The organism is Candidatus Binatia bacterium, assembly GCA_035631035.1.
Lineage (GTDB): Bacteria > Eisenbacteria > RBG-16-71-46 > SZUA-252 > SZUA-252 > DASQJL01.
The window spans coordinates 57,672-102,946 of the sequence record DASQJL010000011.1 but is presented as its reverse complement, the minus strand read 5'-3'; the positions used below and the strand labels follow the sequence as shown (position 1 = coordinate 102,946).

At 67.9% G+C, this 45,275-nt stretch carries 31 protein-coding genes (1 of these 31 only partly in view); 12 read left to right on the top strand and 19 right to left on the bottom strand.

All coding sequences use genetic code 11. The annotated features are described in order from the left end of the window. Positions 1-103 precede the first annotated feature (103 nt). Genes VE326_01245 through VE326_01235 form a run of 3 tightly spaced genes read left to right on the top strand, consistent with a single transcriptional unit; the run spans position 104 to position 2,972 of the window. On the top strand, positions 104-637 hold the full coding sequence (locus VE326_01245) for a hypothetical protein (GenBank protein HYJ31821.1): 534 nt from the start codon (positions 104-106) through the stop codon (positions 635-637). Further along, positions 634-2,331 (top strand): PA domain-containing protein, encoded by a 1,698-nt coding sequence (locus VE326_01240; protein HYJ31820.1) that lies wholly within the window; start codon positions 634-636, stop codon positions 2,329-2,331. Before VE326_01245 ends, VE326_01240 begins: the two co-directional genes overlap by 4 nt. After that, a complete protein-coding gene (locus tag VE326_01235) occupies positions 2,328-2,972 on the top strand; it encodes a macro domain-containing protein (protein ID HYJ31819.1) in 645 nt (214 codons plus the stop codon). Before VE326_01240 ends, VE326_01235 begins: the two co-directional genes overlap by 4 nt. Before the next feature lie 16 nt (positions 2,973-2,988). Here the strand turns inward: VE326_01235 and VE326_01230 are convergent, their stop codons facing one another. The 3 genes from VE326_01230 to VE326_01220 all read right to left on the bottom strand — a co-directional run bounded on the left by VE326_01230 (position 2,989) and on the right by VE326_01220 (position 6,703). After that, on the bottom strand, positions 2,989-3,459 hold the full coding sequence (locus VE326_01230; protein ID HYJ31818.1) for a nuclear transport factor 2 family protein: 471 nt from the start codon (positions 3,457-3,459) through the stop codon (positions 2,989-2,991). 111 nt (positions 3,460-3,570) lie between these two features. Beyond that, a complete protein-coding gene (locus VE326_01225; GenBank protein HYJ31817.1) occupies positions 3,571-6,096 on the bottom strand; it encodes a protein kinase in 2,526 nt (841 codons plus the stop codon). Then, positions 6,086-6,703: an RNA polymerase sigma factor gene (locus tag VE326_01220; protein ID HYJ31816.1), complete on the bottom strand. Its 618-nt coding sequence runs from the start codon at positions 6,701-6,703 to the stop codon at positions 6,086-6,088. The genes VE326_01225 and VE326_01220 overlap by 11 nt, the downstream gene beginning before the upstream one ends. A 91-nt stretch (positions 6,704-6,794) precedes the next feature. Between VE326_01220 and VE326_01215 the strand changes: the two genes are divergently transcribed. Next, the gene (locus VE326_01215) at positions 6,795-7,403 is read left to right on the top strand and encodes a chalcone isomerase family protein (protein ID HYJ31815.1); all 609 of its coding nucleotides are present in this window, start codon (positions 6,795-6,797) and stop codon (positions 7,401-7,403) included. A 25-nt stretch (positions 7,404-7,428) separates the two neighbouring features. On the opposite strand, the gene VE326_01210 is transcribed toward VE326_01215, so the two are convergent. After that, positions 7,429-8,397, bottom strand: a complete 969-nt coding sequence (locus tag VE326_01210; GenBank protein ID HYJ31814.1) for a hypothetical protein — start codon at positions 8,395-8,397, stop codon at positions 7,429-7,431. A 170-nt stretch (positions 8,398-8,567) separates the two neighbouring features. Between VE326_01210 and VE326_01205 the strand changes: the two genes are divergently transcribed. Together VE326_01205 and VE326_01200 are read left to right on the top strand one after the other, a co-directional pair. After that, entirely contained in the window at positions 8,568-8,837 is a 270-nt protein-coding gene (locus VE326_01205; GenBank protein ID HYJ31813.1) for a hypothetical protein, read from the top strand. Then, positions 8,798-9,652: a hypothetical protein gene (locus VE326_01200; protein HYJ31812.1), complete on the top strand. Its 855-nt coding sequence runs from the start codon at positions 8,798-8,800 to the stop codon at positions 9,650-9,652. The genes VE326_01205 and VE326_01200 overlap by 40 nt, the downstream gene beginning before the upstream one ends. 146 nt (positions 9,653-9,798) lie before the next feature. On the opposite strand, the gene groL is transcribed toward VE326_01200, so the two are convergent. Then, positions 9,799-11,442, bottom strand: coding sequence for a chaperonin GroEL (gene groL / locus VE326_01195; GenBank protein ID HYJ31811.1), 1,644 nt, complete (start codon positions 11,440-11,442; stop codon positions 9,799-9,801). 33 nt (positions 11,443-11,475) lie between these two features. After that, positions 11,476-11,772, bottom strand: a complete 297-nt coding sequence (gene groES / locus VE326_01190) for a co-chaperone GroES (protein HYJ31810.1) — start codon at positions 11,770-11,772, stop codon at positions 11,476-11,478. Between the two features lie 346 nt (positions 11,773-12,118). Here groES and VE326_01185 point away from each other — a divergent pair, with 346 nt between their 5' ends. After that, a complete protein-coding gene (locus VE326_01185; GenBank protein HYJ31809.1) occupies positions 12,119-12,268 on the top strand; it encodes a hypothetical protein in 150 nt (49 codons plus the stop codon). Positions 12,269-12,305: 37 nt separating this feature from the next. Then, a complete protein-coding gene (locus VE326_01180; protein HYJ31808.1) occupies positions 12,306-14,651 on the top strand; it encodes a glycosyltransferase family 39 protein in 2,346 nt (781 codons plus the stop codon). Here the strand turns inward: VE326_01180 and VE326_01175 are convergent. Both VE326_01175 and VE326_01170 read right to left on the bottom strand, forming a co-directional pair. Further along, positions 14,617-15,438, bottom strand: coding sequence for a hypothetical protein (locus VE326_01175; GenBank protein ID HYJ31807.1), 822 nt, complete (start codon positions 15,436-15,438; stop codon positions 14,617-14,619). The two genes, VE326_01180 and VE326_01175, sit on opposite strands and share 35 nt — an antisense overlap. 2 nt (positions 15,439-15,440) lie before the next feature. Beyond that, on the bottom strand, positions 15,441-16,832 hold the full coding sequence (locus VE326_01170) for a sigma-54 dependent transcriptional regulator (protein HYJ31806.1): 1,392 nt from the start codon (positions 16,830-16,832) through the stop codon (positions 15,441-15,443). A gap of 907 nt (positions 16,833-17,739) precedes the next feature. On the opposite strand from VE326_01170, the gene VE326_01165 reads away from it, so the two are divergent. Continuing rightward, positions 17,740-20,883: a putative Ig domain-containing protein gene (locus VE326_01165; GenBank protein HYJ31805.1), complete on the top strand. Its 3,144-nt coding sequence runs from the start codon at positions 17,740-17,742 to the stop codon at positions 20,881-20,883. 12 nt (positions 20,884-20,895) lie between these two features. On the opposite strand, the gene VE326_01160 is transcribed toward VE326_01165, so the two are convergent. The 7 genes from VE326_01160 to VE326_01130 all read right to left on the bottom strand — a co-directional run bounded on the left by VE326_01160 (position 20,896) and on the right by VE326_01130 (position 33,126). Continuing rightward, positions 20,896-23,889: a C25 family cysteine peptidase gene (locus VE326_01160; GenBank protein ID HYJ31804.1), complete on the bottom strand. Its 2,994-nt coding sequence runs from the start codon at positions 23,887-23,889 to the stop codon at positions 20,896-20,898. Positions 23,890-23,903: 14 nt separating this feature from the next. Continuing rightward, complete coding sequence (locus tag VE326_01155) at positions 23,904-25,142, bottom strand: hypothetical protein (GenBank protein HYJ31803.1); 1,239 nt, start codon at positions 25,140-25,142, stop codon at positions 23,904-23,906. Positions 25,143-25,888: 746 nt separating this feature from the next. Next, positions 25,889-27,364: an HD-GYP domain-containing protein gene (locus VE326_01150; protein HYJ31802.1), complete on the bottom strand. Its 1,476-nt coding sequence runs from the start codon at positions 27,362-27,364 to the stop codon at positions 25,889-25,891. Continuing rightward, positions 27,361-29,217 (bottom strand): HEAT repeat domain-containing protein, encoded by a 1,857-nt coding sequence (locus tag VE326_01145; protein HYJ31801.1) that lies wholly within the window; start codon positions 29,215-29,217, stop codon positions 27,361-27,363. Before VE326_01145 ends, VE326_01150 begins: the two co-directional genes overlap by 4 nt. 39 nt (positions 29,218-29,256) lie before the next feature. After that, positions 29,257-31,470, bottom strand: coding sequence for an AAA family ATPase (locus VE326_01140; GenBank protein ID HYJ31800.1), 2,214 nt, complete (start codon positions 31,468-31,470; stop codon positions 29,257-29,259). Then, the gene (locus tag VE326_01135) at positions 31,460-32,605 is read right to left on the bottom strand and encodes a metallophosphoesterase (protein ID HYJ31799.1); all 1,146 of its coding nucleotides are present in this window, start codon (positions 32,603-32,605) and stop codon (positions 31,460-31,462) included. Before VE326_01135 ends, VE326_01140 begins: the two co-directional genes overlap by 11 nt. Beyond that, on the bottom strand, positions 32,602-33,126 hold the full coding sequence (locus VE326_01130; protein HYJ31798.1) for an NUDIX hydrolase: 525 nt from the start codon (positions 33,124-33,126) through the stop codon (positions 32,602-32,604). Before VE326_01130 ends, VE326_01135 begins: the two co-directional genes overlap by 4 nt. A 155-nt stretch (positions 33,127-33,281) precedes the next feature. On the opposite strand from VE326_01130, the gene VE326_01125 reads away from it, so the two are divergent. Next, positions 33,282-34,253 carry a deoxyribonuclease IV gene (locus tag VE326_01125; GenBank protein ID HYJ31797.1) on the top strand — a complete coding sequence of 324 codons (972 nt, stop codon included), beginning with the start codon at positions 33,282-33,284 and terminating at the stop codon, positions 34,251-34,253. Here the strand turns inward: VE326_01125 and VE326_01120 are convergent. Beyond that, entirely contained in the window at positions 34,250-34,513 is a 264-nt protein-coding gene (locus VE326_01120) for a hypothetical protein (protein HYJ31796.1), read from the bottom strand. The genes VE326_01125 and VE326_01120 overlap by 4 nt on opposite strands. Before the next feature lie 198 nt (positions 34,514-34,711). Here VE326_01120 and murJ point away from each other — a divergent pair, with 198 nt between their 5' ends. Then, positions 34,712-36,415, top strand: a complete 1,704-nt coding sequence (gene murJ / locus VE326_01115; protein HYJ31795.1) for a murein biosynthesis integral membrane protein MurJ — start codon at positions 34,712-34,714, stop codon at positions 36,413-36,415. A 31-nt stretch (positions 36,416-36,446) separates the two neighbouring features. Then, positions 36,447-37,208: an HAD hydrolase-like protein gene (locus tag VE326_01110; GenBank protein HYJ31794.1), complete on the top strand. Its 762-nt coding sequence runs from the start codon at positions 36,447-36,449 to the stop codon at positions 37,206-37,208. Here the strand turns inward: VE326_01110 and VE326_01105 are convergent. The 3 genes from VE326_01105 to VE326_01095 all read right to left on the bottom strand — a co-directional run. Continuing rightward, complete coding sequence (locus VE326_01105; GenBank protein HYJ31793.1) at positions 37,205-39,163, bottom strand: response regulator; 1,959 nt, start codon at positions 39,161-39,163, stop codon at positions 37,205-37,207. The genes VE326_01110 and VE326_01105 overlap by 4 nt on opposite strands. Positions 39,164-39,170: 7 nt before the next feature. Continuing rightward, entirely contained in the window at positions 39,171-44,513 is a 5,343-nt protein-coding gene (locus VE326_01100) for a HAMP domain-containing protein (protein HYJ31792.1), read from the bottom strand. A gap of 262 nt (positions 44,514-44,775) precedes the next feature. Beyond that, positions 44,776-45,275: the 3' end of a choice-of-anchor D domain-containing protein gene (locus VE326_01095; GenBank protein HYJ31791.1), read on the bottom strand. Its footprint extends 6,343 nt past the window's final position; 500 of the gene's 6,843 nt are visible here — the last part of the coding sequence; its start codon lies beyond the right edge, outside the window; it ends in the stop codon at positions 44,776-44,778.

The window sequence follows — 45,275 nt, the reverse complement described above, 5'->3', positions numbered from 1 at the left end:
GTAGCCCTGTGATGCGGTAGAATAGAGGCTCCCACGACGTCCGGCCGCATCCCTGTTTTCCGCTCCCGAGCCGGGGCCGTCGCGTGGCGTCGAGGAGGTCCGCATGCAACGCTCCCCATCTCCCCGCGTTCCCCGGATCGTGGCTTCCGCCGTCGCCGTCGCGATGGCACTCGCAGGTCCGCTCGCGCTCACCGGCCTCGTGGCGCCTCCCGCGTCCGCCGCTCCCTCGTGCGATGCCGGCGCCGCCCGTCGCAGCGCCTGGACCTTCTCCTGGAGACCCGGATGGCTGCCGGGCGATCCCGTACCCGCCGAGGGTGCGAACCTGCTCGCCCCGCCGCTCCCGGGGATCTGGATCGCCCTCGATCCGGTGACGCGGCGTCCCACGAGGCCGACGGCGGAGCAGCGGCGCGCGGCCCAAGCGGCGCTCGCGCCGGCGGCGCCGGAGATGGACGAGACCCTTCCGGTCGAGCGGATCCCGGGAGGCGGCGAGATGATCCACCTGAACGGACGGCACATGGTATTCGAGGTCGCCCGGCGCGACGCATCGGGACGGTTCCGGACCAGCTGCGCGTCCGATTCCGCCACGGCAACGCGGGTGCTCTCGACGCCGGTTTCGGCAGCGCGGGAGGCGAAATGACCCGCACCGGGCGCCTGTCGATCCTCGGCGCGGCGGCCGCCGCGATCCTCCTCCTGGGCGCACCGCTCGCCGAGGCCGGATCCTTCGTCCTGATCAACCTCGATGGGGCGGGCGAGGGCTTCAACGATCCGACTCCCGCCGCGCCGATTGGTGGAAACCCGGGGACGACCCTGGGCCAGCAGCGGCTCAACGTGTTCCAGACCGCGGGGAAGATCTGGGGCGCGTACCTCCCCGACAACGTGACGATCCGCGTGGAAGCCCGCTTCGACCCCCTCACCCCTTGCGACTCGGTCAGCGGCGTCCTGGGCAGCGCGGGAGCGGTCACGCTGGCGAGCGATTTCGCCGGGGCGCCTCTGGCGAACACCTGGTACCCGATCGCGCTCGCGAACAAGCTGGCGGGAACCGACCTCGCCACCACCCTGAGCGACATCACCGCGCACTTCAATTCCAGCGTCGACAACTCGACCTGCCTCGGCAATTCCGGCTGGTACTACGGCTATGACCATAACGAGGGGAACGACATCGATCTCCTCGCCGTGGTGCTGCACGAGCTGAGCCATGGACTGGGATTCCAGACCTTCACGAATCTCTCGACCGGCGGATTCCAGAACGGCAAGCCGGACGTCTACACGCGCCACCTCTTCGACCGGACCCTGAACGAGCACTGGGACCAGATGACCAGCAACCAGCGCTCGAATTCGGCGCTCAACACCGGGAACCTCGTCTGGGACGGCTCCTTCGTGACCAACGCGGCCCACCTGTTCCTGGGGCCGGCGGCCATCGTGCGGATCGACTCGCCGGCCGCGATCGCCGGAGAGAAGGATTACGGAACCGCCGATTTCGGCTCCCCGCCTCCCAACCCGCCCCTCCAGGGTCAGGTCGTGCTGGTGAACGACGGGGTGGGCACGACGAGCGACGCCTGCGAGCCGATCGTGAACGGGGCGCAGATCGCCGGGAAGATCGCGCTGATCGATCGCGGGACGTGCACCTTCGTGTCCAAGGCCGCGGCGGCGCAGGCGGCCGGCGCGATCGCCGTCATCATCGGCAACAACGTGGCCGGAGCGCCCCCCGGGATGACCGGGTCGGATCCGAGCGTCACGATTCCCGTCGTGAGCATCACGCAGGCCGATGCGACCGCGATCAAGGGACAGCTCGGGGTCGGCGTCATCGCGACCATCGGCGTCGACGCCGCCCACCTCGCGGGCACCGACACGCAGGGGAGGGTGAAGCTCTACGCGCCGAACCCGCTCGAGTCGGGATCGTCGGTGTCGCACTTCGACGTCTCGGCGACGCCGGACCTTCTCGAGGAACCCTTCATCAACTCCGGCCTCACCGACAGCCCCGACCTGAACCAGTACCTGTTCGCGGACATCGGATGGTGGACCGGCGCCGCGGCGGTCGCGACGACCCAGGCGAGCGGCGCCCCGCGCGCGTTCAGCGCTCCCAATCCGTTCTCGACGGGGACGGCCATCCGCTTCGCGCTCGCGCACTCCGGAAAGGCGGAGGTCCTGGTGTTCGACGCGCGCGGCTCGCTGGTGAAGCGCCTCCCCTCCTCCTGGCGCCCCGCGGGCGCGCAGCGGGTGGAGTGGGACGGCACCGACGCGAACGGCGGCCGCGCGCCGGCCGGCGTCTACTACTGGCGCGTCACATCGGACGAAGCCCCGCAGTCGGGGAGAGTGGTCCGGATTCCGTGAGCGATGGTTTGGGCTTCGAGCTGGTCCTCGTGGATCCCAAGCCCGAGTTGTGCGCAGCCTGGGAAGAAGCGTTTCGGGGAAGATCCGAGGTCCATGTGGTCTGCGGGCGCTTCGAAGGGCTCTCCGCATTCGACTGCATGGTGTCCGCGGCCAATTCGTTCGGGTTGATGGATGGCGGCGTGGACGCCGCCATCACGCGGTTCTTCGGGCAGGACCTCATGGAGCGCGTCCAGTGCCGGATCCTGGACGAATACCTCGGAGAGCAGCCGGTCGGGACCTCCATGATCGTGGAAACGGGGCATCCGCAACACCCGTACCTGGCCCACACGCCCACGATGCGGACCCCGATGACCATCGCGCGAACCGATAACGTCTACCGTGCGATGAGCTCCATGCTCCTTGCGGTCCGCCGCCACAACGGAAGTGGAGCGCGCCCGATCGGGATCGTGGCCTGCCCCGGCCTGGGCACGAGAACCGGGCGCGTCCCGCTCCCCGAGGCCGCGCGACAGATGTCGATCGCCTACCGGAACCTCCTGGAGCCTCCCCGATCGATCACGTGGTCCTTCGCGCTGGGGCGTCAGGAACAGGTTCGCTACGGCGGCGACCTCGGTTACCTGCTTCGGTCCGAGTCCGAAGCCTGACCTGTAATTCCTCCCGTCAGGGCTTGGTTTCCGGCTCGCACACCGGGCAGCCCTTGTCGAACACGACGCGCCACTTGCCGTCGGGTTCGAGCCGCCAGATCGTGCTGAAGGTGCCGATCACGGTGCCTTTGGGATCCTTCACCGGGCCGCTCGACAGCGCGAGCTTGCCCGACTTCAAGACTTCGATCGTCTCCGGATCCCAGGAAAAGGGGGCTTCCGGGCCATCGAAGAACTTCGTCCAGGCCTCCACCACCGCTTTGCGTCCCCGGATCGCGCCGTTCCGCCCGAAGAACACGCCCTCCACGGCGATATAGCCGCCGAAGGACTTGAGATCTCGGTCCGCCATCGTCTTTGCGAATGCGCGCTCCGCGGCGCGCACCTCGGCCGCGCGGTCTCGGGTCGCGGCGGACGCATGCGATGGTGGCATCGCGAGCGCCGCGCCGAGAACCAGGCAAGCCGCGGCCCAGCCGAACAGGAATCGCTTCATCGTATCCTCCGGTGATCCGGCGCGCTTCGTCGATGGGGGGGAACCCTAGCGTGAGGCCGCGCGCGCCGTCGCGAAAGAAAAAAGAGCGCTCCCGGGGGCGGGAGCCGCCGCTCAGTCGTCGAGGCCCAGCTTCTTCAGGAAGGCGCTCCATCTGGGGTCGGACCGGACGGATCGGAAGTGGGGGCTGGGCTTGATGTGCATGAGGCCGCTGTCGCGGCGCTCGAGCGCGCGCTCCAGCCACGCGAACGCCTCGTCGGCATGGCCGCAGGCTCCGTGGGCCTCGGCCACCTGCAATCCGAACTCCTCGCCGTGCTTGGCGGCGAGCTCGCGGATCGCCTCGAGCGACTCGGCCTCGCGATCCTGGCGACGGTGAACGATCGCGAGCGTGAGGAGGCGATAGACGTCGTCGGGCTCGCGAACCGCCTCCTGGAACGCCTCCTCGCCGCGCCCCTGTTCCATCAGCACCTGCGCCAGGAACGAGCGCGTGCCGTAGCGGTTCGGGGACAGCTCCAGGGCCATCCGGAGCGCGGCTTCCGCCTCGGCCAGCCGGCCCGACTCGTAGTAGACGCATCCCAGGTTGTTCTGCGATGCCGCGCTCAGGGGATCCAGAGCGATGGCGCGGAGGTTCATCCGCACCGCCTCGTCGGAGCGCCCCAGCGCCTGGAGCAGGATCGCCGCGCCGTGGAGCGCGGTGGCGTTGTTGGGATCGCGATCGAGCGCGCGCAGGAAGGAAGCCTCGGCCCGCGCCCAGTCCCGATCGTGCACGAACTGGATCCGCGCCATCCGCGCGTGGGCCGGCGCGAGATCGGGCTCCAGCGTCAGCGCGCGCGCGACCGCCTCGCGTGCCCGCGCGTACCCGTCCTCGTTGGACCGCATGCCGAAGTACGCCTCGTCGGCATGAGCGTTCCCCAGCTCGGCCCATGCGAGCGCGTCGGAGGGATCGCGCTCCACGGCCTCCCGCAGGAGCCCGATGGCGCGCGAGAGATCCTCGGGCGTTTTCCGGTTGGCGAAGAAGCGTCCCTGGAGGTAGAGGCGGTGCGCCTCGGGATCGCGCCCGCGGCCGCGCACCGCGTCGGCCACCTCGGCCCGGATCGCCTCGGGGGCCGCGACCGGCGCGTCGCCGGGCAGGAGTGCGGCGCGCAGCTCCTGGACCACGCACTGGGCGATGTCGTCCTGCACCGCGAAGATGTCGTCGATGCGGCGGTCGAAGGTCTCGGCCCAGAGCTGGTCTCCGTCCGAGGCGCGCACCAGCCGGGCCGAGATCCGCACGCGGTCGCCGGCCTTGCGAACGCTCCCCTCGAGGATCGTCTCCACGCCCAGCTTCCGGGCGATGACCGCCAGGTCCTCGCTCTTCCCCTTGAACTGGAACGCCGACGTGCGCGCCGCCACGTGGAGGCCGCGGATGGTGGAGAGCACGCTGATCATCTCGTCGGCCAGGCCTTCGGAGAAATACTCGTCCGCCTCGTCGCTGCGGTTCAGGAACGGCAGGACCGCGACCGAGGCCCGGCGCGACCGCGACCGCGGCCCCCGCCGCGCCTCGTCCGTGCCCTCGTCCGCGATCGGCTGGAGCAGCGACCGCATGGCCGACGCGGTGAACGGACCCGGGCGCTCGGGACCCGCGTTCATCGCGCGCTCGATCGCGGCGATCAGTCCGGCGGGAGCGTCGGGGCGCTCGCTGGAGAGCGGCCGCGCGGGTCCGCGCAGCGCCTCCTGCCGCAGCTCTTCCAGGGTCCGCGCGTGGAACGGCGGATGACCGGTCAGCGCCCAGCGGAGCGTCACCCCCAGCGCGTAGAGGTCGGTCCGCGGCGTCGGCGGGCCGCCGTCGAGGAGGTCGGGCGACATGAAGAGTGGCGTCCCCGAGCCCTTCCGCGGCGCGTCAGCGGGAATCAGCCGCCGCCGCCATCCCAGGCCGAAATCGGTGAGCACGACGCGCCCGTCCGATTCGAGCACGACGTTGGCCGGCTTCATGTCGCGATGGACGAGCCCTGCCTGATCGATCGCCTCCAGCGCGGCGCAGAGCTGGGCGCCGATGCGCGCGGTTTCCACGGGAGGCAGCGCTCCCTTGCTCTCGATCTCGCTCGCGAGCGTGCGGCCCCGGAGAAGCTCCATCCACATGCCGGGGCGCCCCTCGAGCTCGGCGATGCCGTACACGGCGACGACGCTGGGGTGGCGCACCCGGGCCAGCGCGCGCGCCTCGCCGAGGAGCGAGGCCGAGGGACTGGCCGCGGCGGAGGCGGGCGGCTCCGGACCGTCCTTGGCGCGCCCCTGGAGGAACTTGACCGCGACCTCCCGATGGAGGGAGGCGTCCCATGCGCGCCACACCTCGCCGGCCGCGCCGGCGCCGATCGGCTCGAGGAGGGTGAAGTGGCCCCAGCGCCCCGGCTCGTCGGCGCCGCCGGTCGGTTCCACCTCCGTTCCCGCCTCGGCTGCGGCATCCGGGGCATGGCCATCGGGCTCGCGCTGGAGCGCGCGGTTGAACGCGGCGATCTTGGCGAGATCCTGAAGCGCGCGGAAGGAGGCGTCGTTCTCGGGCGAGAGCGCGTCCGTGCGCGCGGCGCCCCAATCGATCGGCGCGCCGTCGGAGACCGAGCTGGCCAGCTCGTCCAGGCTGTCGTGCAGCGGATCGTCAGCGTTCATGGCCCATGATGTCGGCGAGTTTGCGCAGGGCGCGCTGGACCGCCATGCGCGCGGCGTCGCGGGTCGCCCGTTCCGTCACGGCCGCGATTTCCTCGTAATCGAAATCGAGCTCGATGCGGAGATGAAGGAGCTGTCGTTCGTCGTCGGTCAGGCGCGCGAGCGCGCCCTCGAAGCGTCGCAGGACATCCGAGCCGATCGCGCTCTCCAGCGGCGAGGGGCTCACGTCGATCAGGTCTTCGGGGACCCCGTCCGGCCCCGGCCGGCGGCGAGCCCAGCGCACCTGATCCTTGATACGGTTGAGCACCGCCTGGCGAACGTAGGCCTGGAACACCCCGGGGCCGCGCACCTCGATCTGATCCAGCCCCTCGATCGCCTTGAGCAGCGTCTCCTGGACCAGGTCCCCCGTGTCGAGGAGCGATCGCGCGTAGCGCGGAAGCCGCCCGCTGGCCCAGCGCTGGAGGCGGGGACGGTAGCGGGCCATGAGCGCGTTCAGAGCGGCCTCATCCCCCTGCTTGGCGCGATGGAGGAGCTCGCCCGTGATGAGGAGCTCGGGCGCGGGAGAGCCGGGCGGCGGCGACTCAGGGCTGGGAAAGGCGGACGTCTCCATGATGGGCTGGGCTCGGTTGATTATCCGGCAAAGCGATCAAATCGAGCAAGCGGGCCGGAGTTGGGCCCCGAAACGTGTACTCTTGAAGGCTATGGCCATCCGAAATTCTGCAGTCGCGGTCAGGGTTCTGGAGCCGCGAGGCCGGGGACTCCTCCTGGTGCTCGCCGCCCTGGCCCTCCTGTACGCGCCGCCGGCACGGGCGCGCGTCGTCGCCGGGGTCGAGATGCCGGACACGTTCCGGGTCGGAGAGCAGCTCCTCCGCCTCAACGGCACCGCCCTCTATTCGAAATTCGGGATTCGAATCCTGGCGGCCGGTCTATGGCTGGAACAACCCGAAAACGATGCTTCGAAAATCCTGAGCGCAGACCTTCCGCGGAGGTACGTGACGCACTTCTTCCGGCGCGTCAGCGCGAAGCGCGTGCGCACGGAGTGGTTCAAGAGTCTCGAACAGAACACGCCGGACGCGGGACCCGAGGTGAAGGCGCAATTCCAGACGCTCGCCGGGTGGATTCACGACTTCGTGCCCGGTGACGAGATCACGCTCGTCTATCTTCCCGGCCACGGCTCCGACGTCGAGATCGGAGGGGTGCTCCTCGGAACGATCCCGGGGAAGGCCTTCGCCGACGCCTACTTCGCCTGCGCGCTCGGTCCCAAGCCTCGCCTGGGACGGCCCTTCCGAAAACACCTTCTCGGCCTCTGACCCACCCGCCCGCGCTCCGCGGGAATCAGCGCTCGATGGACGAGGCGAGCGCCGTGCCGTTCCACGTGAAGAGCTCGCGCTGGCCGCCGGAGTGAACAGCGCGGATCGCGTCGTACGAGAGCACCGCTTCTCCGGATGGCCCCATGACGCGGCTGCCTTTCGGGACCAGCTCGAGGTAGAGCCCCGGCTCGCCTGCCCGCGCCGGTTCCTTGCCGAGCACGACGACCTGCCCCGCCCGATTCCAGTCCAGGACGCAGATCGCCTCGGCGTCCGGTCCGGCCGTTCCGAACAGGGCGACGTCGTAGACGCCGTCTCCGTCGAAATCGCCGATCACGGCCGATGGGGTCTGATCGTGGCGGTAGCGGTACGCGGCGCGCACCGGCTCCGAATAGTCGCGATCCGGCGCTTTGCGGAACAGGGGCGTCAGCCGGGCCAGGCGGCCCGCCGAATCCGGCGGCGCGACGTCGTACGCGCCGTACCCCTCCGAGACGAGGCGCGGCGGGCGCAACGCGCGGGAATAGATCCGGGGCGTCTTGTCGGCATCGCGGCCGGCGCGCACGAAGCGCTGGACCGCGGCATCGGCGTGACCGGTTCCCGGACGCGCCGGGTAGAGGAGCAGCGTGTCGCGGCCCTGCAGGGCCGCCGTGTACGCGTCATAGCGCGGCTCCCATCCCGTGATCGTGAGGGACGCGAACGCGGCGCCGCCAGCGACGGGGCGATTGGGATCGGTCCGAAGCCGGCCCGCGCAGCGGGAATAGGCGCTGGCCGAGTCCTGTTCGATCAACGTGTAGGAGCCGTTGGACCCGATGGTCAGCCGCAGGCCGTATCCGGAGGAACGAGGGGTCTGCCCGGCTCCCTGGGCGCGATAGCTAGCGTCCCAGATCCAGGTGCCCTGGAGATCGAGAGCGGTGCGGCTCGCCCCGCTCGCGAGGCAAGGCGCCAGCAAGAACACGAGTGCCGCCACCGCGAGCAGGGCGGGCATCGAATGTCGCATTGGGACCTCGGAAATGCCCGGCTCTTGGGAGTGTTGCTCTCACCGTAGCCCCGCCGGGGAGGCGGGCCAAGGGTACCTTTGGCCCCTGGACACACCGGAAAGGCCGGATCCCGACCCGCGCCGAAGCTTCTCTGTTGATCGGGGATAGATCCCGACCCATCCTGGCGGAAATGAACGTCCGGCCGGCGGCACTCCTCCTTCTCACGTGCACGACGCTCCTCGCCGCGCTCGCCGGATGCGGCGGCGACAAGAAGAGCCTCTTCCGGCCGCCCGCCGCCACACGAACCTACTTCATGGGATTCTCGTCCTTTCCCCCCAAGCCCAGCGTCCAGTCCATCGTCGAGACGATCGATGCGTTCGCCCCGCATTCCGACGCCGCGCTCATCGTGACCGAGCCCCCGTGGGATCGCTCCTGGCGGGCCGGTCGCCCGATTCGCTGATCCGCAGCAACCAGCTCGGATTGGCGAACTGCTTCCGATCGAAAGGACTGACGCGGATCGTGGTGAGCGTCGACCCCACGAACGGCCTCGATCGCGCGAGCGACTCGGCGCCGCTCCAGGCCGCCGGGCGTTCGCTGACCGAGCCCGCGATCCAGGCGCTCTTCCGCGCCTACGTGGTCGCGATGGACACCCTGATTCACCCGCAGTACCTGAGCGTGGCGTCGGAGACCAACCTGATCCGCGCCGCGGCGCCAGCTCCCCTCTATCAAGCGGTGAAGCAGGTGGCGAACGACGCGTACACGGATCTCCGCGCGCACGATGCGACCGTGAAGCTCTTCACGACCGTGCAGGTGGAGACCGCATGGGGACGTCTGGGTGGAACCGGACCGTACGTAGGCATCGCGACCGACCGAAGCGACTTTCCCTTCGCCCAGGCGATCGGCCTCTCATCCTATCCCTACCTCGGCGGATTCACCGACCCCGACAGCATCCCGCTCGACTACTACGCGCGCATCGCGTCCGGAACGGGACTGCCGGAGATGGTGATCGAGGGAGGCTGGTCTTCCGACTCCACGATCTCCGCGAACTGGACCGTGGCCAAGCAGAAGCGCTACATCGAGCGGGAGTCGAGCCTGCTCGATCAGGCGGGAGCGATCGGCTGGTTCCAGATCACCTTCGCCGACCTCGACGCAGCGGCGCTCGGCCTGCCCCCCAGCGCCGCGCCGTTCACGTCGCTGGGATTGGTCGACGTGAACCTGGCGGCCAAGCCCGCGCTCGGCGCCTGGAACGGCGTGCTGGCTCGATTGAGAAAGTAAGTACCGGATCCGCAAGCAAAAGGCGGGCTCCCCTTGCGGAGAGCCCGCCCCTATAGACACCCCCACAGGCGCCCCCACGAGCGCGCCCTGGCGAGGCGAGAGACGACCGCGTTCACCGCCGCGGCCGGCTACGCCCGGAGGTCCGCCTAGTACATGTCGTCGTAGCCGCCGCCGCCGCCCGGAGGCATGCCGGCGCCGGCCTTGTTGCCCTTCTTCTCGGGGATCTCGGTCACGAGGGCCTCGGTCGTGAGGAGCAGACCGGCGACCGACGACGCGTTCTGCAGCGCCGAGCGCGTCACCTTGGTCGGATCCACGACGCCCGCCTCGAAGAGATCCTCGTACTTCTCGGTCGCCGCGTTGAAGCCGACGGCCTTCTTCTCGCCCTTCACCTTCTCGACGATGATCGAGCCCTCGAGCCCCGCGTTGTTCACGATCTGGCGGAGCGGCTCTTCCATGGCGCGACGGACGATGTTGACGCCGATCAGCTCGTCGCCCGTGAGCTCCATCTTGTCGAGCGCCGGGATGCAGCGAATCATGGCGACGCCGCCGCCCGGCACGATGCCCTCTTCCACCGCGGCGCGGGTCGCGTGCAGCGCGTCCTCGACGCGGGCCTTCTTCTCCTTCATCTCGGTCTCGGTCGCGGCGCCGACGTTGATCACCGCCACACCGCCCGCGAGCTTGGCCAGCCGCTCCTGAAGCTTCTCGCGATCGTAGTCCGAGGTGGTGTCTTCGATCTGACGCTTGATGAGCGCGATCCGCCCCTGGATGTCGCTCGCCTTGCCCGCGCCCTCGACGATGGTCGTGTTCTCCTTGTCCACCGTGATGCGCTTGGCGCGGCCGCAATCCTCGAGCTTCACGTTCTCCAGCTTGATGCCGAGATCCTCGCTGATCAGCTTGCCGCCCGTGAGGATCGCGATGTCCTCGAGCATGGCCTTCCGGCGGTCTCCGAAGCCCGGCGCCTTCACCGCGCAGGCCGACAGCGTGCCGCGCAGCTTGTTCACGACCAGGGTCGCGAGCGCCTCACCCTCGACGTCCTCGGCGATCACGAGGAAGGGCTTCCCCTTCTGCGCGACTTTCTCGAGCACCGGGAGCAGGTCCTTCATGTTCGAGAGCTTCTTCTCGTAGATCAGGACGTAGGCGTCCTCGAGGACCGACTCCATCCCTTCCTTGTCGGTCACGAAGTACGGCGAGATGTAGCCCTTGTCGAACTGCATCCCCTCGACGACTTCGAGGGTGGTGTCCATCGACTTGGCTTCCTCGACCGTGATCGTGCCGTCCTTGCCGACCTTCTCCATCGCCTCGGCGATGATCTTGCCGATCTCTTCGTCGCCGTTGGCGGAGATGGTCGCGACCTGCATGATCTCCTTAGGGTCCTTGACCGGCTTGGAGATCTTCTTCAGCTCGTCCACGACGATCTTGACCGCGCGATCGATGCCGCGCTTGATGCCCATCGGGTTCGAGCCGGCCGTCACGTTGCGGAGGCCTTCCCGGAAGATCGACTCGGCGAGCACCGTCGCCGTCGTCGTGCCGTCGCCCGCGACCTCGGAGGTCTTCGTGGCGACCTCGCGCACCATCTGCGCGCCCATGTTCTCGTAACGGTCCTCGAGCTCGATCTCCTTCGCCACCGTCACGCCGTCCTTGGTGATCGTCGGCGATCCCCACTTCTTGTCGAGCACGACGTTCCGGCCGCGCGGACCGAGCGTCACCTTGACCGCCTTCGCCAGCGTCTGAACGCCGGAGAGGATGGCCTGGCGGGCCTTCTCGTCGAAGAGAATTTCCTTAGCAGCCATTCTGGATCACTCCTTTATTTGAGGCCCTCGCCCTTACTTCGATTCGGCGACGATCGCGAGAACTTCCTCCTCGCGCATGATGAGGTAATCGGTCCCGTCGATCTTCACTTCGGTGCCCGAGTACTTGCCCATGAGGATCTTGTCGCCCTTCTTGACGTCCAGGGCCACGCGCTTCCCCTCTTCGGTCATGCGGCCCGGTCCCACCGCGACGACCTCGCCCTGCTGCGGCTTTTCCTTGGCGGTGTCCGGGATGATGATGCCCCCGCGCTTCATTTCGGGCTCCTCCAGACGGCGGACGAGGATCCGATCCGCAAGCGGCTTCACGTTCATGAGTGTGACTCCTTCTTGGTCCCGTTTGGGAGTTTCTGATTGTGACAAATGGGCAGCCTGGGAGGCTGCGCCCCGACGACTGACTTAGATAGCGCAAGCGGCGTGCCTGGTTTTGGCGCAGCTGTCGCGGCGAAGCCGCAGCCATCTGCAAACAAATAGCTTACATGGACGCACCCAGGCCACGCGAGGGAAGACCTGCTCGCCTTCGGCGAGCGATGACTGTCCAAATGGCAGCGGCTCCCAACGACGCGCTTCGGGGTTTTGACTGGAGAAGCTACGATGCTGAAAGGGGTTCCGCACTCGGACCCCGGGGGTGGACCGCGGGCAGGCGCGGAAGGAGCGTGTCATGATCCGGAAACTGAAGACCGGCGAGTACCGGCTCTACTCGCGGAAGATCGATCCCAGGACCAAGAAGCGCAAGAATCTGGGCACCTTCAAGTCGCGGGAGGCAGCGGAAAAGCATGAGCGGGAAGTCCAGTACTTCAAGCAACACTGACTCCCGTTGACGGCGTTCGAGCGGCGGGCGGGGTAGCGTGGCCCGACCTGCCTCCAAACGGTCCGGACCCCGCCGCGCCGCGGCCTCCCACGAGGCGCGGCGCGGGCCGGCGCCGCGTCCCGCGCCGCGCAAGCCCCGAGCCCCTCTCGACCGCTGGCTGATCGCGATCCTCTGCCTGGCGGCGCTGCTCCGCCTGTGGGGCATCCAGGACCGGCTGCCCGACCCCACCATCGGGATCAACGTCCTCGAGGACAGCGCCGTCGAGGAAACCGACCGCACGACGATGGGCCGGGCCTGGGCCATGTGGCGCGGTGGCGTGGACCGGCTCGACCTGAACCCCCACACCGGCGGATGGCCCGCGCTCTCGTTCTACACCACGCTCGCGACCCAGGAGATCTACAAGGGCTACTACGGGGTGACCCATCCGGGTTCGAGCGCCAGCCAGTTCTCGGACTACGTGGTGGGCGGCTACGGCGCGCGCGACCTCTTCATCCTGGCGCGCCTCCTCGGCGCCCTGGTCGGCGTCCTCACGGTGGCGCTCACCTATCGCCTCGGCATGCTCGTCGGCGGCCGCTTCCTCGCCATCGGGTCGGGGCTCCTCCTGGCCGTGAACCTGCCCCACATCCTGGTCTCGCAGCACGTGAGCGATCCGAACCTGCTCGGGCTCCTCTTCGTGCTGCTCGCCTGCTTTCCGATGGTGCGGATCGCGCGCGGGAAGGGAAGGACGCGCGACTCGATCCTGGCGGGGGCCATGATCGGCCTGGCGGGGGCGAGCAAGTACGTCCCCCTCGTCGTCGGGCTTCCCTATCTCTTCGCCCATCCGCGCGGGCTGAAGAACCGGGCCCTGTGGCTCGGGATCGCGGCGGCCGCCGTCGCCCTCTTCATCGCGACCCCCTACACGCTCCTCGATTGGAAGACCACGCTCCGCGACCTCGATCGCCAGAAAGCGAGCCTCTTCTCGAGCTGGGTCGGCCAGTCCACCTTTCCGATCTCGCTTCCGACCTACCTGATCGCCTCGCTGCCGCACGCGCTGGGGTGGCCGGCCTATCTCCTGGCGATCGCGGGCTCCGTCGTCCTCTGGAGGCGCGGCCGCGCCGAGCGCGTCCTGGTCGGCACGGCGGGCGTGCTGATTCTCGTAAACGGGATGCTGAAGGCGGCGCAGGAGCGCTACATCCTCGTCGCGATGCCGATCCTCGTGCTGGCGGCGGCGGCGGGATTCGAATGGGCGCTGGCCCGGTTTCGCTCCGGCGCGGGCGCCCGCCTCAAGGGACGCCGGGCGCTGGCCGTTCCCGCGCTGGTCGCCGCACTCGCGGCCGCGTGGCCGCTCCCCGAGCTGGCCCAGATCCGTTCCACGCTCCGGCTTCCCGACACGCGCCACGTCGCGCGGAAGTGGATCCAGGCGAACCTTCCAACGGACGCGCCCGCGGTGGTCGAGCTGTACGGCCCTGTGTTCGGCGAGCCCGAGCGGGTGTTCCTGATCTGGCCCTTCTTCGCGACCCAGGCCCCTCTGGTGCGACCGGCCTACCACCCGGAGTTCCTCGACGGCATCCGCTACTACATCCAGTCGACCGGCATCTCGGGCCGCTTCGAGAGCGATTCCGCGAACTATCCCGTCGAGGTCGCCTTCTACCGCTGGCTCCGCGAGCATGGCCGGCTGGTCTGGAGCACGCGCAACGAGAAGGCGTCGGGCCCGGAGATCGAAGTGCGCGCGCTGCCGGGACCCCTCAGCACGGCGGCTCAGCGCGAGAGCCTCTTCGCCGCGCTGATGCCCCGCCCCAACCACACGACGAGGCTCGCGCTCTGGTGCGCGGACATGTCGGCCCTCTTCGGAAAGCTGAACCAGCCCGACCGCGCCGAGGAGTGGGCGCACCGCGGGCTTCTCGTGGATTCGAGGAACATGAACGGCCAGCTCCAGATCGGGCTGGCCATCGCGCTGCTCGGGAAGGGGAACGCGGCCGGCGCCGAGGCCGCCGCGCGCGCGGGACTGGCGCTATTGCCGCGGAGCGCTTCGGGGCACTTCTACCGCGGGCTCGCGCTGCGCGAGCTGGGGCGGAAGGAAGAGGCGCTGCCGGAGCTGAACGCAGCGCTGGAGATGACCGGAGACAACCGGATCCGCCTCAACGTGGCGCAGATCCTGGCCGAGCTGGGTCGGTTCGACGAGGCGGCGTCCCAGTTCGAGGCCGTGCCGCAAGGCGTGCCCGAGCGCGGCCTCGCGCGACGCGACCTGGCGGTGCTCTACATCAACAAGCTCCACCGGCCCGCCGACGGGATCGCCGCGATGCAGGAAGCGGCCTCTCTGGAGCCCGATCCCCGCGAGGCGGCGCTGCTCCGCGCCGAGGTCGCGCGGCTCACGGGCGGCGCTCCGCCCCCGCCCAGGCCCTGACCGCCCGGATCGCGGCGCCGATTTCCCCGAGGTCGGCGTTCACGGCATCCGCTCCCGCAGCCGCCGCGCGAGCCAGGTTCGGCCCCGCGGCCACGACGCGGACGTTGAAGCGCCCGAGCGCCCGCGGATCGCGTCCTTCGTGGAAGTCGCCAACGCGCTCGCGGTCGATCGGGTAGTCCACGGCAAGCCATTGGAAACGGCTCGGGCCGTCCTGAACCTGGATGCGGCGCCCATAGTTCCTGCCCTCCACGATGCAGAGGGTATCCAGCGCCGCGGACCCGACCGAACGCTCCAGGGCCGCGCGGAATCCCGAGATCACCACGGTGATGCCACGTGGGTCGGGAGTGGGGGATCCGGAGCTGGCCCAGCGCGCCGCATGAGCGGCCAGCGAACGGACCAGAGCGCGATGGAACGCCGGCTGCTCCTCCTTGAGGTCCAGAACCAGGAAGAACTGAAGCCCGTCGTGCTGAACCGTGGATCCCTCGTCCTGGACTCCGAAGAGCACGGCGAGCGCCTGGTCCAGCGACGGCGCAGCGCCGACGTCGCGCCGGTCGTGCGAGCAGACGACGCTGGAGTCGGCCTCACGCCACCGGAGATCGAGCTCGGCGGCGCTGGCCCCCAGGCGAAGTGCCTCCTCCAGGTCGGAAACCTGAAACCGCCGGTCCCCGCGCGGATGGAACTGCACGACCACGGAGGGATGGGGAAACTCATGGATCGTCGCGGACAGGGCAGGCCGCGCGAGAATGGGCGACCAGGCGAGAGCGATCGCCAGCCAGGCCCCGCGCATGGCTACAAACCGTACTCCTTCACTTTCCGGTACAGCGTCCTGAGCCCGATCCCGAGCGCCGCCGCGGCCTTCTGCTTGTCGTAGCCGACGCTGCGCAGCGTCGCCTCGATGGCGGCGCGCTCGATCTCGGCCATCGACATCCCCACCGTCAGGTTCAGCTCCGGGGCGGTCGAGGTCCGCTGCTGCCGCAGGGCGATCGGGAGGTCGCTCACGTCCAGCGGGCGCTTCCCCTGCGTGAAGAGCACCATCTCCTCGACGGTGTTCTTCAGCTCGCGCACGTTCCCCGGCCAGTCGTACTGCATCATCCGGTCCACGGCGCCGCGGGTCACCCCCGTCACCTTGCGCGCGTGCTCCTTGTTGAACGTCTGGATGAACTCCTCGACCAGGATCGGGATGTCGTCGCGGCGCTCCCGGAGCGGCGGCACCTCCAGCAGCACGACCCGCAGGCGATAGTAGAGGTCTTCGCGGAACTGCCCGCGCGCGACGAGCAGGTCGAGCGGCCGGTTCGCCGCGGCGATCACCCGCGTGTCCACGGTCACCGTCTCCTCGCCCCCCACGCGCTCGAACTGCCGGTCTTGCAGCACGCGCAGGAGCTTCGTCTGGATGTTCATCGGGACCTCGGAGATCTCGTCGATGAACAGCGTCCCTTGGTCGGCCAGCTCGAAGCGCCCACGCCGCTGCTGCTCGGCGCCGGTGAAGGCGCCCCGCTCGTGCCCGAACAGCTCGCTTTCGATGATGTTCTCCGAGAGCTCCGCGCAGTGGAGCTTCACGAAGCGCTCGTCCTTGCGCGGCGAGAGCTGGTGGAGCGCCTTGGCGATCAGCTCCTTCCCGGTCCCGGTCTCCCCCTGGATCAGCACCGTGGCGCGCGTGCCCGCCACCTGAGCGATGCGCGCGTAGAGGTCCTGCATGGCCCGCGAGTTTCCCGTCAGGCTGGGAACGCGCGCCCGCTCCTCCAGCCGCTCGGCCAGGTCGGAGACGCGCCCCACGAGCTGCTGATGGCTGAGGGCGCGGCGGATGACGGCGAGCATCTTGGGCAGGTTCAGGGGGCGGGTCTGGAAATCGTAAGCCCCTTGGCGCATCGCCTCGGTCGCGAGCTCGATCGTGCCCGCGTCGGCGATCAGGATGACGCAGACCTCGGGATTGCGGCGGCGGGCCACCTCCAGGAGACGCATCCCGTCCACCCGCTGCGCGCGCAGCTCGGCGATCACGACTTCCGGACCGGGTGGCGTGGCGCCGGCCTCATCGGGCCCGGGCGCGTCCAGGACATTGAAGGCCTGCTCCCCGTCCTTCACCCACTTCGCGTCGAACCCGTCCGCGTCCAGCGCGGCGGTCAGCGCATGGGTCTCGGCGGAATCCTTGTCGACGATGAGCGCGCGGGGACGATGGAGCGGCACGAAGCCTCCGGTATCTTGGGCAGAAGTCGCGAAACCGCAATAGATTACAGGGGAGAAACAAACGCGTCAAGCGGAGCGCCAACCAGTGGTGGCCAATGCCTGGTCTATCTGCCGTGGGGTTTGGGTGGTAATGCCACTACAGCCGGGATGCCCTCTCCCCAGCGGCGATGCGGAAGCACTCAGGAAGTTAATCTAGAGTTTGCGCCTCCAATGCACCGGTAGACGCAAATCGCGGCGCCGCAGGAGCCGCGAAGTTTCGCGATGGGTTGCGTCTGGCTCTCCGAACGTAACCCTTTTCGAACTCGAGGATTCACGGTCCAGGCGGTCTTGACACGGTGATCCCCCTTCGGCCTGGATCCATATCCCGTCTCGGGAAATCCTCTGTCTCTCCAGGCAGAGGACTTGCGGCAGGAGCGATCCCCAAGTCGCAAGTTCTGTCCTGTCGACTACTCATGAGGGACCTGTGGGACGACTCGCAGCGCGCGTTATGCCGAACCGCATCGCCCTCATATTGCCTTTCCTCATCGTGTGACGAGCGACACGATACCAGCCATCTCCCAGAGACACTTGCGGCAGGAGGCCATATGGATGTTGCGCAATAGCTTGAAGTTCTTTCCAACCGTCAGGCGGGCCCCTAATCTGGCAAGGGAGCCGATATCCATAAGGTCGGCACCCTGTGCCCGTGGAGGCGCTTGGCGATGCTCGGTCCGGCTACGCTCGGGATGTGAGGATGACCATTAGTTCACGCACCTTGGCGGCACTCTTCTGCGCGACTCTCCTGCTCGGTGTCCTAGCGACGGTGGCCTCGCCGTCGAAGGCAGAAGCCGCGTCCTTGAGACCACGCAAGCGCTGTATCAAGCCGGCTCGAGCCAGCATTCCTCCCGGATTCGATCGACGCCGAGTCGAGGTGAAGTTTGAGGACGGGCTAGACCTGGAGAGCCCTGATCCAGGGAGTTCGGCCTGGCAATCCATCCACTCGCTGGGATCGCCCCGGGTTGTGGATGTGCTGAGCAGGATCCGGGGGTTCGGAGGGCGCTGGAGACGTGCATCAACTATCGATCGAGGAATGCTCAGAACACTGAGTTTTCGTGCAGAGCAAGCACTCGGAAAGCAGATTGCCAACCTCTCAAACTACTACATCGTCGAGCTGCCAGCGGGAGCACCGGCCGAGGCGGTTATCGATGCGTTGAACGGACTCCCGGAGGTCGAGCTCGCTCTTGCCGCTCCCCTTCCTGCGCCCGCCCCTTCTGTGCCTGACTTCGCGACGCTACAGGGATATCTATCGCCGGCGCCCGGTGGACAAGACGCCCAATTTGCATGGTCGATCCTCGGGGGCACTGGGGCAGGGGTCTCCATTTGTGACATCGAGGGTGGATGGAACCTCGATCACGAAGACCTTCCGGCGTCCACGATACTCGTTCCTCCGGCCGATTCCCTTGGAACGATTCCAAAGGATGACCACGGAACCGAGGTGCTCGGAACCATGTTCAGTCTCCCCAATGGTTGGGGCACAACCGGGGCATCCTACGGGGCTCGCTGCTTTGTAGCGCCTGTCTACCTCGATTCGGGATACGCCCTGTTCCAGCAGATCCTCTGGGCCGCGACTCAGCTAGAAGCTGGCGACGTGATCCTCATCGAAGCTCAGACCATCGGCCCATACTACCGAGGCGACGGAACCCAGCTCGGATATGTACCCGTCGAGTGGCAGGCGGCCATCTACAACGCGATCCTGGCGGCTGTCGGAAATGGCATCCATGTCATTGAGCCCGCCGGGAACGGCAACCAAGATCTTGACGATCCTGTCTACGCGGCCGGCAATTTCGGCCATGCCCCCTTCCTCCCTGAGAACAATTCGGGAGCCATCATGGTTGGGGCGGGTGTACCTCCAATCGCTCCAGAGCTGGGGCCTGACCGATCCCGGTCGACCTACTCCAACTTCGGATCCCGCCTCGATCTTCAGTCCTGGGGACATCGAGTTGTGACGACTGGAGTAGGTGACCTCTATGCTGCTGAGGGACCGAACCGATCCTACACTGGCTTCTTCGGGGGAACCTCAAGCGCGGCACCCCTCGTCGCATCAGCGGTCGCCTCGATCGAGGGGATCGCCAAGCAACGCGGAGTCACTGCGCCCCCTGCCGTGGTGAGGTCACTACTCATCGCAACCGGCGCTGCCCAGCAAGACGGGTCGAAGCCAGCCCACCAAGAGCCAATCGGCCCGAGACCCGACCTTCGCTCGGCGGTTCTGGGAATGAGTGCTCCGATCGTGTCCTCCCCAGCCGTGATCCGCGCCTTTGTGGGCGATACGATCCGATTCTCTGTTTCGGCCGCGGATCTTGACGGAGAGCCAATCGGCACCCTATCGGCGGGCCCGCTGCCCAACGGGGCCTCCTTTACACCTTCACCCGATCAATCGCATGGTGAGTTCGTGTGGAACGCGGGAGCGGGCCAAGTAGGTTCCTACATCGTCGGCTTCACCGCTACGAACAGTGCACAGGCGAGCGATACAACTTTCATCGCAATTGAATCCGCCCAACGTGGTCCGTTGATCTCTAGCCCTGGAGGGGAGTTTGGCCTGGAGGCGGTGACCATGCGTGTGACAATGCATGCTGCCGACCCCAACGGCGATCCGATCACCAGCTTCGATGCGATGGATCTTCCTGCCGGTGCGGAGTTCCAGGTGGACGCAACCAGGACATCCGGAGTGCTTGTATGGCGCCCCGCCTACGATCAGGCTGGGCAGTACGTCATCGATTTCACGGCCCGATCTACCGGTCAGGATGGGGTAGAGCTCTCGGGCTCCGGCCTCCTCGTGATCACAGTAATGGACAATGATCGCGACCCCGTCGTGCTTGCGCCAAACACGGTTCAAGGCGCAGAGGGTGACTCCCTGTCATTTCTCGTGACGGTCTCTGATCCCGATGGGGATGCGATCGCGGCATTGCGTGCCGAGGGGCTGCCGAGTGGCGCGATGTTCGAGACGAGTCCAACAAACGGCAGCGCCGAATTCCGCTGGGCACCCGGGTTCGATCAAGCAGGCTACTTCTTCGTTAACTTCTTCGCGGAGAACGAGGGCAGTGGAATGGCTGGAACTGCACTCATCGTATCCAACGTGGATCGAGCGCCGACGGTCCTTGCCCCAGAGGAAGTTCAGGGAGTAGAAGGTCAGGAGGTCGCCTTTGACGTATCCGTCACGGAACCAGACGGGGATCCTATCATCGACCTTCGGGGAGAAGACCTACCGACTGGCTCAGCCCTCTCCGTCAACTTGGCTCCGCCGTCCGCACGCTTCGTCTGGACACCCCAACCGGGCCAAGCGGGACGCTATGCTATCAGGCTAGTCACGGTGTCGTCGGCGGGACCCGGCCAGGTCGCCCTTTCCGACACAGCGCTGGTCGGAGTAGATGTTGTGGCCATGGCGCTGAGCGCCCGGGCCTTCTCGAACGCCGTACCACTACGCCTAGGAAGCGGAGCATCTCGTTACTGTATCCGGATCGAACCAGTTGACGGCGGGTTCAATATTGCAGATTTGGATTGGAGCACTTTACGGCTTTCTCGGCCGGCTGGGAGTGGGATCCGGGCACTCGAGTACAATTCGGCACCCCTCGACGCCGACAACAACGGCGTTCTCGATCAGGCGGTGTGCTTTGGGAAGGACGATCTTCGGCAGCTCTTCGCGGATCTCCCTGACGGTCGACAATGGGTGTCAGTGATGGTCGAGGGCCGGCTGACAACGGGCGTGGCGCTCTCCGGCGGCCTGGACATTGACGTAATCCCACAGCGCGACTTCAGAGATGCAGCCATCACCGCAAACCCAAGCATCGCACCTGTCCTCTCATTTCACACGGCCCGCACAGGACGGACCCGCCTCACCGTCTACGATGTGCATGGCCGACTAATAGGTACACCACTCGATGATCCGAATCTCCCGTCTGGGTTTCACGACGTTCCACTTCGGGCCGGCCTCCCGAGGCAACTGCCTACAGGAGTCAAGTATTACAAACTAGAATCTCCCGATGGTACCACCACCGGGAGATTCCTGATCTTGAAGTAGATGATCGTGGCTCTACTTCAACATCACCAGCTTTCGTCCGAATGTTGACCCTTCGGTCTCCATCCTTGCGAAGAAGACTCCACTACCGACTGTGTTGCCGGCCTGATTCCTCCCGTCCCATCGCACCTGGATTCGCCCCGGCCCCACCACCTCTCCGCGAAGAAGCGTTCGTACGAGCCTTCCCTGTGCATCGAAAATCCTGAAGTGTACGGCACCCTTCGATGCCAAGGTCACTTCAAACATGGTGCTGGGGTTGAATGGATTGGGTCTCGGCGCCGAGAGTCCCGTTCGCAAGCCCGGGGCAGAAGCCTCAGCTATTCCCGTGATCGTCGGACCTCCTATCACTGGATCACCCAGGAGGACGTACGAGCGAAATACGTTCTTGTACTCGGGGTGGTGCACGATGGCGTTTCGCTGCGCGAGCATGAATGCCGTGCCTAAGTCGTAGCCAGACGAGTACATATGCTTGATGAGTTCCTTTGCAAGGATCACATTGGCGGGCTGGAAGGTGCCCCGCGTCGGGCCGATTACCGCGATCGCACCTTTGGCTGGCTCAAACAGTAGACGCTCGGGGATGGGGCGGATCGGGCCGGTGCAGTGCGCTGGATCGGGCCCGGTCGAATCGCAACTCGTGTAGTCCTCTGTTTGATCGAAGTTCCCCATCCCGCAGGAGAGCCCAAGAGAAACGAAGAATCTACCTGGCGTGGTCGGCGAACTGAGGTGGGCCATGCTCCATCCCTGGTCAAGGCGCCAGTAGTTCGCGTAGATATCCCGTTGTGCCCCTGAGGCAAGCCACAGGATCCGGTCCGGTCCCGCGTTTGCAACGCTGTCAGCTTGACTCTCACGGTGCTGATAAGTCCAGGACGTGGTCTCCGTATCCGTGAGTCGACCGACATTGCTCGCCCCCGGAAAGACGGCCTCCACCTCGTCGGCGTCTTCCTCAACTGACATCCCGAGCAGGGTCCCATTGTCCTGTGCATAGGTTAGAAATGCAGTTTTGGGGGCCCCAGGCGGCGCCGATGCCTGCAAGAACCCTTTGAGCTTGGCGGTGTAGGCGTAGATCTCCTGTGCTGAGTGTACAGGTAGCCGCCCGACTCTGAGATCCGGCAAGCCATCGTTGTCGACATCGGCGTAGGGTAGGTCAGAGGCGTAGTACGGGGTGTAGAAGGACATGGCCACACCGGGAGAGTCGGCATCGGCCGTATAAAACGTCGGGATCATGTTCAATTCTGGCTGCGAAGGTACGTGCGGTCCTGTAGCACCAACGCGAGGATACTTCCACCCATTGATCCACTTGCTGGGATCGTCCCACCACTGGCCATCGTTCGCGTCGCCGACAAGCAGGGCGTACATCGTGTTGAAGTGTGCGGCATACTGGAGGTAGCCGCGGATGCCGCCCAGAATGAAGGTCTGAGAGATCGGGATGATGTCCGTGCTCACACCCAGCCACGACATAAGGGAATCGTACGGACACAGAGCGGCACAGAGATCGTCGGGTGCGATGATTACATACCTGCCTGGAATAGACCTCGGTGCGATCTCGCAGCTGTCGCTGTCCATCAATTCCATCTCTATGGCAAGCGAATCCTGATCATACGTTATGGGCTCGCCCGAGAAGACCATGGGTTGGGGGCGAGCCTCGAATACGTCGTAGCGGAGATCTGGGCGACCTCCGGTCTGATGCTCCGTAAGCCTATACCGGTCTCCAGCCACGCCGAGGGGATCCAGAACCTCGTAGACGCCTGGTCCTCCTGTGCCTGACGACGGAAGCGTTGGGAGTGCCGAACCGCCTACGCGTTCAACCGTGAACGAGCTCGTGTTGTGCTCCCAGTCGGTTGTGAAACGAATCCGATTCCCTCCGGCTACTGTGGTCGCCGTTCGGGTATGAAACGCCACGGCTGGCCGGTCTGGATTCCTGCAAGGGTAGAAGTACAAGAGGGTATCTCCAGCGATGAGATTCGTCTCATCGGTGTTCATCGGTATGCCACCCTCGGATCGAATCCGCGCTCCGTCTATTTGTATCCAGCCGAGCCCCGTGTAGTCCGGGAATAGCTTGTAGTCGAGGGAAAACGGAGCGGTCCACTTCGGCAACGCCCCACCCCAGAACTCGACGGCATCATGCACCGTGATGAGGGAGTCGGTCGTTCCAGTTGTATCCATCCCGGTGTCAAAGGAGATGTAAGCAACCTGCGGCCCCGTCACGGAATCCCCGTCGGTTGGGAACACCTCATCCACCCATGGCGCCAGGACAAGACTTGAGCCCGCCAATGATGGAAATGAGGAGAGTCCCGTAGCGGCTCGCGCGTTGGCAAACGTTCGGTTGAACCGCCCGTTCAGCCCGCGCATACGCGCCCAGAATACGGCCGCATCGGTCGGAGCGGTCGAGAGCGGTCCGGCGGGGAAATAGGAGGCCATCGTGATCGTGCCGTTCGCGGACCAATTCGCGTACTGCCCCCCACCGTACGAGGCGCTCGCGTTGAGAACTGCATTTCTCGGTTGTGCGAGACGGTTGATGCCCGGACTAAGGAGGATGATGGCGTAATACGTTGCGCCGCGATGATCCACTTCGTCGACCTTGGTCTCTGCGTATGACACCACGCCGCTACTGACAAGCTCTTGCCACTTCGAATACGCCAATGGAAAGTTGTCGAAGAACTGGATTGCTGGTTCCCCACCGGTACCCGCCGTGAGTGAATCCGCCTCCGTTCCATGAGTGAAGAACGCCCCCGCTCCGAAGGGCGTGCTGATCTCTTCGATGAAGGAGAACGACAGCGAGTCGTTCTGGTTGAGTTGAGTTTGACGGTAAAGAGTTGGGTTGTAGCCCTGTGAGGCCATCGCGATCTGAGCGTTCGAGAGGACGTTGACGAGGGTCGTGTCCCACTCGAGCAAGGAGAATGCAAATCCGCGTGCGGAATCGGGCGTACCAAACAACGCGAGCGCTCGGCTCGGGATCATCGTAGTGAGAAGCGCCCCTAGAACAACACCGCTCAACACTCCTTTGCGCATTGTGCTTACCCTCATCATTGACGTACGAGACGCGCGGGGCGCTCAAGCTGCGATTTGACGCGACGAGGTAACGCGTAGGCTTTGGTACCGCTCGGGGTCCTTCCTGCGCGGATGTCGGATGCAGCGGCCAGTGCCGACTTGGCGTTGACGGCGGAGACCACGTGCTGAGTGTTCGAGTCGATGATGAATACGATGCAGCCCATCTCGACTAGCTTCTGTAGGTCTCGAAGCGTCGAGACCTCCCGCTCATGCCTGCTCGGCCCCGACCCCTCGTCCCTTTGATAGGTCTTGCTGAGTGGTAGCCCGAAAGTGAAGCCGCTCCGGAAGTGAATCTGGGCGACTCCGCCCGACAAAGACACCCCCTGAACAAGAGGACTGGCGGTACTCAGCTGACGAAGCTGCTGCTCGATGTACGACGTTGCCGCCCCTGCCTGCGACAAGGAATCCCTCAAGCTCGTTACTCTTTGGACTAGCGCAGCGATTTGCTCGCCATCGCGGCTCAGTTGCGGTGGACCTGCAGATGGGGGAGGCGGGAGGGAGAAGCCGTTGATAGTCACTCGTCCCCCAGTCATCCGCAGATGATAGGGGCCGTCGATTACATTCCCGCCGAGGACGATCCAACCGCCGCCAGAAGCCAATAGAGATGCCTCGCCAGATGGAGGCGCACTGGGAGCACCCGCGCCATCAACGTCATACCAGTCGGTTCCGAGCTTCAAGGTGTTGTCATTGTCCTGGCCGGTGCAGGCAGATCCGAAGCTCGTGCCGTATACACCTGCCAGTGGTGTCGTGGGCACGATCTGCAATGAGGGCGAACCATCCGCAACGCTGACGGTAAGAGTTCCGAGCTTGAACTTTCCAGGCGGCAACGCCGTTGCACCGGCGTAGCCAGTGTGGAAATCTGAGTTCCCGACCTGTGTGCCGAACTCCGTGGACATGGAAGTCTGATTGTTCTGGAATGTGCCCCAGTTGACTTGGCCGTCGACAGCCCGAAGGATCACTTCGTAGGAGTTGACCGTCAGCTGGCCGCCTCCAGGACAGGACGCCTCGTAGCCTTCTCGGTTCTGATTCGTGACCAGCCAAATGCTGACCTGGGTTGCACCCGACGATGACAGGGTGTCTTCAGCTCCGGAGGTCCCGTTTCCGTCGACATCGAGGAACATGTACTGAGCGGAGGCTGGCCCCGCCAAGAGTAGAAGGAGCAACACGGACACAAGCATCTTGCGTATCACAAGGCTGAAGCCATCCTCGACCATTCGGCCCTCCTCACCCTTGAAGCGACCATCGTGTTACATCTTCCGAGCAAATTTGTACGACAGCGCCGAACCATCGGCGCTGGTCACCGCTCTACTAATTAGGGGGATTGCCGCCATGAGGCACACCTCGACCGCGAATGGAAGCGCCCGGGGCGCTGGCACCGCAGTCTCGCCGGGGTCTTCAGCTTCCTTTCGTCGAGCGCCCTCCATCGCGGAGTGACCTGAATCGACGCTGCTTCGCTCGGCCGCGGCAGTCAACGGAAATGGCTCGGGGTAGAAGAAGGTAGCAATTGCATCTTGCGTCTCCATGTCGTCCTCAGCAACGTCTCTGGGCTTACTAGACGAGCCCTTCCTAGGGGCTGCCTTGGCGGTAGGTAGGACACACAAGGGGTTGGAGCGCCGGGCCGCTCACGATCACCGTACCGCCGGCGGAGCGAGGAGGACTGCCCTCTCGCAGGGATGAACCTCGTCTTTCTTTGAGCCCCTGTGGTGTACGACGGGGTCCACACTCGTCTTTCCAGCAAAGGACATCGAGCAAGCCAGCGGGGGTATACGCGGGGTCCACATTCGTCTTTCCGTCCGAGGACGAATCTTGACGTTCTCTCGGCTTAGCAACAGGGTGTTGTGACGTGCCGGATCGTTCGAGGGAGGATGCAACGGGGCTGTGGGGCTAACGCCCGAGGCTTGGCGTCGGGAGCCGCACTCTGAACATACTAGGACGTGGGGAGCAGAAGCGAGGAAACCGCTTACGCCAGGGCGTCGGCGACGTTGACGCCGTATTCCTCGGGGTTCAGCGCGGAGACGATGCCGACCGCGAAGGCGCCGGTCTCTTCGCTCCGGACGCTCAGGTCCACGACGGGACCCTCCTCCAGCCGCTTCCGCTCCTTGTCGGCCACGACCCGCACCTTGGGGCGGAAGATGTCGTGGGCGTTGTGCGCGGTCACGACCGCGATCTCGTTCGTGTCGAGCAGCACCACGGTGCCGGCGGGGTACATGCCGACCGTGTTGATGAAGGCCTTGAGGAGCAGCGGGTCGAACTTGTCGCGGTTCTTCGTGACGATCTGCTGGAGCGCCTCGTAGGGCGTGAAGGGCGTGCGCCGGTAGGCGCGGTGCGCGGTCATGGCGTCGAAGCAGTCGGCGATCGAGACGATGCGCCCGAACAGGGTCTGCTTCGCCTCGTGCCCGATCTGCGGGTATCCGCTCAGGTCGTAGTTCAGATGGTGCTCGAACGCCACGATCATGGCGCGCAGCGCCAGGTCGTTCAGCCCTCTCATCTTCGCGATCATCTTCACCCCCTGGACGGGGTGATCGGTCATCAGCTTCCACTCCTCGGCCGTGAGCTTGCCGGGCTTGTTGAGCACCCAGGGGGGGATCGTCGCCTTGCCCAGGTCGTGGAGGATGGCCGCGACCCCCAGCTCGCCCAGCAGCTTCTTCGACAATCCGAGCCGCTGTCCCAGCGCGATCGAGAGGATCGAGACGTTGACGCAGTGCTGAAAGGTGTACTCGTCGTGGTTCTTGATCGCCGTGAGGCCGAAGAGCGAGAACTCCTCCTCCAGGATCAGGTCCACGATCCCCTGCACCGCGCGCTTCGCCTTCCGGAGGTCGATGGGGCGCTTGTCCCGCGCGCTCAGCATGACGGTGCGGGCCGACTCGATGGCTCGGTAGAAGGTGCGCTTGGCCGCTTTCCGGCTGTCGCGCGCCTCGGCGCTGTCGATCTGCCCCGCGTTCGGGACCACGGCGCGGAGCGGCACCAGCCGCTCGACCGAGAGCTTGGAGAGCGCCTCGGCGAACTCGTCGAAGGGATCGGCCGCCTTCACGTCCACGTCCAGGAAGAGCCGGACGAACTTCTTCACCTCGGGAGGGGTGAGCTTCCCGGTGAAGACGAACCCCGATATGCCCCGCGTCTTGAACTCGTCGATCAGGTACTGGTAGCTCGGATAGGAAGAGGCGTCGACCCGGAGCCGGTGCTGGTTCAGATAGAGAAAGTCGCCGATCGACTGGAGCTTGAAATCCCCTTCGGCGGTCCACATCTGCTCGACCGTATCCATGAAGTTGGTGAGGGGGCCCTGGAAGGCCACGTTCCCGACGTCGTGGACGCGCGCGGTCTTGAGCAGCACGCAGAGGTGGATCGCGAGACCGCGTCCCTGCACCGCGACGCGCGCCGCCTCGTCCCCTCCGCGCCGCTGCGCGCCGGGAGGAGGGGTCTTGGTGATCCCGCTCATTCGCCCTCCTCCTCGGACCTGGCCGTCCCGACCGTGTTCATCCCGGCGTTTCGGACCACGGTGAGCGCCGCCTCCACCGCTTTCCGGACCGGCTCGCGCTTGCCCGAAAGCTCGCGGTTCAGCACCGCCAGCGCGGCCGGCGTGCCGAGCCAGGCGAGGGCGAGCGCGGCATGGTAGCGGTCCTCGTCGTTCCCGGCCCGGAAGAGGGTCCCCTTGGTGAGGGTGGCCGAAAGCTGCGGCACCAGAGCGTCGGAGCCCGAACGGCCCAGCGCCTCGAAGAAGGCCTGCCGCTCGCCCAGGTCGCGCCGGGGGAACTCGGGCGCGGCGATCACCTGCAGGATGCTCTGGGCGGCGCGCTCGTCGCGCTTGCCCGCCAGCGTCGCGGCCGCCTGCACCCGCACGCCGGCGTCGGCGTCGCGGAAGGCGGAGATGAGATAGGCGCGGCTCGTCGGGCTCTCGATCTTCCCCAGCGCCCGCACGGCTTCCTTGCGCACGCGGACGTCCTCATGGTGCAGGGCCCGATCGAGCGCGCGCTCCACCCCTTGATGCGCGATGCGACCCAGCACGTAGACGACGTTTCGGATGACGTACCAGCGCGAGTCGCCGAGGCGCCCGATCAGGATCTCGACGTCGTCCCGGCACGACGTGGCGAGCGCCTCGCAGAGCGCGCGCCGGTGCTTCACGTGGTTCACCTGGCCGAGCAGGTCGCACACGGCCGGAGCCGCGCCGGAGCCCAGCTGGATCAGGAAGTTCGTGAGCACGGCCGGATCGATCTCGGGGTGCGCGTTCAGTGTGGGCGCGGCCTGCGCGAGGAAGCTGGGGCGTCCGATCTCGCGGATCACCTGCTCGGCGATGCCGGCGAAATCCGCGTGACGCTCGGCCTTCTTCGCGGCGATCGTCTTGAGGCGGGCGAGCAGCGCGTTGGCCCGCCCGATGTCGGCCTCCTCGATCGCGAGCTCGATGAAGCGCTGGAAGGCCACCGCCGATTCCAGAAAGCCGGCCGGCTCCTCCTCCGATTCGAGAATGGCCGCCACGATCTCGAGCACTTCGGATCCGAGGGGACGCGACTCCTCTTCCCGGATCCCGGCCTCGAGCGTGGCGAGCTCCTCGTCGGTCATGCGGAACTGCACGCTGGCGGCCTCGTCCCAGGCCGAGTCCACCGACGTCTCGGAGGCCCAGTCGTCCGAGCGCTCGGGCGCGATCGCCTGCCCCACCGGATCGGAGCTGGGCGGCGCGGCCGCCTCGGGCTCCTCCTCCGCGGCGACGCTGCCGGGCCAGGGAAGGCCGCCTCCCGGCTCGCCGCCCGCCGCCTCCTCCTCCTCGCGGCCCTTGGGCGCGGACGACGCATCGCCGATCAGCTCGTCGAGCGGGATGTAGACGTATTCGACGTGGCGGAAGTCGCGCTCCCAGAGGAGCGTCACGACGTCATCCTGGCCGGAGGGGCCGTCGGTCGAGCGCTTGAGCACGTCGAGCAGGCCGCGAAGCTCCGGCGGCTCCAGTCCCTCCTTGATCGTGATCTCGCGCACGCCGTCGGCGTAGAAGCGGAAGGCGAGCGAGTCCTCGCGCGCGGCGTTGTGGTAGACGGAGTAGTTCTCGAAGAGGAAGTCGAACTGCTGCACGGTGAGCGTGATGTCCCCGATCTCCTTCAGCACCGACCAGGTGCGCCCCTCCAGGTCCCCCTGGAATTTGTGCAGCGTGGGATTGTTCGGCAGGTACATGCGCATGGCCTTGACCGTGCGGATGAGCGTCTGGATCCAGTCGGCCACGCGCTTCACGTCGAGCGCGAGCACCTGGTCGCGGATCCGGGCCGCTTTCTGATCCGGAGTCGGAGGGGGCGGGGTCGGTCGGGCCATACGGAGTGTGCTTCGGCTGAATCCAGCCAACCTTGAGCCCTATTTCCGGGCTTCGACCTTCCGGGAGGATGCCGGGGCTGCTACGGCGCCCATGGCGAGCACGTGGGCCTCGCGGACCTGGTTCAGGACGCGGCGGTCATGGGTCAGGAGCACCACCTGGATCTCGCGCGCCAGCTCCTCGAGCATGGCGAGCATCGTCCCGCGGCGCTCCTCGTCGAGGTGCGCGATCGGGTCGTCCAGGAGGAGCGGCACGGGCTCGCGAGCGGCCAGCTCCTTGGCGAGGGCGGCGCGGAGCGCGAAGTAGAAGGCGTCCCGCGCTCCCCGGCTCAGCGCCTCCAGCGGCACGCGCTCCTTGCCGTCGGTGGCGAGCATCGGCGTGAAGTCGGAATCGAGGGTCACGGCGCGATAGCGCCCGGCCGTGAGGCGGGCGAGCGTGGCGCCCGCCACCTCGCCCAGGCGTCCCACGTGCTGCTGCTGATAGGCGATCACCGAATCGCGGAGGACGTCGAGCGCCAGGAGGAGCGCGTCGCGCTGCCGCCGCTCGCGCGTCAGGTCCGCCTCGTCGTCGGCGATCATCTCGTCCAGCGTCTCGAGGTTCTCCGCATCCCCCTCGCCGCCGCCCGCCTTGCGCAACAGGCTGTCCAGCCCCTCCTGCGAGATCTCGATCTTGGACCGGAGCCCGGCGGTCTCGCGCTTCAGCCGCTCCGCGGCTTCGGCCGCGCGAACCGGGTCTTCCTTGAGCGGCGCCAGGAACGGCGACTGGCGCAGGATCGCCTTCTCCTTGGTGCGCAGGGCCGCCACCGCCTCGTCCAGCTCCTTCGCCTCGGCCTCGAGACGTTCCGGCGCGGGCAGGGACTGCATGACGGCGGCGTGCTCGCGCCGCTCCTGGTTCGCGGCGCGGAACCGCTTCACGTCGGCCAGCACCACTTCGAGCGTCCGCCCCGAGATGTAGGGATTCACGCGGATCTCGATCTGATCGATCTCCTGGCTCAGCGTTCGGATGTTCTCCTCGGCCATCTTCAGCTGGGCCTCGGACACGGCGCGCGTCTTGACCGCGCTCTGGCCGAACATCCGCCCGACGGCAAACCCCGCGAGCGCACCCACCGCTCCGGCGGCGCCCGCGTAGAGCGGATTCCGGAGCCCGGCGTAGACGCCGCCTCCGGCCGCGGCCGCTCCCACCACCGCCAGCACGATCGCGAGCGCCGGCGAGCCCTGCTTCTTGCCCTCCAGCTTCGCCCGCTCGGTCTCGGCGCTCTTCTGGTGCCGCGACCGCTGCGAGCGGAGCATCCCCAGCCGGAGGAGGTCGGGCTCCACCTCGTCCGGAGCGTTCGCCAGGTACGCGAGCGACTCCGAGATCCTCCGGTCGATCTCCTCGGCCTGCCCCCGGGCCCGGCGCGCCACGACCAGCTCCTGCCCCACCGCCGGGACGCGCTTCATCAGCTTCCGCTGCTCCTCGCGGAGCGTCACCCAGGTCTCGAGGTCGGCGAGGAGCTGTTCCTTGCCCGCCAGCTCGCCCCGGAGCTCGGTGATCCGGGACTCCAGCCCTTCGCGCTCCTTGGTCCGCGACTTGAGCTCGGTGAGCACGTTCTCCGACCGGGACCGGCGCCCGCGGAGCTGCTCCAGGCGGTCCTCGCGGGTCTCGATCGAGCGGTTGTTGCGCTTGCGCTGGCGCGGATCGTACGGATGCTCGCGGGTCAGGAAGTCCAGGCGCTCCAGCAGCGCCTCCTGGATCTGCTGGTAGTCCGCCTCCACGGCGCCCGACACCAGGTGGCGGAGCTCGGGGGAGACGCGCGTCTCCAGGGCGCTCTCGTAGACGAAGGAGGACTCGCGGAAGAGGCGGGCCTCGGTGAAGCCCAGCCAGCCGCGGAGCAGCTCCTCGTACTGCTGGAGCTCGGGGCTCTTCCCGCGCGGGTTGGCGACGCCCTGGAAGAGGACGCTCTTCGACTCGTCGCCCTCGGCGTCGAGCTGCTCCACGCAGACCTCCTGCGTCTGGAAGTTCCGGCGCAGCCGGTAGCGGCCGGTGCCCGCGGCGAAGACGATCGTCGCGGCGTGCGTGCCGCCGCTCCAGGGGCGCGCGAGCTCCTCCGTCTCCAGCGTGGAAACGCCGAACAGGGTCGCGACGATCGCGCCCGCGAACGTGGACTTGCCCGACTCGTTGGGGCCGATGATGAGATTCAGCCGCTTCGGCTCGAGGACCGCGTCGTAGTTCGAGAGGGGGCCGAAGCCCTCCACCGTCACCCGTTCAAGGCGCATGGCGGGGGTTCTGGAACTCGGCGAGACCGACCCGGAGCGCCAGCGTGGCGGTCTCCTTGGCCTCGGCGGTGCCGGCCTGCTCGATCCGCTCGAGCATCCGCCGCACGAACACGCCGCGCACGGTGGCCTCCTCGCGATAGCGCTCGAGAAGGCGGGCGTTGACGAGATAGGTCCGGTCGTCCAGCTCGAGGTGGAAGAACCGGGGCTTGAGCCGCGCCAGGAGGCGCTCGGCGTCGAAGACGAACTCCGCAGGGCCGGTGAGCCGGACGCGCACGATCTCGCGGTCCCCGGCGAACGCCGCCACCCGCTCCTCCAGCTGGCGCGCCTCCCGGATCTCGGCGATCTGGAAGTCCACGACCGCCTCGGTCACGGTGCGCGCGTTCCAGGGCGTGCGCTCGATCGAGACCGCCTCCCGGCCGAGGGTGGCCACGATCAGGTAGCGGGGACCGTTCTCGCCGAACTTGCGCCCCTCCAGGGTGCCCGGGTAGACGGCGACGCAGCCCCCCTCGCGCACCTCGGCGAAATTGTGGAAATGCCCGAGCGCCAGGTAGTGGAGGCCGCAGGCGCCGATCTCGGTGCGCGTGATCGGCATGTCCTGGGGGCGGATCTTCCAGGTGGGCGAATCTTGCAGGGCCCCGTGCGCGACGCCGAGATGGAAGTCGGCGAGCTCTTCGGGACGGAATTCGGAGAGCGGTCGGGCGCAGACGGCCCCGTCGAACGCGATGCCGTAGGTCTGCACCGACTCGCCCCGCACCGAATGCCGCGGACCCGGCTCGAACGTCGGGGAGAGGAACAGGTGCGCCCCCTCGGGGAGGCGCATGCGGCGGTAGACCGAGCGGCGGTAGCCGCACGCGTCGTGGGTGCCGGGCGCGATCAGCACCGGGAGCCCCGCCCGCGTCAACCGCTCCAGGGCGGACTCGACCTCGAAGACGAGGCCGTCGGCGGGATCGTGGGTGTCGAAGAGGTCTCCGGCGATGACGACCAGGTCCACCGGCTTCTCGGCGGAGGCGGCGAACTCCACGGCGCGCTGGAACGCCGAGAGCACGTCGCGCGTGCGCTCCTCGGCACGCTCCCCCAGCGAGGGGAAGGCGGCCCCAAGGTGCAGGTCGGCCAGATGGAGAACCCGTACGCTCATGCTTTCGCTTTCCTCTGGTTGTCGCGGCGGAGGTCGCGCAGCGCCTCGCGGTGCGCGCGGAACGCCATCGGCCGCGGGAGACGGTCCAGCGCGAACCAGCCCAGCTCGCTCGCGTCGTCGCCCGCCTCGAGCCGCCCTCCCACGATCTTCCCGTGGTAGAGGATCAGCACCGCGCGCGTCCTCGGATCGTCCCGTCCGGCGTAGACCCCGAAGAGACCGGTGAGGCGGATCCGCAGCCCCGTCTCCTCCAGCGCCTCGCGGACCGCCGTCGTCTCCGGATGCTCGCCGTACTCCATGAAGCCGGCCGGAATCCCCCAGGCGTCCTTGCGCGGCTCGTGCCCGCGCCGCGCGAGCAGGACCTGCCCGCCGCGCTGCAGGAGCACCCCGCACGCGGGCGCCGGATTCCGGTAGGCGATGAAGCCGCACGCCGGACAGGTCGGACGCATCACCCCGTGCTCGCGCATCCGCCGCATCCGCGTGCCGCAGCGGATGCAGAAGCGCGCCGGCGGACGGGCCGGCATCACCCTCCCCGCGGCCTTCCCCGGCGTGGCCCGGCGCGCCGGGGCCGCCGCGCGAACTTGCGTTCGCGCTCCGGGGTTCCTACGCTTGTCGCTTCGTCCCGATCCCGGCATTCTCCCCGTCCCTCGAACATCGGCCCAATCCGACCATTTCTACAGTGAATAAACGGACTCCCGCCTCCTCCCGAAAACCGCATCCCATTCCCGGCCATGGCGATCTCCTGATCGGAGCGCACATGAGCGTGGCCGGCGGGCTGCTCCTGGGAATCGAGCGCGCGCTCAAGCTACGGATTCGGGCGATGCAAATCTTCACCAAAAACGCGAGCCGCTGGCGGGCCGACCCGCTGGAGGACCAGCACGCGCTCGCCTTCCGGGACGCCTGGCAGGCGAGCGGGCTGGCGCCGGTCGCGGCGCACGGCTCCTATCTCATCAACCTGGCCTCGCCCGACCCGGAGCTGCGGCGGAAGTCGGTCCTGGCCTACGCCGACGAGCTTCGGCGCGCCGAGGCGCTCGGCGTGCGGTGGCTGGTCACCCATCCGGGGGCCCACATGGGAAGCGGGGAGGCCGCGGGGTGCGCCCGCATCGCCGAGTCGCTGGACGCCGCCCGCGAACTCGCGCCCGCGCCGTCGGTCGCGACGCTCCTCGAGACGGTGGCGGGCCAGGGCACGACGCTCGGCCGGCGGTTCGAGGAGCTGGCCCGGATCCGGAGCGCCGTGTCGCGCCCCGATCTCGTCCTGGTCTGCTTCGACACCTGCCACGTGCATGCCGCGGGCTACGACCTGGTCACCGAGCGCGGCTGCGCGGCCACGTTCGCGGAGTTCGACGCGGTGCTGGGGTTGGAATCGCTGCGCCTCTTCCACGTCAACGATTCGAAGAACGAGCGGGGAAGCCGGGTGGACCGGCACGAGCACCTGGGACGCGGGCGGCTGGGCCCCGAGCCGTTCGCGCGGATCCTGCGCGACCCGCGCTTTCACGGGACGCCGAAGGTTCTCGAGACGCCCAAGGGAAAGGACGGCGTGGTGATGGACCGGAGGAATCTGGCGTTCCTGCGCCGACTGGCTGGGGAACCGAACGGGAAGGGGCAGGAACGAACCGGAGCGGAACCGCCGCGGGGAGTCGGCGATCCCTAGTAGCTCCGGTCCTCTTCTTCCTCGTCCTCTTCTTCTTCCTCCTCGTCGGAGCCGGTCAGGCCGCGCTCTTCTTCATACTCCAGCATGAAGTATTCGCGGAACGGATCGACGAGGTCGTTGAACACCTTGTGGGGCGAAGCGACGCCGTACTCCCGAAGCTTGTCGCAGATCTCCCCGATCAGGGCATCCATGCGAGCCGAGAGATTGGTCTCCGCGATGAGACGTTCGACGATGTCCTTGTCCTGGTCGTTCGCGCTCATGGCTGTCGCCCCCTTGTTTCGAGAATGGGGTCTCCGGGGCAAGGAGCATGGAGTTTGTCGTCCCGGATCGGCCTCGATTATATCAAACCCTGTGCCGCCGCGCAGGTTCTCGAATCGGCTCCCCGAGCGGATTTTTCGGCCGGCTCCTAACCCCTTCCCGCTTGACAGGGTAGCGGGCAGCGCCGAGCATCCGACGCCGTGACCGCCACCCCCGAGCCGCCCCCGGATCCGCCGACCTCCGCCCCCTCCCCGATCCCCCAGGTTCCCTTGATCCTGGGAGACCCGCCCGTCGGAGCCGCGGCGGCCGTCGAGGGGTCCCGGAACCAGGGCATGGCCCGGGCGGCCGGCGTGATCTCCGCCGCCACCTTCATGAGCCGCGTCCTGGGCCTGGTCCGGGAGCAGGTCTTCGCGGCCCAGTTCGGCGCCGGATTCGCGGTGGATGCCTTCCAGGTGGCGTTCCGGGTGCCGAATCTCCTGAGGGACCTCTTCGCCGAGGGGGCGATGAGCGCCGCCTTCGTCCCCACCCTGACCCGCGCGGAGAAGGAGGGGGGCACGGAGGCCGCGATGCGGCTCGCGAACCTGGTCATCAACTTCCTCCTGGTGGCCATCTCCGCGCTCTGCCTGATCGGGATTCTCGCCGCGCCCTGGATCGTGAGGACGATGGCACCGGGCTTCGCGGCCGTGCCCGGGAAGCTCGAGCTGACCACGCTCATGACCCGGATCATGACCCCCTTCCTCCTCCTCGTGTCGCTGGCGGCGGCGGTGATGGGGGTGCTGAACACCCGCCGGGTCTTCTTCCTCCCGGCCGTGGCGCCCACGATGCTGAACCTGGCCCTGATCCTGGCCGGGTTCGTGATCGCCCCCTACATGCCGCGCTTCGGCCTGGAGCCGATCGTCGGCATGGCCTTCGGCGCCGTGCTCGGCGGTCTGGGGCAGCTATTGATCCAGGTGCCCGCGCTTCGGGCGCACGGCTACCGGTGGAAGCCGCAGATCTCCTTCCGCGATCCCGGCGTGATCCGCATGGTGACGCTGATGGCGCCCGCCTCGATCGGGATCGCCGCCGCCCAGATCAACATCTTCACCAGCACCTTTCTCGCCTCGTCGCTGGTCCAGGGGAGCGTCTCCTGGCTCAACTATGCCTACCGGCTGATGCAGCTGCCGATCGGGCTCTTCGGGGTCGCCATCGCGACGGTCACGCTGGCCGAGGTCTCGCGGCACGCCGCGGCCGGAAACATGGCCGACCTCAAGGCGACCCTCTCCTTCTCGCTCCGGCTGGTGCTCCTGCTCACGCTGCCGGCGACGCTCCTCCTGATCGCGCTGGCCCGTCCGATCATCGCGCTGCTCTACCAGCACGGCCGCTTCGGCGCCAGCGACACGATCGAGACCGCGCGCGCCCTCTGGGCCTACGCCGTGGGGCTCGCGGCGTTCTCCGCGGTGCGGGTCATGGTGCCCGCCTTCTACTCGCTGGGGATGGCGCGCATCCCGGTGATGATCTCGATGAGCACGATCGGGGCGACGGTGCTCCTCTACTTCCCGCTGATGCACTTCTTCCAGCACACGGGGCTGGCGCTGGCGGTCTCGATCGGATCGGTGCTCAACTTCACCGCCCTCTTCTGGACGCTGCGGCGGAAGATCGGCGGGCTGGGCGGGCGGAGGATGCTGGCCTCGGGCGTGCGCATCCTCGCCGCGGCGGTGGGCTCGGCCGCGGCGGCCGCCGCGACGTCGCGGGGAGTGGAGTCGCTCGTGGGATTGCACGGGGTGGTGGCGCGGCTCCTCGTCGTGGGCGCCGCGCTGACGGTAGCGGCCGCCGTCTACGTGGGGCTCTGCCTGCTGCTCCGCGTCCAGGAGCTGAAGCCGCTCCTGGGATTCGCGACGCGCCTGACCGGGAAGCGGAGCGCTTGAGCGCTCCGGGACCCCGCCGCGTTTTGCGCCCATGACGCCGCGCGTCCTCTGCCTGGACGTGGACGGCACCCTCACCGACGGCGTGATGGGGCCGGTCCTTCCGGGCGCGGCCGAGGCGGTGGCCCGGCTCCGGGAGCGCATGGCGCTGCGGCTGGTCACGAACACGACCAGCGTACCGCACGCCGCGCTGGCGCGCGCCCTGGCGGCGCAGGGCCTCCTCGACGATCCGGAGCACCTCTGGACGCCGGCGCTGGTCGCGCGGCGCGAGCTCCCCGCCCGCGGACAGGACGCGGGGGTCTTGATCGCGGATCCGGCGCAGAAGCCGGAGTATTCCTGGTTCCGGGAGGACGACCGGGGACCGGCCGTGCTCCTGGCGACCGAGGCGCACGCCTGGCGCGTGGCCGACCTCCAGCCGGCATTCCGCCTTCTGCTCGAGGGGGCCGCGTTCTACGCCCTCACGCAGAACCGCTACTTCCGGAAGGAAGGCGCCCTGGTCACCGACGTCGGCGGCGTGGCGGCGCTCCTCGCCTACACCTCCGGGCGGCCGGCCGAGACGCTGGGGAAGCCCTCGCGGCTCCTCTTCGAAGCGGTCGCGAAGCAGGCCGGGGTCGGTCTCGCCAGCCTCATCATGGCGGGCGACGACGCGGAGTTCGACGTGGCCGCGCCGATGCGCCTCGGCCTTGCCGGCATCCTGGTGCGGACCGGCAAGTACCGCGAGGGCGACGAGGCGCGCGCCGACCCGCGACCGACGGCGGTGATCGGCTCGATCGCGGAGCTGCCGGAGCGGCTCTAGGCGGACTCGGGGGCGAGACCCGACTCGGGAGTGAGACCCGACTCGGGCGCCGTGCGCGTGAACCGCGGCGCCGCCGAGACCATCTTGATCAGCTCGCCGGGGTCGCCCGGCTTGACCAGATGGCCGTCGAAACCGGCCTGGCGCGAGCGCTGCCGGTCCTCCTCCTGGCCGTACCCCGTGAGCGCCACGATCAGGGCGTTCTCGTGCCCCGTGCGCCGGAGCTCGCGGCAGACCTCGTAGCCGTCCATTCCCGGAAGCCCGATGTCCAGCAGCACGACGCGGGGCCGCTCCTGGCTCGCGATCGAGAGCGCGGTCGGTCCGTCGTGCGCCACCGAGACCTGGTGCCCCGCGTGCTGGAGCAGCGTGCCCAGGCTCTCCGCCGCGTCGGTGTTGTCGTCCACCACCAGGACCCGGAATCGCGGGACCTGTTCCGAGGGCGCCGGGTCGGGGGCGACGCCCTTGAGCGGCGGCTCGGCGGCCATGCAGGGGACCCGGACGATGAACTCGCTGCCGCCGGAGCCGCTCACGGCGTGGATCGTCCCGCCGTGCATCTCCACCAGGCTGCGCGCGAGCGAAAGGCCGATCCCCAGGCCGTCCTGGGCGGCGCCGGTGGGGCGCTCCACCTGCGCGAACATGTCGAAGACGGCCGGCAGGAGGTCGGGATCGATGCCGATCCCCTGGTCCTTGACGCGGATGACCGCTTCGCCCCCCTCGCGCGCGAGCGTGGCCTCGACGTAACCGCCGACCTCCTGGTACTTGGCGGCGTTGTTCAGGAGATTGGCGACCACCTGGGTCAGCCGGACGAGATCTCCCTGCACCCAGACGGGTCGCTCGGGCAGCTGCAGCGCCAGGCGGTGGAGGCGGGCGTCGATGAGCGGCCGGCTGGTCTCCACGGCGCCGGCGAGGACGGTGCCCAGGTCCACCGGTGCGACCTGGAGCTTGATCTTTCCGCGCGAGATGCGCGAGACGTCCAGCAGGTCGTCCACGAGGCGGGTGAGCTGATCCACCTGGCGCCCGATCACGTCGCGCGCCCAGAGGAGCTCGGGATCCTCCGGCGCCCGGAGGCGGAGGATCTGGAGCACGTTGCGGATCGGGGCGAGCGGGTTGCGGAGCTCGTGCGCGAGCACCGCGAGGAACTCGTCCTTCCGGCGGTCGGCGTCGCGGAGCGCCTCCTCCAGGTGCTTCCGCTCGGTGATGTCGGTGGACACCGCGACGATTCCGCGCGGGAGACCCATGGCGTCCCGGATCGGCGCCTTGATCGAGGTGTAGTGGCGCAGCCCCCCCGTGCTCATCACCGCCTCTTCGAACTCGATCGAGCGGTTCTCCGCGAGGACCATCCGGTTGTTCACCTCGAAAGTCTCGGCCAGGTCGCGAGGGAAGAGGTCGTAGGCGGTCTTCCCGCGCACGGCGTCGAGCGTCAGGCCGAAGACCTCCTCGAAGCGCCGGTTCACGTGCCCGAAGCGCCCCTCGGCGTCGATGACGTAGACGACCGCGGAGGTGCTCTGGAGGATCGCCACGCGCTGCTCCAGCTCCTGGTTCAGCGCCTCGAGCTGCTGCGTCTTCCGGTAGAGCTCGGCGAAGACGGAGACCTTGGCGCGCAGGATTTCCGGCACGACCGGCACCGACACGTAGTCCACGGCCCCGCACTGGTAGCCCTTCAGGCGGTCCAGGTCGGACATGTGGATCGCGGAGCAGAAGATGATCGACGTGCGCTGGTAGCGGGGATGGTCCCGGATCATCTTCGCCAGCTCGAAGCCGTCGAGGTCGGGCATGCTCACGTCGGTGAGCACCACCGCGATCTCCTCGCGGAGCAGCCATTCCAACGCCTCGCGCGCGGAGCGCGCCTGGATGAGGCGCTCGCCCAGGTCCCCCAGGATCGCCTCGTAGGTGAGCAGCTTCGCCGGCTGGTCGTCGACCAGCAGGATGTTCACCTTGCCGTTCCAGCTCATGCTCATCGGGGCCTCACCGGTGGAGCCACATGCGGAGCGCGGACAGGAGTTCGGTCGTGTCGACCGGCTTCGCGAGGTAGTCGGACGCGCCGGCCTCGAGGCACTTCTCCCGGTCGCCCTTCATCGCCTTGGCGGTGAGCGCGATGATCGGCATGCGCCGGAGCGAGGCGTTCTGCCGGATCGCGCGCGTCGTCTCGTAGCCGTCCATCTCGGGCATCATGATATCCATCAGCACGATCGCGACCTCGGGAACGCGGGCCAGGATCTCGATCGCCTCCTTGCCGGTGGAGGCCGTGATGACGCGCATCCCGCGCCGCTCGAGCAGGCTGCTCAGGGCGAAGATGTTCCGCACGTCGTCGTCCACGATCAGGACCGATTTCCCGCGGAGATCCTCGTCCGAGGCGTGGAGCCGGTGGAGCATTTGCTGCTTCTCGGCCGGAAGGTCGGTCACCACCCGGTGCAGGAAGAGCGCCGTTTCGTCCAGGAGCCGCTCGGGCGACTCCACCCCCTTCACGACGACGCTCCGGGCCATGTTGTGCAGCCGGGCGTCCTCGTCCGCCGTCAGCTCCTTGCCGGTGAAGACCACGACCGGAAGATCCTTGAGGTCGGCGTCGTCCCGGATCGTCTCGAGAATGTCGAACCCGGAGACGTCGGGCAGGCGGAGGTCCAGCACCATGCAGTCGTGCCGCTCGCTCCGGAGCCGCTCGAGCGCCTCCCGGCCCGTGGACACCGTCGCGATCTCGATGTCCTCGAACCCGAGGAGCGCCTCGACGCCGATCCGCTCGGCCTCGTTGTCCTCCACGACCAGGAGCCGCTTCCGGCGCGGCGCCGCGAAATCGCGGATCCGGTGGATCGCCTCGGTCAGGTCCTGCGTGCGCGTGGGCTTTCGCATGAAGGAGAAGGCTCCGCTCGCCAGCCCGTGCTGCCGGTCCTCGTCCAGCGTGAGCATCTGGACCGGAATGTGGCGCGTGGCCGGATCCTGCTTCAGCTGGGTGAGCAGCGTCCAGCCGAGCATGTCGGGGAGGAAGACGTCGAGCGAGATCGCGGTGGGGCGGAACTGGAGCGCCAGGTCCATCACGTCGGCGCCGCGCATCGCGACCACGACCTTGAAGCCGCTGTCGCGCGCCAGGTCCAGGAGCACGCGGGCATAGTTCGGATCGTCCTCGACGACGAGCAGGACGGGATCGCCCGTCGCGATCGTCTCGCGGTCGTCGGGAATCGGCTCCGGGGCGGGCTCGGACACCTGGGCGGCCAGGACCTGGGCCGCCGCCGGAAGAAGCTTCTCGGGCAGCAGGCCCCCCGAAGCCGGCCCCGCGTAGCGGAGCGGGACGTAGAGGGTGAACGCGCTTCCCACGCCCGGCGTGGAGCGGAGCAGGATCTCGCCGCCGAGGAGCGTCGCCAGCTCGCGGCTGATCGCCAGCCCGAGCCCGGTGCCGCCGTACTTCCGGCTGGTGCTGGCGTCGGCCTGCTGGAACGCCTCGAAGATGATCCGCTGCTTCTCGGCGGGGATCCCGATCCCGGTGTCCGAGACCTCGAACGCGACCACGGTGTCGGCCGCGGCGAGGACCGGATGGTCCGGGGTCCACCCGCCCGCCGCCGAGGAAACGCTGAGCCGCACGCCCCCCTCGGTCGTGAACTTGAAGGCGTTCGAAAGGAGGTTCTTGAGGACCTGCTGGAGGCGCTTGGAGTCGGTGGTGAGGGTGCGCCCCAGGCGCGGGTCGATCTGCACGTCGAACGAGATGCTCCGGCTCTCCGCCTCATGGCGGAAGTTCCGGGACGTGGTCTCGAGCAGCGCGGCGAAGTAGATCTCCTCGATCTCGACGGTGACGGTGCCCGACTCGATCTTGGAGAGGTCGAGGATGTCGGTGATCAGCTGCAGGAGGTCGGCACCGGCGCTGTGGATGGTGCGCGCGAACTCGACCTGCTTCGGGGTCAGGTTCCCCTCGGGGTTGTCCCCCAGCTGCTGCCCCAGGATCAGGATGCTGTTCAGCGGCGTCCGGAGCTCGTGCGACATGTTCGCGAGGAACTCCGACTTGTATTTGGAGGCCAGCGCCAGCTCGGTCGCCTTCTCCTCCAGGGCGCGCCGCGCCTGCTCGATCTCCTGGTTCTTCGTCTCCATCTCGATGTTCTGCTCGGCGAGCTGCTGCGCCTTCTGCGCGATCTCCTCGTTGGTCTGCTGCAGCTCCTTCTGGCGGGTCTGCAGCTCGCGCGCCAGCGCCTGCGACTGGTCGAGGAGCGCCTCGGTCTGCATCGTCGCCTCGATCGAGTTCAGCACGATGCCGATGTTCGCGGTGAGCTGCTCCAAGAACGCGATCTGGAGCTCGGTGAAGGTGCCCAGGGTGGCCAGCTCGATCACCGCCTTGACCTGCCCCTCGAAGAGCACCGGCAGCACCACGACGCTGCGCGGCGCCGCCGCGATCAGCGTGGAGCGGATCGAGACCAGGCGCTCGCGCGCGTCGCCGATCAGGATGCGCCGCCGCTCGAAGGCGCACTGGCCCACCAGGCCGTCGCCCACCGTGACCACCGCGGGATGGCCGTCCCGCGCGTCGTCCGCGTAGGCCGCCAGCAGCCGCAGGCGCGGCGGCTCGTTCAGCTCCATCGAATAGATGACCCCCTGGTGGGCGTCGAGGAGCGGCGTCAGCTCGGAGAGGAGCATCCGCCCCACGGTCACCAGGTCGCGCTGCCCCTGGATCATGTTCGTGAACCGGGCCAGGTTGGTCTTCAGCCAGTCCTGCTCCGTGTTCCGGTCGGTGGTCAGGCGCAGGTTGTCGATCATGGTGTTGATGTTGTCCTTGAGCTCGGCCACCTCGCCGCGCGCGTCCACCTGGATCGAGCGGGTGAGGTCCCCCTTGGTCACGGCCGTGGCGACCTCGGCGATGGCGCGCACCTGCGTCGTGAGATTGGCCGCGAGCAGGTTCACGTTGCCGGTCAGGTCCTTCCACGTGCCGGCCGCGCCGGGGACGTTGGCCTGGCCGCCCAGCCGCCCTTCCACGCCGACCTCGCGGGCGACCGAGGTCACCTGCTCGGCGAACGTGGCGAGCGTGCCGGTCATGTTGTTGATGGTGTCGGCGAGCGCCGCGACCTCTCCCTTCGACTTCACGGTGAGGCTCTGCTTGAGGTCCCCCTCGGCCACGGCGGTCACGACCTTCACGATGCCGCGCACCTGTTCGGTGAGGTTCGCGGCCATGACGTTCACCGTGTCGGTGAGATCCTTCCAGGTGCCGGCCACGCCGGGCACCTGAGCCTGGCCGCCCAGCTTCCCCTCGGTCCCGACCTCGCGCGCCACGCGCGTCACCTCCGCCGCGAACGCGTTCAGCGTGTCCACCATCGTGTTGATCGTGTTCTTGAGCTCGAGGATCTCCCCCTTCACGTCCACCGTGATCTTGCGCGAGAGGTCCCCGCGCGCCACGGCCGTGGTCACCTCGGCGATGTTCCGCACCTGGGTCGTCAGGTTGTCGGCCATCGAGTTCACCGAGTCGGTGAGGTCCTTCCAGGTGCCGGCCACGCCGGGCACCACCGCCTGCCCGCCCAGCTTCCCTTCCGAGCCGACCTCGCGCGCCACGCGGGTCACCTCGGCCGCGAAGGAGCGGAGCTGCTCGACCATCGTGTTGAGCGTTTCCTTGAGGAGGAGGATCTCGCCGCGGACGTCGACGGTGATCTTCTTGGAGAGGTCGCCGCTCGCGATGGCGGTGGCGACCTCGGCGATGTTCCGAACCTGCGCCGTCAGGTTCGACGCCATGAAGTTCACGTTGTCCGTGAGGTCCTTCCAGGTGCCGCCGACGCCCGGCACCTGCGCCTGGCCGCCCAGCTTCCCTTCGGTCCCCACCTCGCGCGCCACGCGGGTCACCTCGCCGGCGAACGCGTTCAGCGTGTCCACCATCGTGTTGATCGTGTTCTTGAGCTCCAGGATCTCGCCGCTCACGTTCACGGTGATCTTGCGCGAGAGGTCTCCGCGCGCGACCGCCGTCGTGACCTCGGCGATGTTCCGCACCTGCCCGGTGAGGTTCGACGCCATCGAGTTCACGTTGTCGGTCAGGTCCTTCCAGGTGCCCGCGACGCCCGGCACCTGCGCCTGCCCGCCCAGCTTCCCTTCGGTCCCCACCTCGCGCGCCACGCGCGTCACTTCCGAGGCGAAGGCGTTGAGCTGGTCCACCATCGTATTCAGGGTTTCCTTCAAGCGAAGGATCTCGCCGCGCACGTCCACGGTGATCTTGCGCGAGAGGTCGCCGCCGGCGATGGCGGTCGCCACGTCGGCGATGTTGCGCACCTGGGTCGTCAGGTTGTCGGCCATCGAGTTGACCGAGTCGGTGAGGTCCTTCCAGGTGCCGGCCACGCCGGGCACCACCGCCTGGCCGCCCAGCTTGCCGTCGGTCCCCACCTCGCGCGCCACGCGGGTCACCTCCGCCGCGAACGCGTTCAGCTGGTCCACCATGGTGTTCAGGGTGTCCTTGAGCTCGAGGATCTCCCCCTTCACATCCACCGTGATCTTGCGCGAGAGGTCCCCGCGCGCCACGGCCGTCGCCACCTCGGCGATGTTCCGCACCTGCGCCGTCAGGTTCGACGCCATGAAGTTCACGTTGTCGGTGAGGTCCTTCCAGGTGCCGCCGACGCCCGGCACCTGCGCCTGGCCGCCCAGCTTGCCGTCGGTCCCCACCTCGCGCGCCACGCGCGTCACTTCCGAGGCGAAGGAGCGGAGCTGGTCCACCATCGTGTTGATGGCCTCCTTCAGCTGGAGGATCTCGCCCCGCACGTCGACCGTGATCTTGCGCGACAGGTCGCCGTCGGCCACCGCGATCGTGACCTCCGCGATGTTCCGCACCTGCGCCGTCAGGTTCGACGCCATCGAATTCACGCTCTCGGTGAGGTCCTTCCAGACGCCGCTCACCTCGCGCACCTGCGCCTGCCCGCCCAGCTTCCCTTCGGAGCCGACCTCGCGCGCCACGCGGGTCACCTCGGAGGTGAAGACGGCGAGCTGCTTGATCATCGTGTTCACGATGTTGGCCGAGCGGAGGAACTCCCCTTCCAGGGGGCGCCCGTCCACCTCGGTGCCGACGGTCTGCAGCAGGTCGCCGCGGGCCACGGCGGCGATCGCGCGGGTCACCTCCCGCGTCGGCCAGACCAGATCGTCGATCAGGGTGTTGACCGAGACCTGCATCTCGCCCCAGGCGCCGTCGCCACGGGCGAAGCGCATCCGCTCGCGCGTGCGCCCCTTCTTCCCGACGACCTGCCCGACGCGCTCCAGCTCCTCGGCCATGCGCTGGTTCGAGGCGGCGATGTCGTTGAACGTGTCGGCGATCTTTCCTTCGAGGCCCGTCCAGTTCCCGGGCAGGCGGACGGAGAAGTCACCGCCCCGCATGGCCTGGAGCGCCTGGAGGACCGCATCGAGAGGCGGTGCTGCGGATTCGGCCTGGGCGTCGCCGTTGACCGGTGCCGCCACGGGGGACTCACTGCGCGGTGGGTTCATGTGCGGACTCCTGGACGGCCATCTATTCGCAAGAAGCGACGTGCGGCACGGCCGGGTTGCCTCGCCCGGCCATGGGACTAAAGTCTACCCCGGGGTCTGCGGGGGTGCGCCAGCAGATTGTTGCAGGAGGGCGCCGCTATCGGCCGGCCGCGCCCTATCGGATCCGGACGATCCGCCCGACCCCGCGGAAGGGAGCGGGGCCCGATACCTCGAGCCGCGTGAAGTAGACGCCGGAGGGCGCCGGCGCGCCGCGATCGTCGCGGCCGTCCCAGAGGGCCCGGAAACGCCCCGCCGGCAGGGGCGCCTGGAAGACCGTCCGGACGAGCCGGCCGGCGGCGGTGTAGACGCGGAGCGCGGCGACTCCCCCCTCGGCCAGATCGAAGCGGAGCGCCGTGGCGGCCGAGAAGGGGTTGGGGGCGCTCGCGCGAAGCGCGTTCGCCGCCGGGATCAGATCCTCGTCGAACTCGACGCCGGCCGCGGCGACCGCCGACCCCTGCACCCGGACCGTTCCGCGCGCCTCGAAGCGGGTCCCGCCGCTCTGCCCGGTGATCGAGACCGGAACAGCGTCGCCGTTCGGAAGCGCCCGCTCGACCGCGCCCCGGTCGAACGCGAGGTCGAGATCGAGGCGCCCGTCCCCGTCCAGGTCGCGCAGGC

What these genes read in the sequence shown, in the direction of transcription:
- VE326_01185 (HYJ31809.1), top strand. Translation starts at nt 12,119, where the DNA reads ATGATCCGGAAACTGAAGACCGGCGAGTACCGGCTCTACTCGCGGAAG.
- VE326_01240 (HYJ31820.1), top strand. Translation starts at nt 634, where the DNA reads ATGACCCGCACCGGGCGCCTGTCGATCCTCGGCGCGGCGGCCGCCGCG.
- VE326_01130 (HYJ31798.1), bottom strand. Translation starts at nt 33,126, where the DNA reads ATGCCGGCCCGTCCGCCGGCGCGCTTCTGCATCCGCTGCGGCACGCGG.
- VE326_01155 (HYJ31803.1), bottom strand. Translation starts at nt 25,142, where the DNA reads ATGGTCGAGGATGGCTTCAGCCTTGTGATACGCAAGATGCTTGTGTCC.
- VE326_01220 (HYJ31816.1), bottom strand. Translation starts at nt 6,703, where the DNA reads ATGGAGACGTCCGCCTTTCCCAGCCCTGAGTCGCCGCCGCCCGGCTCT.
- VE326_01110 (HYJ31794.1), top strand. Translation starts at nt 36,447, where the DNA reads ATGACGCCGCGCGTCCTCTGCCTGGACGTGGACGGCACCCTCACCGAC.
- groL (HYJ31811.1), bottom strand. Translation starts at nt 11,442, where the DNA reads ATGGCTGCTAAGGAAATTCTCTTCGACGAGAAGGCCCGCCAGGCCATC.
- VE326_01140 (HYJ31800.1), bottom strand. Translation starts at nt 31,470, where the DNA reads ATGCGCCTTGAACGGGTGACGGTGGAGGGCTTCGGCCCCCTCTCGAAC.
- VE326_01245 (HYJ31821.1), top strand. Translation starts at nt 104, where the DNA reads ATGCAACGCTCCCCATCTCCCCGCGTTCCCCGGATCGTGGCTTCCGCC.
- VE326_01160 (HYJ31804.1), bottom strand. Translation starts at nt 23,889, where the DNA reads ATGCGCAAAGGAGTGTTGAGCGGTGTTGTTCTAGGGGCGCTTCTCACT.
- groES (HYJ31810.1), bottom strand. Translation starts at nt 11,772, where the DNA reads ATGAACGTGAAGCCGCTTGCGGATCGGATCCTCGTCCGCCGTCTGGAG.
- VE326_01175 (HYJ31807.1), bottom strand. Translation starts at nt 15,438, where the DNA reads ATGCGCGGGGCCTGGCTGGCGATCGCTCTCGCCTGGTCGCCCATTCTC.
- VE326_01230 (HYJ31818.1), bottom strand. Translation starts at nt 3,459, where the DNA reads ATGAAGCGATTCCTGTTCGGCTGGGCCGCGGCTTGCCTGGTTCTCGGC.
- VE326_01145 (HYJ31801.1), bottom strand. Translation starts at nt 29,217, where the DNA reads ATGGCCCGACCGACCCCGCCCCCTCCGACTCCGGATCAGAAAGCGGCC.
- VE326_01205 (HYJ31813.1), top strand. Translation starts at nt 8,568, where the DNA reads ATGAACGTCCGGCCGGCGGCACTCCTCCTTCTCACGTGCACGACGCTC.
- VE326_01225 (HYJ31817.1), bottom strand. Translation starts at nt 6,096, where the DNA reads ATGAACGCTGACGATCCGCTGCACGACAGCCTGGACGAGCTGGCCAGC.
- VE326_01105 (HYJ31793.1), bottom strand. Translation starts at nt 39,163, where the DNA reads ATGAGCATGAGCTGGAACGGCAAGGTGAACATCCTGCTGGTCGACGAC.
- VE326_01210 (HYJ31814.1), bottom strand. Translation starts at nt 8,397, where the DNA reads ATGCGACATTCGATGCCCGCCCTGCTCGCGGTGGCGGCACTCGTGTTC.
- VE326_01100 (HYJ31792.1), bottom strand. Translation starts at nt 44,513, where the DNA reads ATGCGGGGCGGTGACTTCTCCGTCCGCCTGCCCGGGAACTGGACGGGC.
- VE326_01135 (HYJ31799.1), bottom strand. Translation starts at nt 32,605, where the DNA reads ATGAGCGTACGGGTTCTCCATCTGGCCGACCTGCACCTTGGGGCCGCC.
- VE326_01150 (HYJ31802.1), bottom strand. Translation starts at nt 27,364, where the DNA reads ATGAGCGGGATCACCAAGACCCCTCCTCCCGGCGCGCAGCGGCGCGGA.
- VE326_01215 (HYJ31815.1), top strand. Translation starts at nt 6,795, where the DNA reads ATGGCCATCCGAAATTCTGCAGTCGCGGTCAGGGTTCTGGAGCCGCGA.
- VE326_01120 (HYJ31796.1), bottom strand. Translation starts at nt 34,513, where the DNA reads ATGAGCGCGAACGACCAGGACAAGGACATCGTCGAACGTCTCATCGCG.